The sequence below is a fragment of the Streptomyces sp. NPDC015125 genome, from assembly GCF_043080045.1.
Lineage (GTDB): Bacteria > Actinomycetota > Actinomycetes > Streptomycetales > Streptomycetaceae > Streptomyces.
In genome coordinates, this window is the sequence record NZ_JBIBVF010000020.1 from 115,344 (window position 1) to 171,850 (window position 56,507).

Annotated in this window: 50 protein-coding genes and 5 pseudogenes (1 of these 55 only partly in view); 24 read left to right on the forward strand and 31 right to left on the reverse strand. The window is 69.4% G+C overall.

What is annotated here, in order from left to right; all coding sequences use genetic code 11:
* From ACF088_RS31410 to ACF088_RS31440, 7 genes are all read left to right on the forward strand, one after another.
* Positions 1-694, forward strand: partial view of a GntR family transcriptional regulator gene (locus ACF088_RS31410; RefSeq protein ID WP_392379273.1) — the 3' portion only. It extends 80 nt beyond the left edge of the window; only the last 694 of its 774 coding nucleotides appear in the window; the start codon falls outside the window, past its left edge; its stop codon occupies positions 692-694.
* Positions 695-1,045: 351 nt separating this feature from the next.
* The gene (locus tag ACF088_RS31415; protein WP_392379274.1) at positions 1,046-2,068 is read left to right on the forward strand and encodes a substrate-binding domain-containing protein; all 1,023 of its coding nucleotides are present in this window, start codon (positions 1,046-1,048) and stop codon (positions 2,066-2,068) included.
* A gap of 188 nt (positions 2,069-2,256) precedes the next feature.
* Complete coding sequence (locus ACF088_RS31420) at positions 2,257-3,270, forward strand: sugar ABC transporter substrate-binding protein (protein WP_392379275.1); 1,014 nt, start codon at positions 2,257-2,259, stop codon at positions 3,268-3,270.
* Complete coding sequence (locus ACF088_RS31425; protein WP_392379276.1) at positions 3,267-4,340, forward strand: ABC transporter permease; 1,074 nt, start codon at positions 3,267-3,269, stop codon at positions 4,338-4,340. The genes ACF088_RS31420 and ACF088_RS31425 overlap by 4 nt, the downstream gene beginning before the upstream one ends.
* Complete coding sequence (locus ACF088_RS31430; protein ID WP_392379277.1) at positions 4,337-5,146, forward strand: ATP-binding cassette domain-containing protein; 810 nt, start codon at positions 4,337-4,339, stop codon at positions 5,144-5,146. The genes ACF088_RS31425 and ACF088_RS31430 overlap by 4 nt, the downstream gene beginning before the upstream one ends.
* 229 nt (positions 5,147-5,375) lie before the next feature.
* Complete coding sequence (locus ACF088_RS31435) at positions 5,376-6,497, forward strand: ROK family glucokinase (protein WP_392379278.1); 1,122 nt, start codon at positions 5,376-5,378, stop codon at positions 6,495-6,497.
* The gene (locus ACF088_RS31440; RefSeq protein WP_392379279.1) at positions 6,494-7,066 is read left to right on the forward strand and encodes a hypothetical protein; all 573 of its coding nucleotides are present in this window, start codon (positions 6,494-6,496) and stop codon (positions 7,064-7,066) included. The genes ACF088_RS31435 and ACF088_RS31440 overlap by 4 nt, the downstream gene beginning before the upstream one ends.
* A gap of 257 nt (positions 7,067-7,323) precedes the next feature.
* Here the strand turns inward: ACF088_RS31440 and ACF088_RS31445 are convergent, their stop codons facing one another.
* The 14 genes from ACF088_RS31445 to ACF088_RS31510 form a co-directional block, all read right to left on the reverse strand.
* Positions 7,324-7,605, reverse strand: a complete 282-nt coding sequence (locus ACF088_RS31445; protein ID WP_392379280.1) for a hypothetical protein — start codon at positions 7,603-7,605, stop codon at positions 7,324-7,326.
* Complete coding sequence (locus tag ACF088_RS31450) at positions 7,602-8,660, reverse strand: LLM class flavin-dependent oxidoreductase (RefSeq protein ID WP_392379281.1); 1,059 nt, start codon at positions 8,658-8,660, stop codon at positions 7,602-7,604. The genes ACF088_RS31445 and ACF088_RS31450 overlap by 4 nt, the downstream gene beginning before the upstream one ends.
* A gap of 89 nt (positions 8,661-8,749) precedes the next feature.
* Complete coding sequence (locus ACF088_RS31455) at positions 8,750-8,926, reverse strand: thiazolylpeptide-type bacteriocin (RefSeq protein WP_328383306.1); 177 nt, start codon at positions 8,924-8,926, stop codon at positions 8,750-8,752.
* 86 nt (positions 8,927-9,012) lie between these two features.
* Positions 9,013-9,192: a thiazolylpeptide-type bacteriocin gene (locus ACF088_RS31460; RefSeq protein ID WP_328383304.1), complete on the reverse strand. Its 180-nt coding sequence runs from the start codon at positions 9,190-9,192 to the stop codon at positions 9,013-9,015.
* Between the two features lie 132 nt (positions 9,193-9,324).
* Positions 9,325-10,542, reverse strand: coding sequence for an amidohydrolase (locus ACF088_RS31465; RefSeq protein WP_392379282.1), 1,218 nt, complete (start codon positions 10,540-10,542; stop codon positions 9,325-9,327).
* A gap of 29 nt (positions 10,543-10,571) precedes the next feature.
* Complete coding sequence (locus ACF088_RS31470; protein WP_392379283.1) at positions 10,572-12,503, reverse strand: TOMM precursor leader peptide-binding protein; 1,932 nt, start codon at positions 12,501-12,503, stop codon at positions 10,572-10,574.
* Entirely contained in the window at positions 12,500-13,255 is a 756-nt protein-coding gene (locus ACF088_RS31475) for an ABC transporter permease (RefSeq protein WP_392379284.1), read from the reverse strand. The genes ACF088_RS31470 and ACF088_RS31475 overlap by 4 nt, the downstream gene beginning before the upstream one ends.
* The gene (locus ACF088_RS31480) at positions 13,252-14,172 is read right to left on the reverse strand and encodes an ATP-binding cassette domain-containing protein (protein WP_392379339.1); all 921 of its coding nucleotides are present in this window, start codon (positions 14,170-14,172) and stop codon (positions 13,252-13,254) included. Before ACF088_RS31480 ends, ACF088_RS31475 begins: the two co-directional genes overlap by 4 nt.
* 1,349 nt (positions 14,173-15,521) lie before the next feature.
* The gene (locus tag ACF088_RS31485) at positions 15,522-16,610 is read right to left on the reverse strand and encodes a lantibiotic dehydratase C-terminal domain-containing protein (protein ID WP_392379285.1); all 1,089 of its coding nucleotides are present in this window, start codon (positions 16,608-16,610) and stop codon (positions 15,522-15,524) included.
* The gene (locus ACF088_RS31490) at positions 16,607-19,384 is read right to left on the reverse strand and encodes a lantibiotic dehydratase (RefSeq protein ID WP_392379286.1); all 2,778 of its coding nucleotides are present in this window, start codon (positions 19,382-19,384) and stop codon (positions 16,607-16,609) included. Before ACF088_RS31490 ends, ACF088_RS31485 begins: the two co-directional genes overlap by 4 nt.
* A 16-nt stretch (positions 19,385-19,400) precedes the next feature.
* Positions 19,401-21,011, reverse strand: a complete 1,611-nt coding sequence (locus tag ACF088_RS31495; RefSeq protein WP_392379287.1) for a nitroreductase family protein — start codon at positions 21,009-21,011, stop codon at positions 19,401-19,403.
* 72 nt (positions 21,012-21,083) lie between these two features.
* The gene (locus tag ACF088_RS31500) at positions 21,084-23,003 is read right to left on the reverse strand and encodes a TOMM precursor leader peptide-binding protein (RefSeq protein WP_392379288.1); all 1,920 of its coding nucleotides are present in this window, start codon (positions 23,001-23,003) and stop codon (positions 21,084-21,086) included.
* Between the two features lie 26 nt (positions 23,004-23,029).
* Positions 23,030-25,231, reverse strand: coding sequence for a TOMM precursor leader peptide-binding protein (locus ACF088_RS31505; RefSeq protein ID WP_392379289.1), 2,202 nt, complete (start codon positions 25,229-25,231; stop codon positions 23,030-23,032).
* A gap of 130 nt (positions 25,232-25,361) precedes the next feature.
* Positions 25,362-26,999, reverse strand: coding sequence for a BTAD domain-containing putative transcriptional regulator (locus ACF088_RS31510; RefSeq protein ID WP_392379290.1), 1,638 nt, complete (start codon positions 26,997-26,999; stop codon positions 25,362-25,364).
* A gap of 1,015 nt (positions 27,000-28,014) precedes the next feature.
* Between ACF088_RS31510 and ACF088_RS31515 the strand changes: the two genes are divergently transcribed.
* Both ACF088_RS31515 and ACF088_RS31520 read left to right on the forward strand, forming a co-directional pair.
* Positions 28,015-28,419, forward strand: a complete 405-nt coding sequence (locus ACF088_RS31515; RefSeq protein WP_392379291.1) for a hypothetical protein — start codon at positions 28,015-28,017, stop codon at positions 28,417-28,419.
* 238 nt (positions 28,420-28,657) lie between these two features.
* Positions 28,658-29,722, forward strand: a complete 1,065-nt coding sequence (locus tag ACF088_RS31520; RefSeq protein WP_392379292.1) for a D-alanyl-D-alanine carboxypeptidase family protein — start codon at positions 28,658-28,660, stop codon at positions 29,720-29,722.
* A 28-nt stretch (positions 29,723-29,750) separates the two neighbouring features.
* On the opposite strand, the gene ACF088_RS31525 is transcribed toward ACF088_RS31520, so the two are convergent.
* A complete protein-coding gene (locus tag ACF088_RS31525; protein WP_392379293.1) occupies positions 29,751-31,103 on the reverse strand; it encodes a cytochrome P450 in 1,353 nt (450 codons plus the stop codon).
* Between the two features lie 802 nt (positions 31,104-31,905).
* Between ACF088_RS31525 and ACF088_RS31530 the strand changes: the two genes are divergently transcribed.
* Complete coding sequence (locus tag ACF088_RS31530; RefSeq protein ID WP_392379294.1) at positions 31,906-33,351, forward strand: oxygenase MpaB family protein; 1,446 nt, start codon at positions 31,906-31,908, stop codon at positions 33,349-33,351.
* 275 nt (positions 33,352-33,626) lie between these two features.
* On the opposite strand, the pseudogene ACF088_RS31535 reads toward ACF088_RS31530, so the two are convergent.
* The 4 genes and pseudogenes from ACF088_RS31535 to ACF088_RS31550 form a co-directional block, all read right to left on the reverse strand.
* Positions 33,627-33,698, reverse strand: a pseudogene (locus ACF088_RS31535).
* Positions 33,699-33,893: 195 nt separating this feature from the next.
* Positions 33,894-35,009 (reverse strand): hypothetical protein, encoded by a 1,116-nt coding sequence (locus tag ACF088_RS31540; RefSeq protein ID WP_392379295.1) that lies wholly within the window; start codon positions 35,007-35,009, stop codon positions 33,894-33,896.
* A 480-nt stretch (positions 35,010-35,489) separates the two neighbouring features.
* Positions 35,490-35,810: pseudogene (locus ACF088_RS31545) on the reverse strand (leucine zipper domain-containing protein); the annotation flags it as partial.
* Positions 35,811-36,015: 205 nt separating this feature from the next.
* The gene (locus tag ACF088_RS31550) at positions 36,016-37,044 is read right to left on the reverse strand and encodes a hypothetical protein (protein ID WP_392379296.1); all 1,029 of its coding nucleotides are present in this window, start codon (positions 37,042-37,044) and stop codon (positions 36,016-36,018) included.
* 353 nt (positions 37,045-37,397) lie between these two features.
* Here ACF088_RS31550 and ACF088_RS31555 point away from each other — a divergent pair.
* Positions 37,398-37,881, forward strand: a pseudogene (locus ACF088_RS31555) (IS5 family transposase); the annotation flags it as partial.
* An 869-nt stretch (positions 37,882-38,750) separates the two neighbouring features.
* Here the strand turns inward: ACF088_RS31555 and ACF088_RS31560 are convergent.
* From ACF088_RS31560 to ACF088_RS31580, 5 genes are all read right to left on the reverse strand, one after another.
* Positions 38,751-39,125: a hypothetical protein gene (locus ACF088_RS31560; RefSeq protein ID WP_392379297.1), complete on the reverse strand. Its 375-nt coding sequence runs from the start codon at positions 39,123-39,125 to the stop codon at positions 38,751-38,753.
* A gap of 493 nt (positions 39,126-39,618) precedes the next feature.
* Positions 39,619-39,888, reverse strand: coding sequence for a hypothetical protein (locus ACF088_RS31565; protein WP_381059244.1), 270 nt, complete (start codon positions 39,886-39,888; stop codon positions 39,619-39,621).
* Between the two features lie 330 nt (positions 39,889-40,218).
* Complete coding sequence (locus ACF088_RS31570; protein ID WP_392379298.1) at positions 40,219-40,815, reverse strand: hypothetical protein; 597 nt, start codon at positions 40,813-40,815, stop codon at positions 40,219-40,221.
* Positions 40,816-40,925: 110 nt separating this feature from the next.
* On the reverse strand, positions 40,926-42,047 hold the full coding sequence (locus tag ACF088_RS31575) for an LPXTG cell wall anchor domain-containing protein (RefSeq protein WP_392379299.1): 1,122 nt from the start codon (positions 42,045-42,047) through the stop codon (positions 40,926-40,928).
* A 170-nt stretch (positions 42,048-42,217) separates the two neighbouring features.
* Positions 42,218-42,931, reverse strand: coding sequence for a hypothetical protein (locus ACF088_RS31580; RefSeq protein ID WP_392379300.1), 714 nt, complete (start codon positions 42,929-42,931; stop codon positions 42,218-42,220).
* Positions 42,932-43,374: 443 nt separating this feature from the next.
* Here ACF088_RS31580 and ACF088_RS31585 point away from each other — a divergent pair, with 443 nt between their 5' ends.
* On the forward strand, positions 43,375-43,590 hold the full coding sequence (locus ACF088_RS31585) for a hypothetical protein (RefSeq protein WP_392379301.1): 216 nt from the start codon (positions 43,375-43,377) through the stop codon (positions 43,588-43,590).
* 117 nt (positions 43,591-43,707) lie between these two features.
* Here the strand turns inward: ACF088_RS31585 and ACF088_RS31590 are convergent, their stop codons facing one another.
* Complete coding sequence (locus ACF088_RS31590) at positions 43,708-44,328, reverse strand: TetR/AcrR family transcriptional regulator (RefSeq protein WP_392379302.1); 621 nt, start codon at positions 44,326-44,328, stop codon at positions 43,708-43,710.
* A gap of 144 nt (positions 44,329-44,472) precedes the next feature.
* Here ACF088_RS31590 and ACF088_RS31595 point away from each other — a divergent pair, with 144 nt between their 5' ends.
* The 3 genes from ACF088_RS31595 to ACF088_RS31605 all read left to right on the forward strand — a co-directional run bounded on the left by ACF088_RS31595 (position 44,473) and on the right by ACF088_RS31605 (position 46,931).
* Entirely contained in the window at positions 44,473-45,102 is a 630-nt protein-coding gene (locus ACF088_RS31595; RefSeq protein WP_392379303.1) for an MSMEG_1061 family FMN-dependent PPOX-type flavoprotein, read from the forward strand.
* Positions 45,103-45,112: 10 nt separating this feature from the next.
* The gene (locus ACF088_RS31600; RefSeq protein WP_392379304.1) at positions 45,113-46,021 is read left to right on the forward strand and encodes a PDR/VanB family oxidoreductase; all 909 of its coding nucleotides are present in this window, start codon (positions 45,113-45,115) and stop codon (positions 46,019-46,021) included.
* Positions 46,022-46,160: 139 nt separating this feature from the next.
* The gene (locus ACF088_RS31605) at positions 46,161-46,931 is read left to right on the forward strand and encodes a hypothetical protein (protein WP_392379305.1); all 771 of its coding nucleotides are present in this window, start codon (positions 46,161-46,163) and stop codon (positions 46,929-46,931) included.
* 280 nt (positions 46,932-47,211) lie between these two features.
* Here ACF088_RS31605 and ACF088_RS31610 read toward each other — a convergent pair whose 3' ends face one another.
* A complete protein-coding gene (locus ACF088_RS31610) occupies positions 47,212-47,433 on the reverse strand; it encodes a hypothetical protein (protein ID WP_392379306.1) in 222 nt (73 codons plus the stop codon).
* 267 nt (positions 47,434-47,700) lie between these two features.
* On the opposite strand from ACF088_RS31610, the pseudogene ACF088_RS31615 reads away from it, so the two are divergent.
* From ACF088_RS31615 to ACF088_RS31625, 3 genes and pseudogenes are all read left to right on the forward strand, one after another.
* Positions 47,701-48,078: pseudogene (locus ACF088_RS31615) on the forward strand (ABC transporter substrate-binding protein); the annotation flags it as partial.
* Positions 48,079-48,106: 28 nt separating this feature from the next.
* The gene (locus tag ACF088_RS31620; RefSeq protein ID WP_392379307.1) at positions 48,107-48,310 is read left to right on the forward strand and encodes a hypothetical protein; all 204 of its coding nucleotides are present in this window, start codon (positions 48,107-48,109) and stop codon (positions 48,308-48,310) included.
* A gap of 96 nt (positions 48,311-48,406) precedes the next feature.
* Entirely contained in the window at positions 48,407-48,844 is a 438-nt protein-coding gene (locus ACF088_RS31625; RefSeq protein ID WP_392379308.1) for an ATP-binding cassette domain-containing protein, read from the forward strand.
* A gap of 245 nt (positions 48,845-49,089) precedes the next feature.
* Here the strand turns inward: ACF088_RS31625 and ACF088_RS31630 are convergent, their stop codons facing one another.
* From ACF088_RS31630 to rpmG, 3 genes are read right to left on the reverse strand one after another with little or no spacing between them, the layout of a single operon-like run.
* Entirely contained in the window at positions 49,090-50,244 is a 1,155-nt protein-coding gene (locus tag ACF088_RS31630) for a CobW family GTP-binding protein (protein ID WP_392379309.1), read from the reverse strand.
* Positions 50,244-50,498 (reverse strand): type B 50S ribosomal protein L31, encoded by a 255-nt coding sequence (locus ACF088_RS31635; protein WP_392379310.1) that lies wholly within the window; start codon positions 50,496-50,498, stop codon positions 50,244-50,246. Before ACF088_RS31635 ends, ACF088_RS31630 begins: the two co-directional genes overlap by 1 nt.
* 47 nt (positions 50,499-50,545) lie before the next feature.
* Positions 50,546-50,749 (reverse strand): 50S ribosomal protein L33, encoded by a 204-nt coding sequence (rpmG, locus tag ACF088_RS31640; protein ID WP_392379311.1) that lies wholly within the window; start codon positions 50,747-50,749, stop codon positions 50,546-50,548.
* A gap of 65 nt (positions 50,750-50,814) precedes the next feature.
* Between rpmG and rpmB the strand changes: the two genes are divergently transcribed.
* The 4 genes from rpmB to ACF088_RS31660 all read left to right on the forward strand — a co-directional run bounded on the left by rpmB (position 50,815) and on the right by ACF088_RS31660 (position 52,793).
* Positions 50,815-51,051 (forward strand): 50S ribosomal protein L28, encoded by a 237-nt coding sequence (rpmB, locus tag ACF088_RS31645; protein WP_392379312.1) that lies wholly within the window; start codon positions 50,815-50,817, stop codon positions 51,049-51,051.
* A complete protein-coding gene (gene rpsN, locus ACF088_RS31650; RefSeq protein ID WP_392379313.1) occupies positions 51,051-51,356 on the forward strand; it encodes a 30S ribosomal protein S14 in 306 nt (101 codons plus the stop codon). The genes rpmB and rpsN overlap by 1 nt, the downstream gene beginning before the upstream one ends.
* 94 nt (positions 51,357-51,450) lie before the next feature.
* Positions 51,451-51,591, forward strand: coding sequence for a hypothetical protein (locus ACF088_RS31655; RefSeq protein ID WP_392379314.1), 141 nt, complete (start codon positions 51,451-51,453; stop codon positions 51,589-51,591).
* 11 nt (positions 51,592-51,602) lie between these two features.
* The gene (locus tag ACF088_RS31660) at positions 51,603-52,793 is read left to right on the forward strand and encodes a GTP-binding protein (RefSeq protein ID WP_392379315.1); all 1,191 of its coding nucleotides are present in this window, start codon (positions 51,603-51,605) and stop codon (positions 52,791-52,793) included.
* A gap of 371 nt (positions 52,794-53,164) precedes the next feature.
* Here the strand turns inward: ACF088_RS31660 and ACF088_RS31665 are convergent, their stop codons facing one another.
* Together ACF088_RS31665 and rpmF are read right to left on the reverse strand one after the other, a co-directional pair.
* Complete coding sequence (locus ACF088_RS31665; protein ID WP_392379316.1) at positions 53,165-54,334, reverse strand: GTP-binding protein; 1,170 nt, start codon at positions 54,332-54,334, stop codon at positions 53,165-53,167.
* A gap of 9 nt (positions 54,335-54,343) precedes the next feature.
* Complete coding sequence (gene rpmF / locus ACF088_RS31670; RefSeq protein WP_006601600.1) at positions 54,344-54,514, reverse strand: 50S ribosomal protein L32; 171 nt, start codon at positions 54,512-54,514, stop codon at positions 54,344-54,346.
* Between the two features lie 491 nt (positions 54,515-55,005).
* Between rpmF and ACF088_RS31675 the strand changes: the two genes are divergently transcribed.
* Together ACF088_RS31675 and ACF088_RS31680 are read left to right on the forward strand one after the other, a co-directional pair.
* Entirely contained in the window at positions 55,006-55,638 is a 633-nt protein-coding gene (locus ACF088_RS31675; protein ID WP_392379317.1) for a transposase, read from the forward strand.
* 61 nt (positions 55,639-55,699) lie between these two features.
* A pseudogene (locus ACF088_RS31680) lies at positions 55,700-56,331 on the forward strand (transposase); the annotation flags it as partial.
* Positions 56,332-56,507 lie beyond the last annotated feature (176 nt).

A 56,507-nucleotide genomic window follows, 5' to 3' on the forward strand; every position in this document is an offset into this window, starting at 1 on the left:
GTATTTCCAGCTGTCCCAGCAGCTGGAGGCCGCGATCGAGCACGGCAAGCTGGCTCCCGGCAGCCTGCTCGGCAATGAGATCGAGCTGGCCGGTCGGCTCGGCCTGTCCCGGCCGACGGTGCGGCAGGCGATCCAGTCGCTGGTCGACAAGGGGCTTCTGGTGCGCCGCAGGGGGATCGGCACCCAGGTCGTCCACAGCCAGGTCAAGCGCCCGCTGGAGCTGAGCAGCCTCTACGACGACCTGGAGGCGGCCGGACAGAAGCCGGCCACCCGCGTGCTGCTCAACACCACCACCGAGGCCGATGCCGAGGTCGCCGCCGCGCTGGGGATCGCGGAGGGGGCGGAGGTCGCGCTGGTCGAGCGGCTGCGGCTGACGCACGGCGAGCCCGTCGCGCATCTGCGCAACCACCTTCCCGCGGGGCTGCTCAAGCTGGAGACGGCCGAGCTGGAGGAGACCGGTCTGTACCGCCTGATGCGGTCGGCCGGCATCACCCTGCACAGCGCCCGTCAGGCCGTCGGCGCGCGTGCCGCGACGGTCGAGGAGGGGGAGCGGCTCGATGAGCCCGAGGGTGCTCCGCTGCTCACGATGCAGCGGACCACGTTCGACGACACGGGGCGCGCGGTCGAGTTCGGCTCGCATGTCTATCGCGCCTCCCGCTACGCCTTCGAGTTCCAGTTGCTCGTACGGCCCTGAGCGGCCCTGAGCGGCCCTGAGCGGCCCTGAGCGGCCCTGAGCGGCCCTGAGCGGCGCACTGAGGCCGACCCTCAGTGCACCCCTGAGGGGCTGCCCCCTCAGCGCCCCCGAGCCGACCCTCGGCGCCCCTGAGAGCTGCCCTCGGCGCCCCTTGAGGGGTCCCGGACCGGCCGCTGCGACACCCCGAGGGAAACCGGACCAAGCGGTTCCAGCTGCAATGTCCCCCTATGGGATACCTGCGCGGAGCCCCCTCGTCAGAATGTTCTGACAAACCATTGACGTGGCTCTGCGTGCGCCGTTACAAACTCCTCCAGCCGCAGTCCGGCGGCCGGGAGAAAAGGCGGTCCCACGATGATCGGCGTGCGTACGGCTGGTCCCCTCACTGTCCGCGGCGTCGCTGTGCGCAGCGCCGCCGCCTTACTGACGACCCTCGCACTGGCCACCGGGTGCAGCGCCGCCGGCGGGCAGGGCGCCGAGACTGCGGCGTCCGGGTCCGGCAAGGGCGCCGGTACCCCACGCATGACGATCGGGATGGTCAGCCACTCCGGCGACGGTGACACCTTCTGGGACATCGTGCAGAACGGTGCCGAGCAGGCCGCCGCCAAGGACAACGTCACGTTCCTGTATGCCCATGACAAGGAGGGTGCCCAGCAGGCCGCGCTGATCCAGTCGTACATCGATCAGAAGGTCGACGGGCTGATCGTCACCCTCGCCAAGCCGCAGGCCGTCAAGGCGGCCGTCCGCAAGGCCGTGGCGCAGGGCATCCCCGTCGTCACCGTGAACTCCGGCGGCGAGTTCTCCCGGGCGTACGGGGCGCTGACACACCTCGGTCAGGACGAGTCCGTGGCGGGGCGGGCGGTCGGTGCGGAGCTGAACCACCGGCACCGGAAGAAGGTCCTCTGTGTCGTCCACGAGCAGGGCAATGTGTCGCTGGAGGACCGCTGCGCCGGTGTCCGCAAGGCGTTCCACGGGACGGTCGAGAACCTCGATGTCGACGGCACCAACGCGCCCGCCTCGCAGTCCTCCATCGAGGCCAAGCTCCAGTCCGACAAGGACATCGACGCGATCGTCACCCTCGGTGCGCCGATGGCGGCGATCTCCGTCAAGGCCAAGGAGGAGGCGGGCAGCCCGGCGCAGCTCGCGACCTTCGATCTGAACTCCGCCGTCGTCAAGCTGCTCAAGGCCAAGGACGTCACCTTCGCGGTCGACCAGCAGCCCTACCTCCAGGGTTACGAGGCGGTGGATCTGCTCTGGCTCCACAAGGCCAATGCCGATGTGCTCGGCGGCGGCAGGCCGGTGCTCACCGGGCCCGCCCTGGTCACCGAGAAGGACGTACCGAAGCTGACCGCATACACCGGGCGAGGCACCCGGTGAAGCCCCAGGGAAGACGGGACCCGATGAACCGGGACAGATCACCGGTAACGGATACTTGGCCGGTTGGGCCCGGCCGACCGGTGCCGGAGGCGGTGCATGACACCGTACGCACCCGGACCGGCCGGTCCGGGCAGCGCAGAAAACCAACGCAGTCGATACGGCAGCATCAGCGGGAAGGGCGAGTCCTCGTGGCACGGGTTGGAAGAAGGGGACGCGCCGTCGGCGCCGTGCTGGCGGCGGTGCTCGGCGTGGCTCTGGCGGGGTGCAGCAGCACCGGAGGCCTGCGCGCCGAACAGGAACGCGCCGCCAAGTCCGCGGGCGGCAAGGCCGCGGTGAACACCCCCAGGTGGACGTTCGCGATGGTCACCCACTCGGGAGACGGCGACACCTTCTGGGACATCGTCCAGAACGGCGCCCAGCAGGCCGCCGTCAAGGACAACATCAAGTTCGTCTACGGGCACGACAAGGAGGCCCAGCGGCAGAGCCAGCTGGTGCAGTCCTACATCGACCAGAAGGTCGACGGGCTGATCGTCTCGCTCGCCAAGCCCAACGCCATGAAGGACGTGATCGCCAAGGCCGAGAAGGCCGGCATCCCGGTGATCACGGTGAACTCCGGCGCCGAGGCGTCGAAGGCCTTCGGTGCGCTCAGTCACATCGGGCAGGACGAGACGGTGGCCGGTGAGGCGGTCGGCGAGGAGCTGAACAAGCGCGGCCGGAAGAAGGCCCTGTGCGTCCTGCACGAACAGGGCAACGTCGGCCACGAGCAGCGCTGCGACGGCGCCAAGAAGACCTTCAAGGGCGATCTGCAGAAGCTGTACGTCGAGGGCACCAACATGCCCGATGTGCAGTCCTCCATCGAGTCCAAGCTCCAGGCGGACAGCTCCATCGACGCCGTCGTCACGCTCGGCGCCCCGTTCGCCCCCACCGCCGTCAAGGCCAAGGAGCAGGCCGGCAGCAAGGCCGAGATCGACACCTTCGACCTCAACGCCCAGGTCGCCACCGGCCTCAAGGACGGCTCCCTCGGCTTCGCCGTCGACCAGCAGCCCTACCTCCAGGGCTACGAGGCCGTCGACCTGCTGTGGCTCTACAAGTACAACTCCGACGTCCTCGGCGGCGGCAAGCCGGTGCTCACCGGACCCCAGGTGATCACCAAGAAGGACGCCGCGGCGCTGCAGGACTACACGAAGCGGGGGACGCGATGAGTCACACCGACGCACCGCCGCTGGAGCCCGCGGGGCCGCCCGCCAAGAGCGGCGGCGACGAACGGCTGCTGCACCGCTCCCTGGCCCGCCGGCTGATGGGCCGCCCCGAACTGGGCTCGGTCGTCGGCGCCGCCGCGGTCTTCGTGTTCTTCTCGATCGTCGCCGAACCGTTCCTGCAGGCCTCCAGCCTCTCCACGGTGCTCTATGCGTCCTCGACGATCGGCATCATGGCCGTGCCGGTGGCGCTGTTGATGATCGGCGGGGAGTTCGATCTCTCGGCCGGCGTCATGGTCGTCAGCTCGGCGCTGATCTCCTCGATGTTCAGCTACCAGATGACCGCCGACACCTGGGTGGGCGTCGGGGTTTCCCTGCTGGTCACCCTGGCCATCGGGGCCTTCAACGGCCTGCTGCTGACCCGTACCAAGCTGCCCAGCTTCATCATTACGCTCGGCACCTTCTTCATGCTGACCGGCCTCAACCTCGGCTTCACCAAGCTGATCGACGGCACCGTCTCGACGAAGTCCATCGCCGACATGGAGGGCTTCGAGTCGGCCCGCAAGGTCTTCGCCTCGCAGCTGACCCTCGGCAGCGTCGACATCCAGATCACCATCCTGTGGTGGCTCGTCCTGGTCGCCGTCGCCACCTGGATCCTGCTGCGCACCCGCGTCGGCAACTGGATCTTCGCGGTCGGCGGCAACGCCGACGCGGCACGCGCGGTGGGTGTCCCGGTCACCAAGACCAAGATCGGCCTCTATATGGGCGTCGCGTTCGCCGCCTGGGTCTCCGGCCAGCACCTGCTGTTCTCGTACGACGCGATCCAGTCCGGCGACGGTGTGGGCAACGAGTTCCTCTACATCATCGCCGCGGCGGTCGGCGGCTGTCTGATGACCGGTGGCTTCGGCTCGGCGATCGGTGCCGCCGTCGGCGCCTTCATCTTCGGCATGGCCAGCAAGGGCATCGTCTACGCGCAGTGGAATCCGGACTGGTACAAGTTCTTCCTCGGCGCGATGCTGCTGCTCGCCACACTCCTGAACGCATGGGTCCGCAAGCGGGCGGAGGAAAAGGCATGACCGCACTGGTCGAGCTGACCGACGTCAGCAAGTACTACGGCAACGTCCGGGCGCTGGAAGGCGTGTCCCTTCAGGTGCACGCGGGCGAGATCTCCTGTGTGCTCGGGGACAACGGCGCCGGCAAATCCACCCTCATCAAGATCATCGCAGGGCTGCACCGGCACGACGCCGGCTCCTTCACCATCGACGGCGAGGAGACCGGCCTCTCCTCCCCGCGCGAGGCCCTGGACCGTGGGATCGCCACCGTCTACCAGGACCTTGCCGTCGTTCCCCTCATGCCGGTGTGGCGGAATTTCTTCCTGGGCTCCGAGCCCACCACCGGCGTGGGCCCCTTCAAGCGGCTCGACGTCACGACGATGCGCGAGACCACCCGCAGCGAGCTGCTGCGGATGGGCATCGACCTGCGCGACGTCGACCAGCCCATCGGCACCCTCTCGGGCGGCGAACGCCAGTGCGTCGCCATCGCCCGCGCCGTCTACTTCGGGGCCAAGGTCCTGGTCCTGGACGAGCCGACGGCGGCACTCGGCGTCAAGCAGTCCGGCGTCGTCCTCAAGTACGTGGCGGCCGCGCGGGACGCCGGTCTCGGCGTGGTGTTGATCACCCACAATCCGCACCATGCGTATCTCGTCGGTGACCGCTTCGTGCTGCTCAAACGTGGTGCGATGGCCGGCAGCCACGCCAAATCGGAGATCACGCTGGAAGAGCTGACCCGCCAAATGGCGGGCGGCAGCGAACTGGAACAGCTCAGTCATGAGCTGGCCCGGACCGCGACCCCGGAATTTCCCGGCGGCCATCGGCCCGAGTGATCACCACCGCGCCCCGCACGGCCTCGGAGCTGTGCGGGGCGCGTTACTCCCCGTCGCGGTGCGCCGGACGCCGCCGGTGATGCACAATCGCACCGAACCCGCACATCGAGGCCCCGGCCTCCCGAGACCCCGCAGGGACGAGACGACTCTTGCGCGCACGCAGCAGCCGCATGGGGGCACCACCCACGCCCTCAAGGCAGTGGGGGAGAAACGGCGAAGAGGTGGGTCGATGAGCATGTACCGGGACCGGGTGCACCGAGGATCGGCCAGGGCCACCGTGCTGCGCACGGTCGGCACCCGCGAGCGGCGCTCGCATCTGACCGCTCCCCGGGTGCCCACCGTCGGCATCGACATCGGCGGCACCAAGGTCATGGCGGGCGTCGTCGACGCCGACGGCACCATCTTGGAGAAGGTCCGCACCGAGACGCCGGACAAGTCCAAGAGCCCCCGGGTCGTCGAGGACACCATCACCGAGCTGGTGCTCGACCTCTCCGACCGCCACGACGTCCATGCGGTCGGCATCGGCGCAGCCGGCTGGGTCGACGCGGACCGCAGCAAGGTGCTGTTCGCACCGCATCTGAACTGGCGGAACGAACCGCTGCGCGACCGCCTCGCCGGCCGCCTCGCGGTCCCGGTCATGGTCGACAACGACGCCAACACCGCCGCCTGGGCGGAGTGGCGCTTCGGTGCCGGCCGCGGCGAGGACCATCTCGTCATGATCACGCTCGGTACCGGCATCGGCGGCGCGATCCTGGAGGACGGCGCGGTCAAGCGGGGCAAGTACGGCGTGGCCGGTGAATTCGGTCATATGCAGGTCGTTCCGGGCGGCCACCGCTGCCCGTGCGGCAACCGCGGCTGCTGGGAGCAGTACAGCTCCGGCAACGCCCTGGTGCGCGAGGCCCGTGAGCTGGCCGCCGCCGACTCCCCGGTCGCGTACAACATCATCGAGCGGGTCGGCGGCCGCATCGGCGACATCACCGGACCGCTGATCACCGAGCTGGCCCGGGAGGGCGACGCGATGTGCGTCGAACTCCTCCAGGAGATCGGCCAGTGGCTCGGCGTCGGCATCGCCAACCTCGCCGCCGCCCTCGACCCGTCGTGCTTCGTCATCGGCGGCGGCGTCAGCGCCGCCGACGACCTGCTGATCGGCCCGGCCAGGGAGGCCTTCCGGCGTCATCTCACCGGCCGCGGCTACCGTCCCGAAGCCACCCTCACCAAGGCTCAGTTGGGCCCCGAGGCCGGTATGGTCGGCGCCGCCGACCTGGCCCGCCTGGTGGCCCGCCGCTTCCGGCGCGCCAACCGGCGCCGCGTCGAGCGCTACGAACGATACGAACGGGCGGGCCGCCGATGACCGACACCGACCTGCACACCGTGCACGACGAACCGCATCCCGCACCGCCGCCCCGCGTCAAGCGCCGGCGCCCGGTGCTGATGGCGCTGATCGTCTTCCTGCTGATCGCGATCCCGGCCGGCTACATCGTCATCTCCGCCGAGCAGAGCCGGGACAGCGGCGAGGGCAAGGAGGCCGAGGCCGCCGCCACCGGCCTGACCAACGCCTTTCCCTCCAAGGTCCAGCAGCGGATCTACAACGTCCCGGTGCCGATCGGCTCCACCCCGGTCTACTACTACGAGACCAACTCCTGGCAGACCAGTTCGCTGTTCGTGCAGTTCAGGACCAACGAGTGGGGACTTGAGCACTACCTCAACGCCGTCGGCACCAGCACCGCCGCCCTGAAGAAGAACCAGCAGACCATCCCGCCCGAGCAGGCGTCGAAGGTCGGCTGGGACTTCGGCCTCGACGTGCCGTGGGCCGGTACGACGACCAAGGGCAAGCCACCGCACCCGTACCAGCGGATCATGGTCAACTACGACGAGCCGGGGCACCCGGTCGTCCACACCGTCTCAACCGTGAGGTTCTGACGGTGAGGTTCTGACGGTGAGGTTCTGACGGTGACGTTCTGACAGTGACGTTCTGACGGTGTCTTTCCGACCGTGATTTTCCGACCGTGCCGTTCCGGCAGTGGCGTTCCGGCGTGGAGTTCCGACGGTTCCGGCAGCCGCTCCGCGAAGCCCTCGTTCTCGCTCCGCGAAGCCCTGCCGGGAGAGGCGAGCCACGGCTCGCAGCCTTCATCAGCTGACGCCAACTCACCGTGGCATCACCGCCGTGTGGCGTGAATTCAGTCGTCAGAGCGCAGGTTCTTGGCCAACTGTCGTGCACCGTAAGCGACCGGGGGCACCAGCAGCATCCAGTACCAGGAGCCGGTGAGGATCATGAGGGTCACGGCGATGGCGCCGGAGAGCGGGAAGAGGCCATAGGCCGCATAGCCGGCCAGGGTGAGGGCACGCCCGCCCCGCTGCCGAGGTGCGAGGCTGTGGTCAGAGCGGGGTGCGGGAGGCGCACTGGCGGCGTGCTGCGGATCGGTGGAGTCGTACATGGCCTTTTCCTGGGGTCGGGTCACAGCTTGGGCAGAACCTCGTCGACGAAGAGCTTCAGACTGGAGTGCATCTGCTCGTAAGTCTGCCCACCGAAGTCGACATTCCATAGATAGGTATCGGCCTCGTACGTCTCGTGCAGTTTCCGGATCTGTTCCACGGCGGATTCCGGGGAGCCGATGACCGCGGTGCCATAGCGCTTGACGTCGAAGGTGCTCAGGTGCGTCATGTCACGGCCCATGGACTCGTAGCCGATGTAGCCGCTGGAGCTGGTGGCTCGCCAGGAGCGGGCCGCCTCGGTCCATACCTGCACGTATTCGCGGTAGAGGGGTTCGGCGAGGCGGTAAGCCTCTGCGTCGGTGCGCGCGATGTAGAGCGGAGTGCTCATGGCGATCCGCGGTGTCCTGGTGGTGCCGTGGGTGGCGGCGAAGACTTCGCGGTAGTGGTCGACCAGATGGCGGCTGACGCTGGTGTATTGGCGAGCCGGGGGGAGGGCGAGCAGGACGCCGAAACCCTTGGTGGCAAGCCAGGTGAAGCTCTCGGGGGACTTCACTGCCGCCCCCCACACCGGAGGGTGCGGACGCTGGGTGACCGGGGGGAGCGAGGTGGCGTCCGTGAAGGAGAAGTAGGGGGTCTTCTCGGTGACCTTCTCCTCGGACCACAGCCGCACCACGGCCTCGATCGTGGCCTCGTAGCGCGGCCGGCTCTCGTCCATCGGCACCTGGAACGCGTCGAACTCGTACGGCAGCCAGGCCCGGCCGAAGCCGGCGTCCACGCGGCCACCGCTGATGGCATCGACCTGGGCGATGTGGGCGGCGAGCTGGATGGGGTGGTGGAAGGCCGGCAGCAGCGCGCCCGTCATCAGCCGGATACGGCTGGTCCGAGCAGCGACCGCGGTCAGGAAGGTCAGCGGGCTGGGGCAGTAGCCGCCGTAATCGCCGAGGTAGTGCTCGGTCATCTTGACGTAGCCGAGTCCGGCCTCGTCGCTGAACCTGCTGATGGCGATGGCATCGCGGTAGTACTCCGCGGGCGTGCGTTGCGAGGGACGGCAGTCGGGAAGAAGCGAGATGCCGTGTTCCATGGAGGGTCACCTTCGTCGGAATGGTGGTGCGGGGCGGGACGGCGCACGGTGCAGGGCTCGCCGTCCCGCCGGTCCTCAAGGGGCCAGGCTCAACTGCAGGTGCTGGAGCACGAGGTGGTGCTGGAGCTCGTGCTGCAGCTCGTCGTGCTGGTGCAGCCGTCCATCATGGCGCCCTCGGCGCCGTTGTAGTCGTTGATCTCGAAGGTCTCCGACTCCAGGGCGAGCATCTCGCGCGCGAGGTCAGCGAGGTCGGGCTTGTCCGCCATCGTGGACTCCTTTCACGTGGTTGCGCAGATGATGTGGTTGCGCGGGTTGTGGGACGTTGAATCCGCCGAAACTCACGAGGCGGGGTTCAGCTGCAGCAGCTGCTGCACGAGGTGGTGCTGGAGCTGCAGGAGCTGCTGTCGCAGCTCGTGGACGAGCTGCCCAGCAGCTTGCCGTCGGCCTCGTTGTAGTCGTTGATCTCGAAGGTCTCCGACTCCAGGGTCAGCATGTCGCGTGCAAGGTCGGCGAGATCGGTTTTGATGGTCATACCGTTTTTGTCTCCTCTCACAGGGGTGTGGTCATGCGATGCGGCTGTGGCCGGGCCGCATCGCATGCGGCCCGGGCCAGCCGGCCTGTCTCCATCTACGGGCATGCCGCCGCAAGACGGCTGATAATGGCCTCACATCTCGCTGACATCCCCCAGACCGCAGGCGAGCGCCGCCGTCGCCATGGCGACCATTCCGGTGCGCAGGGTGGGCACCGGATCGGGGGCGAACCGCGGGGAGTGGTTGGGCGGGATGACCGCGAACCGCTCCCGCAGCGGCAGGTCGGCGGTGCTTTCCCACTGTTTACGGCCGACGCAGCCGAGCATCCAGTAGGCGGTGGGCACGGTGCCGCCCGCGGCATATTCGGGAAAATCCTCGGTGGCCATGGAGAGGGGCCAGGGGTGCACCGCGGGCTGCCCCAGCACGGCGGTGTGCGCCGCGCGTACCGTCTTGCCGAGCTCGGGATGGTTGACAGTGGGGGCCGAGCGGGCGGTGACGGTGATCTCAGGGGGCCGCCCTGGGGTGAGCCGTGCCGCCTCCTGCCGGGCCAGCTCCGCGATGGCACCCTCGGCCTCTCCGGCCTGCCGCCCGGTGGGGGCACGGACGCTCACCTCAAGCGTCGCGCGGTCCGGGCGGACGTTGGCGGTGGTGCCGGCGTGCAGGGCGCCGACACCGGCCACGACGTGTGAACCGACCGCATGGGGGAGCCCGGCAACGACGGCGGCAGCCGTCTCGATGGGGTTGGCGGCGCCCTCCGGGTGTGCGGTGTGCCCGCCGGGGCCGTACAGCACGATGCGCAGTGCGCGGGAGGCCGCCAGCACGGTCCGGGCGTGTGCCACAACTCCGGCCGGGAAGGGCGCGAGGTGCTGGGCAAGGACCGCGTCCGGAACACCGAGGCGTTCGTAGAGCCCGTCGGCGAGCACGGCGGCCGCTCCGGAGAGCGTCTCCTCGGCGGGCTGGCCCACCAGCGCCACGGTGCCGCGCCACCGGTCGCGGTGGCGTGCCAGCAGGTCCATCACGCCCAGGGCGATGGCCAGGTGGGCGTCATGGCCACAGGCGTGTGCCACCGGGACGGGCACGCCCTGGGGGCCGGGGGCGGTCACCGTGCTGGCGTAGGGCAGCCCGGTTTCCTCGCGTACCGGAAGGGCGTCGAGTTCGGCACGGAGCAGCACCGTTGGCCCACGACCGTTGTGCAGTACTCCGGCAACACCGTGGCCGCCGATGCCTTCGGTGACCCGGCAGCCCAGACCCCGAAGGACCGTGGCGGCCCGGGCGGCGGTACGCCGCTCGACGCCGGACAGCTCGGGTTCACGGTGCAGGCGCAGGTAAAGCTCAAGGGCGGAGGGAAGCACGGAGGCGACGTCCTGTCGCAGCGGCCGGCTCAAGGGAAGGGATGGGGGACGAGGTGGAGGTCGTCCCGGGTCAGGTCGTGTTCCCGCCAGCCGGCGCGGCGGTAGGCGGAAAACATCCGGGGCATGTGCAGGGCCCGTTGGCGTGCCCAGCCGAAGTCGAGCGGGAGCAGGCCGGGCACGATGGTGGCGACGGTGTGCAGTCCCAGGCCGCGCTGTTCCGGCGTGGTCTGTTCCACCACGATCACCTCGTGGCCGGCGGCGGCCAGCGCGTCGGTGATCAGGGCGACGTCGTCGCGCAGGTCGGTGGTGCGCGGCCGGCTGCGCTGCCAGTCGGCGTAGACGTCCTCGTAGGGCACAGTGGTGCCCGGGTGCAGGTAGCGGGCGGCGTGCGGGGCCATCTCGGGCAGGGAGAAGAGTGCCGGATGGTCTCTGAGCCGGCGCACCAGGAAGTAGTCGTCCGTCATGGCGTGCAGTTCCTCGGCGCGGTCCCGGAAGCGCCGGGGCAGCTCGGGCAGGTAGGTGAGGATCTCCGAAAGCGCGCCCAGGATCGCGCGGCGCGGGTCGAGCCCGGCCGCGGCGGCGAAGGACAACAGGCCCGGCCCGCCGTCGCGGCGCACCGCGAGTCCCGTTACGGCGGGGACCGGCAGGTCGACGCGGTTGTCGAAGAGCTTGACGTCGTAGCCGTGCAGGGCCGCGCGGTCGAGCATCATGTGCAGTTCCGGGTCGGGGACGGCACTGACGTCGATCTCCGGCAAGGCCGCACCGCCGTACCAGCCGAGCACGAAGGAGTCGCGCTCGATGAGTTCCAGCAGGCCGAAGAGCACCGCCTCGGTCAGGGTGGAGCCACTGGCGCAGCCGTTGGAGGAGTCGAAGACGAAGTTGTCGTCGCAGGTCTCGCCGCCGTAGTAGACAAGCCGGCGGGGTACCAGGACGGCGCGGCCGGTGGTGAGTTCACGCCCCCTGATCCAGGGGATGGGCCGGGTCGGGTCGAATGGTGTGCAGGCATCGTCGAGTTGGTAGGTCAGGTCCGAGTAGGTACCGCAGGCGCGAGGGTCGAGGGCATGGTCGCGGATGTCGTCATAGGCGGCGAGGACCATCTCGCCACGGTGCCGGCGGCTGATGCCGGCGTACCGCTCCAGCCCTTCGAAGAGGGCCAGGTCGCGGCTGCTGCGATACGAGTTGGCCTGGCCGCTGAAGGTCAGTTCGGCCAGGCCGTAATGGCCGGTGATCATCACGCGGCCGGTGACGGGGGCGGTGGTGGGCGCCGTGACGGTGACGAACGTGGTGGCGCCGAGGACACCGCAGACCGGGTTGATCAGGGCGTCGGAGGGTAACTCGAAGCTCTCCGTGCTGCGGGCCCGGTCATCCTCGGGGTTCCGCTTGGGCGCCGCGGGGAGTTCCGCGGTCTGAGGTTCGCCGTCGGCCGGGCCGCAGCCGGGGCAGAGGGGGTCCGGGGCGAGCGGGAAACAGCGCACCAGCAGGCTGCCGAGATCCATTGCCCAGACCCGGGCCGTCCCCAGCCGTCGGTCGGCGGACGGGCGCATTGCACCGACGGCCCGGTGCAGTTGCCACAAGGCCTCTACGGCGGAGGGCAGCAGCAGCGGCCATTCCCCCAAGGCCTGCTGCCTGCCGCCGAGTTCCAGCGCCTGGCGCTGGAACTCGGGGCGCAGCCGCTGCCAGCGCAGGGCAAGACAGTGCCCGCAGGGGCCGGGCGCGCCGGAGTCGTCGGGAAACGGGCCGACCACGGCGATGTCCGGCGCGAGGTGGACGGTGGCGGTGGGCCGTGCGGTGGCTTCCGGATCGGGTGCACCGGCAGTCAGTACGTCGTGGATGCCGAGGGTGACGACGCCCGGCGGCTCGACGTGCGGTTCCAGCTCCGCCTGCCGGACAGCGAAGGCGCTCCGCAGGGCCTCGGACGCGGCGGTGTACCGCAAGCGAGTGCGATCGGCCGGGCGGCTCATGCGGCGTTCTCCCAGCGGAACGTCTTGACGGCCAGGGCTGACAGCACTGCGGCGAAGACGAGCAGGGCCAGACAGCGCAGGGCCCAGGGACCGAAAGCGGTGCCACCGTCCAGCACTCCGGTGATCGCCTCGTTCATATAGCGAAGCGGCAGGGCGTGGGAGACCGTACGCAGCCAGTCGGGGGACTGGCTGAGGGGGATGAACGATCCGCTGAGGAACGCCATGGGCACCATCAGACAGTTGGCGAAGGCGCCCACCGCGTCGGGAGTGCGGCAGATATTGCCGACCACCACACCCACGGCGAAGAAGGCCAGTGCACCGCAGAGCAGTACCGGCACGGTGAGAGCGAGTCCGCTCACGGTCACGTGGAGACGGAACGGTGGCGCCATGGCGATGGCGAGGAAGAGCACAGCCTGGGCCAGCGCCACACAGAGCACGATCACCAGTCGGCCGCCGAGCACGGTCAGTACCGACGTGGGCGTGCGGCGGATGGTGTGCAGCAGCGCGGTCTCGCGCCATTTCACCAGTGAGTACGCGACGCCGAAGACGGCTGCGTTGCCCACGCCCCAGGAAAGGACACCGGGGGCAAGGTAGTCGATGACGTTCTTGCCGCCGTCGGCAGGCCGTGAGCCGAAGATCAGGCCGAAGACGACGATGAAGATCAGCGGGAAGGCGAAGGTGAAGAACAGCTCCGCCTTGTTGCGGCTGGTAGCAAGGAAGTGCGCCCTTACCAGCGGCATGAATCCGGTCACTTGGTGAACTCCACTCCGGTCAGGTTGAGATAGACGTCCTCGAGGGTGGGGCGGCGGGTCTCCACCTGCTCCAGGTCGACGACCGAGCCCAGGGAGGCGAGCACCTGCGAGACGGACTCGGTGCCGATCACCACATCGGTGCCGGATTGCTCGGCGCTGAGCACGCCGGGCAGCGCGCGGGCGGCCTCGGCCTTGAGTAGGTCGGCGGGAACGGAGATCCGGCTGGGACCGCCGGCCTCGCGAACGAGTTGCCGGGGGGTGTCCAGCGCTATGACCGCGCCGTGCTGGATGATCGCCGTACGGTCACAGAGCTGCTCTGCCTCGTCCATGTGGTGAGTGGTGCACAGGATCGAGCACCCCTGGGCGCGGATCTCGCACAACAGCCCCCACAACCCACGGCGGGCCTCGGGGTCGAGGGCGGCAGTGGGCTCGTCGAGGAAGAGCAGTTCGGGGCTGTGCACCAAGGCGGAGGCGAGGGCCAGCCGTTGCCGCTGGCCCCCGGAGAGCTTGGTCACCCGCACCGTGGCCGAGCCCGTCAGGCTCACCTTCTCCAGCGCCTCGTCTGCAGCAGAGCGGGGCAGGCCGTAGAGCCCGGCCATGGTCTGCAGGTGCTCCAGCGCGGTGAGGTCGGGGAAGAAGGAGGACGCCTGGGTCTGGATGCCGAGTCGGCGGTAGACGGCCATGCTGCGCGGCCAAGGGCTCTGGCCGAAGAGGGTGACGGTTCCGGAGTCGGGGGTGCGCTGGCCTGAGAGGATCTCGACCAGGGTGGTCTTTCCTGCGCCGTTGGGTCCGAGGATGCCGAAGAACTCTCCCTTCCCCACAACGAAGGACGTTCCGGCCACTGCGACCGTCTCGCCGTAGGACTTGCGCAGGTCCTGGACGATGACTACGGGCTCGTCCGGGGGTGGGGTTTTCACGAGGGGAGCACTCCTTCGACTGTTGCGTGGCAAGGTTGCCCGGGCACGGGACTGCGCCGTACTTGCGGGTGAGGGGTCCGCCGGTTCCGCGGGTGAGGGGTCCGCCGGTTCCGCGGGCGGGGGGTCCGCCGGTTCCGCGGGCGCGGCACGGCGGGCCGTGGGGCGGCGCACCGCAATGGTGAGCGAGACGGCGGTCCACACCACGCCCGCTGCCAGTACGGTCACCCGGGTGATGCCGGAGGTGAAGTGCACCACCAGGAGGACCACGACGGCGGTCACCGCGAGCACGCTCACGGTGAACAGGGCGAGGTAGCCGCGGTAGATCCGCTTCGCCCGCGGGCCGTACCCGGACTCCGCCCGGCGGTCCCGCCGCAGATAGGCCCAGGCCTGCGGGCCCAAATCAATGACGTTCCAACCGTGTTCGAGCATCCGGTAGCCGTCCAGAGCGGGCAGCGGCAGGTAGTTGACCAGGGCCCGCAGCACGCCGAGAACCAGCAGCGCGGAGAGGCTGTCATGGGTGGTGTCGCCGGGCGGCAACACCCACCTCACGGCGAAGAACGGCAGCAGGAACACGAGGTTCATCACTACCCCGACCGCCGCCGTGGTCACCCGCTCCCGCCGGGAGGACAGCACCAGAACGTCGTCGGCCTCGCAGTAGAACGTCACCATCGGCAGTCGCCATCGCATGCCGATGTCGGTGGCCCGGCCGCCGTAGTGGTGACACCACAGACCGTGCCCCACCTCGTGCAGGGCCGAGCTGACCCACAGCAGGTACCCGACCAGCACCGCCAGTTCGGGATGGTGGTAGAGCACCGGGACTTCGTCGAGGAGCTGCGGCGTGTGCAGCGTGAGCCACAGCAGCATCCCGCCGCAGAGCAGCAGGGTCACCGCGGCCGCGGCAGGGGTGAACGCCCAGCGGGTGCGACGGTGCAGCCGGGTGAGCAGCCGTTGCGGGTCGCCCCAGCTCACCGAGCCGGTCAGGCCCCGGGGCCCGGTGGGCTGCGGACCGGGGGGCTTGGGGAGACCGGGGGGCTTGGGGGGACCGGGGCGGCGGCCGTCCGGGGCCTCCAAGAAGGAGCGACGCCACAGGGTGGCCAGGATGGCGCCCCACGCCTGTTCGTCGATGACCCGGCCGAAGGCACGGGCGTACTCCTCGCCGATCTCGGCCAGACTGCGGGCGCCGTCGAGCCGTTCGATGATGAAGCGTTCCTTGGGGCCGATCTCGAAGAACCGCCCGCTGGCGCGGTCCTTGATCAGATGGACGGTACGTGTACCGCGTAACACGGCGGGACCGATGACCAGGCCCGGTGCCCGGCGCGGCCGGCCGTCGAGCAGTGCCGCGGTGCTCATCAGGCCGCGCCTTCCGCTTCGTCACTCGGCTCGGTCAGGGCGCGTACCAGCACATGAGCCAGATAGGCCTCGTCGGTGAGGGTGATGTGCAGCCGGTTGTTGGTCATGTGCAGATAGGCGGAGAGCAGCCGCGCCACGGCCTCGCCCGGGTCGGTGACGGTGATCCGGTGGGTGCGCTCCCAGGAGGGGAAGACCAACTGCCCCGAACGGGCCAGTTCGGTGACGCGCCGACGCAGTTCGAGGCAGTGCTCGGCCCAGGCGCCGAGCGACCCGGGCAGGCGGTGGCCCGCCCCCTCCCTCACGGCCTTGCTGATGGCGCCGAACCGCTCGGCCACGGCGGTGGCCATGGGGTCGTAGTTGCGGTCGAAGTCGGAGCCGGAGACCAGGTCGGTGTCCCTGAACGCACTGTGCCAGTAGTCGCGGTAGCGCTCCAGGAATCTCACGACGGCCGGGTTCTCGTCGAGGAAGGCCGAGCACATCACCATCATCAGCTGGCCGGCGTGGCCGAACAGCACGCTGCGCATGTGCAGGTTCATCACCGCCATGGCGTCGATGACGAGGTCGGTCGAGCGGGTGAAGTGCCACTCCGCGAGCTCTGTTCCGACCGGGCCGCCGTACTTGTCGTACTCCGGCTCGTAGGCGGTCCAGTGGAAGGAGTTGTTGGCTCGCAGCCGCATGCGGCCGTCCTCACCGAGGTGGGCCTGGCGCTGCGCGTCGGTGTACTCAAGGTCGAAGAGGGTGTTGTAGAGGCCGACATAGAAATCGGACTTGACCTCGTAGAGCGAGGGGCGGCGGCGCAGGAAGGCGGAGACCGCGTCCTCGACCCTGGCTTTGACGGCATCCCGCATGACGGCATCGGAAGGGTCGGCAAGTTGGAAGCGCACCCGTATGTGGGGGCCTTCGAGCCAGTAGTTGAGGAAGAAGTACTGACGGATCAGGCCCGCGGAGGTGAGTTCGGCGAAGAGCGGCTTGATGCACGTGGTCAGCAGCGGGCGCGGGCTGCCTGCGTAGAAGATGTAGACCGCGAGCCATCGGTCGTCCGCCGCCGGCACTCCCTCGGCGGGCGGCAGCACGGGGTAGGAGGTCATCGTTCCTCACGGGAGTCGGGGCGGCTGGAGGGCAGCGGGGTGAAGGTCTCCACCGCGACCTCGGTGATGTGGCGGCCGGTGCGCGAGGTGGTGTGCAGGTCGTCGGCGGTGGGGAGCATCTCGGTGACGGTCACCGATTCCACCTCGGCGCTCACCAAGTGCTCGAAGAGGTTCAGGGACAGGCAGCTGTCGAAGTCGAGGTAGTGCGGTTTGTGCCGGCGTACGGGCGCGGCTGCCCCGCCGGTGCCCGGCAACGGTTCCGGCTGCCGTGTGTGGAGGGTGACGAACACCTGGGCGTCCATGCCGTGTTGTCGCCGCCAGTCCTGCCAGCGCAGGAACCAGCGAGCGGTGTTCTCCTCCGGCCGGCGCAGCGGAAGCGCCCGGGCGGGGACGGACCAGTGGCGCCTGCTGAGGACCACGCCGCCGTGGCGCACCCGGGGCCGACACAGTACGCCGTCGTTGGCCGAGCCCTTCGGGACACCTCCCCAGGGGTCGGGGGAGACCATGGCGGAGGGCGAGAGCAGGAGCAGGATGCGCGCCACCTCTGGTAACGCCATCGGGACGAGATAGCCGAAGTAGACCGGAATGACTTCGCGTCCCAGCCTGCGGGAGGTGAGCCTCAGGCGGTCGGAGCCGGGGTCGTGGCTGAGGGTGAGATCCTCCAGCGGGATGCGTGCTGCCTCGGGGGCGGTGCTGTGCTCGCCGGGACAGACGATCTCGTAATCGGTCAGCCGGCCGTGCAGATTGAGGTTGGTACGGGCGGTGCCTCCGGTGACTTCGGCGAAGACGGCGCCCCGCGGGCGTATCCGCTGCTGCCAGGTACGCAGTCGCTCGGCGAGGCCGAGGTCGTCGAAGCCGTGGCTGAACCGGGAGAAGGGGAAAAAGAGCCCGCCCCAGGAGCGGTTCAGGACGGCCGGGGTGTCCGGGGAGGCCGAGAGCTGCAGGAAGTGGGCGGCTGGTCGGAAGTCCGGAGTCAGCGGCTGGAGTTTGCCGGCGACCGCACTCACGAAGTCGTCGTCAAGTTCGATCTCCTTGACGGCATCGTGACCGGAGCCGGCGCCTTCCCACAGGGCGGTCATCTGCTCGGCGAAGAGTCGCCGGGCGTCGTCCACAGCGGTGATCTCCGGCTGGTCGAGCCAGTTCTCCGCGGGCGTATAGCTGCCGTCGTCGGCGAACGGGGTGCGGGCGGAGGCAACCTGGACATACTGGTCGTAGATGTCTTCCTGGAAGTCGCTCACCAGGCCGAGAAGATCGGAGCAGGTGCCGCCGCGGCCGTAGCGGGCAAGGAAGAAGCCGCGCAGTGTCAGCCGGTGCGGCAGGGCCATGTCGAAGGCCGGCATGATCCGCGAGAGGGAGGCCAGGGAGCGACCGGTGTGCCGGTGGAAGGACTCTGCGTCGAGCGGCAGGACGCTGGTGGCGGCCCGGGTGTCCTCGTACACCAGGGTGGGCGGCAGTGTGGCCTGCTGTTCCCAGGCGTGGTCACGATGGACGGCGGTGAGGGTCCGCCGGACCTCGTCCAGGATCTGCCGGCGTTCGGCGAGCGGGGCGCCGCGGTAGGCCTGGACCAGGCCGCTGACGCCGTGCAGCGCCTCGGCGATCTTGTCGGACCACGGACGGTCGAGGGAGCGGAGGGCGTCGGCGAAGCCACGTACCGGGTCCGGGTGATGGATGTCGACGGCGAGCGGGGGAACGGAGAGCAGGCCGAGCCGCAGCAGGGTGGCCAGATAGCGCTCGCACTCCTCGGCGTCGGCCGTGACGCGCTGGGCGAAGAGGGTGAGCAGCTCGCCGTAGCGCAGGGTCGAGCCCCCCTCGCAGAGGGCCATGAGTGCGTCCAGTCCTCCACTGTGGCGGAGGAAGAACATGGTCTCGCTGACGGAGTCGAAGCTGGCGCTGACGGTGTCGTCGCCCGTGGTCACGGTACGGCGGACGTATCGGATCCGGTCGGTGTCGCTGGTCCAGCCGGTGACCAGGGTGACCGGCAGATCCGGCCGCAGCCGCTCGTCGGCGGTGATGAGTTCGGCGAGCCGCCCGAGGACGGCGATGTTCAGCTGGGTGTGGTCACTCCAGAGGTCGTCAACGGTGAGGGTGAAGTCGGGACCTGCCGTCTGCCGGAACTCGCCGAGGGCCAGACCGGTGAAGGAGCTGAACGGGCTGGTCTTGCAGGCGCTGCGGTAGACGTACTCCAGCAAGGAGCGTTCGATGCGCCGCTGCTTCTTGGAGAGCCGGGCGGTGCCGGGTGTGGTGTGCAGATAGGCGCCGAGCTGTTCGTCCAGGGTGGAGGAGGCCAGCAACAGTCCTTGACGCAGCCGTGGTTGTGCGGACAGCTCTCTGAGCTGCCTGCGGGCGAGGGTGAGCTCCTCGTCGACCACCGGGTCATCGAGCATGCGGTCGAGCTCACGGTGGCCTTCCATCCAAGCGCGCAGGGCGGCACCGAGGCCGCCGCCGATGCGGTCGGCCAGCTCCTCGCCGTTCCGGGGCATCGCGCCGGTGAAGAGCTTGCGACGGGCGTTGAGCAACTGGCCGCGCAAGCGACTGTCGTTGTTGGCCTTGACCAGGCCGTGGAGCTCGTCGCTGAGCCGCTCGCCTTTGGTCAGCAGCCGGTGCCTGGCATCGGCCACCTGCTCGGCCCAGGCCCGGGAACGGGGCTGACGCAATCCGGCGACCACGTCGAAGGGGAGACCGCTGACGCGGGCCATGAAGCGCGGGCCGAGCAGAGTGTCGTACGACGGCAAGGGCGTCTCCGTGGCGGAGAGCGGGTGGGATGCGGTGGTCATGGTGTGTGGTCTCGCCTCACCTGTTCTCGAACCGGCAGCCGGCGAAGCCGCCCCGCTCATGGCCGGCCATCAGCATCAACAGCGGCATCTCCCGGGTCTCGGCCAGCCCGAGTTCCTCCATGTAGGAGATGTTGTCGAAGCCCAGGGCGGCGCCGCAGCCGATACCCAACCCGGCGGCTGCGGTGTAGACGGCCTGGGCGACGGCGCCGGTCAGGGCGTTGATGAGGCGGTAGCCGCGCGGTCCGACGCCGTCGATGACGGCGTCGCCCCGTATGACGGGCACGATGACGGCGGCGGCCTGCTCGACGTTGTAGTTGTTGAGGAAGTAATTGCGCTGCAGGAACGTGCCACAGTGACCGGCCTTGACGGGGGCCAGGGCGGATTGGTCCGGGTCGTACTCATAGCTGCCGGGCTCGACGCCCTCGACGTGGTTGACGAAGACACCGAACTTGACCAGGCCGAGGCGTTGGTCTTCGGCCGGGGAGAGGTCACAGGGCAGGGCGGCACCCGCTTCGGCGGCAGTGAGCAGGGTGCTCAACTCCCCCTGCGAGAGGGGGCGTACGTCGGAAAAGCCGCCGAAGCTGCTGCGGCGGTTTCCCAGGGCGTCCGCCAGGCGTGCCTCGCCGAACTCGGCAGGTTCGAGCGGGATGCGCGCGGCGGAGCGCGGCGGCAGGGCCCGGGCAGACGACAGGGCGTGTGCGTCGGGGCGACGAGCTGCCCCGGTGAGCGTGTCGCTGTGGATGGCCTGGAGCGTCTCGAACCGCAGCACCCTGCGGGAGCGTTCTTCCTCGGGGTGTGCCACCGAGGAGCGCATCGGCACGGTGTCCGCAGGCCGCTGGGTGCGGGCCGGGGCCCAGGTGAGGGGGACGACGGCGAGAATTCCCTCGTCATCGGGGTGTACGCCGATGAGTTCGCCCAGCCGGGGCTCGTCGAACCAGAAGGCCGGCTGGATGTCCAGTCCCCGGGCGCCCGCCCACTGCCGCCAGCTCTGCGCAACGGTACCGATGTCCATGGTGGTGGCGTGGTAGCTGAAGCTGTTGTACTTGAAGGCGTTCTGCCAGAACTTCAGGCCCAGCAGCATGAACTGGTCGGTCTCCACCGGAGGTTCACCGCTGACGGCCAGGGCCTGGGCAACCTGGCTGCTGACGTCCCCGCTGAGCAGCCGCTGCAGACCATGGTGGGGAGAGCTGTAGTAGTAGACGCCCGGTTGGACCGGGGCACTGGGGCCGGCCACCCAGTAGATGCTCACCGGGTACAGGCCACCGCCGGAGGCGGTACCGCGGCTGAACTTGGCCGATCGGTAGAATTGGACCTTGTCCACATCGTCGTTGGCATTGATCTCGATGCGGCGGCTGAGCCGACCGTAGGACTCCAGGAGCATCCCTGAGAGCAGGTCCACGGTGAAGCCGGCGGTGCCGCCGGCGGCCGGCGGTATGAAGGCGTCGCGGAGCAGGGCGTCGGACTCCGTGGCATCGGCAGAGCTCACCGGTAACTCGATGAGGTCCAGTCCCCGGTAGAGCTTGGTCTGCCGGGGGGCGTCGGCCCAGTTCGGCTGGAAGCCGTAGGGCGGCATTCCGTCACGTGCGCGGTTCAGCACGGCGTTGAGGTAGTCATGGGCGTAGGCCACGGCGCAGGTCCTTTCCGAAGGCTGGTGTGCGGGTCGGTCGTATCGGCGTCGGGTGGCGGGCAGGGGCATCGATCAGGGGAAGGGGTGCGGCACGCGGTGGAAGTCGGCCTCGGTCAGGTCCCGGTCGGCGAATCCGGCCTGGCGGGGAGCGGTGCGCAGCCTCGGCGAGAGCAGCGCGCGCTGTCTGGACCAGCCGAAGTCGATCGGCAGCAGTCCGGGGACGATCACTCCAGCGGTGCTCAGCCCCAGCCTTCGCTGCAGCTCCAGACTCTGGTCCACGGCGATGGCATCGAAGCCGGCCTCGGCGAGCAGGCCCACACATGCCTCCACGTCCTGAAGCAGATCCGGTGCGGGTCGCAGCCGCTGGTCCAGATCGGCGTAGGTCTCCGCCATCGAGCGTGTGCCGCGTTCGGCGAGCAGGAATTCCGCGTGCCGCCGCATCTGGGGCAGCCCGTAGAGCAACGAGTGATCGTGCAGGGCGATCACCTGGTCGAAGTCGTCCACCATGGGCGCGAGCCGGTCGTGGTTCCAGGTGGCCCGGCGCGCCAGCTGGGGCGCGTCAGTGGCGATCTCCACCAAGGCGGCCCGCAGCGCCTGTTCCGGGCAGAGGCCGGCGCCGGCACCGAAGGCGAGTGTGCCCCGGCCGCCGTCCATCCGTTCGGCGACGGCGACGACCACGGGCACGCCGAAGGTGATCCGGGCGTCGAAGAACCGGGCACGGTAGCCGTGCAGGGCCAGCCGGTCGATCAGCACGCGGGTGGTGGCCGAACGGCTGGTGGTGCCGTCGATCTCCGGCAGCGGCAGGGCCGCGTACCAGGCGAGCAGGAAGGCGTCCCGCTCGATGAGCTCCATCAGTCCGAAATAGACTGCTTCCGTGAGGGAGCTGCCGGAGGCGCAGCCGTTGGAGCACTCCTGGACGAAACGCTCCGCCAATGGCGCCGCGTGGTAGTAGCTGAGCAGCTCGGGTATCAGCACCGGTTCCCCGTCGCGCAGGGAGCGGCCCCAGACCCAGGGGATGGTGCGCTCTTCGGTGAAGGGCTCCACCCCGCGCGGATTGTCGCGGTAGAACTCCTCGGAATACACCCCGCAGGCACGCGGGTCGAGCACCCGATGGCCGGTCTCCCGCAGTTCCCGCAGGCTGGCCACGGTGGCTGCGGCGCGGGTCCGCGACCGCATGCCCGCGTAGCGCTCCAGCCCCTCCAGCAGCCCGACCCGGGCGCTTTCCCGGTAACGGAGTGTGTGGCCGCCCCAGAAGGTCTCGTGCAGATGAGTGCCGGAGCGCAGATCCATCCGGCCGATGGTCGAGGCCGTGGTCGGCGAGTCGTACTCACGCATCACCACGGTCCCCAGTACCCCGCACACCGGGTTGGCCAACTGCGCCTCGTCCAACGCCAGTTCGTCCAGCGACTTCGACCGGAAGGAGCCTTCCGCCGGCTTTGGGGAGGGCGTCAGTTCGAGCCCGGCGTGCTGCTCGTCCTCGCTGGTGACCTCGGCGCACGCCTGGCACTCGGGGTCGGCGGTGAGCACGAAACCGCGCGAGCGCAGCGAGCGCAGGTCCAGCAGTACCACGCGCGCCGAAGCCGCGGCGGTGTCACCGTCGCACCGGCCCGGGGCGGCGGCGAGCCGGCTCAGCGTCCGGCCGATGACCTCGACGGTGAACGGGACGAGGTAGGGGGTGCTGCCCACCTCGGTGGTGCGGCCGCCCAGTTCCAGCGCATCGCGCAGTTCCTTGCTGCGCACCGCCTGCCACCGGCGATTCAGGCACTGGCCGCACGGGCGCGGGGCGCCCGGCCCGTACACCGGGCCGATGACGGCCAGCTGCCCGTAGAAGCGCAAGGCGACAGTGGGCCGGTCCGTGGCGGCGGCCGCAGGAGCGGTCAGCTCGTCGCGGACGCCCAGTCGGCCGGTGTCGGCCACCAGGCCGAGCTCATCGAGGAAGGGGGCGAGGACGGCGGGCAGCGTGGCCCGGCCCGGCCCGGATTGTGGCTCCACCTGCCCTACCGTCGTCCCGGCGCGCATCATGACCGGGTGGCGGCGAGGAGCACCCGCACCGCGTGCAGGCCTGCTTGCCGCAGGTCAGGAGAGCCGTCGGCAACCGCGTAGGGCTCGTATCCGGCGGCGCGCAACGTCGTCAGCGCGGCGGGCATCTCCGTAGCCTGCTCCGCGAGCGCGGTCACTTCGCCGCCCAGGACGGTGTACGGGTCGAAGGAGTCGACCAACTGGTGACCGCCCGACCCTTCCTCCGGCCGCTCGGCGAGGATTTGACACTGCCCGAGCAGATCGCGCAGCGCGATCCGGGCCGCCCTGGTGGGGGAGCCGTCCGCGCCGACCGCCCACGACGGCGTGCCGTCGGCCGCCCGGGTGCGGGCCAACAGCACGGTGGCCGCTCCGGCGACAGGGAGGTGCAGCAGCTCGGCGTCGACACCGAGGTTCGCCGCGCTGCTGAGCAGGAAGGCCAGTTCGGCGTCGCCGGTCAGGCTTTCCGGGGCGACGAGCGGAGCGCGGGCGCCGGAACGCATGGCAGTGGTGACCGCCAGATGGGCCAGTGCGGAGTACAGCCCCCGGTAGGCGCCGTCGGCAAGAGAGGTGCCCGTGCCCAGTCCCGCCGTGGTGGCCGTGAAGGTGCCGGCGGGGTTGTGGAACGGTGCGTACGGCCGTACCGCGGCGGCCGGGACGAGCAGCTCACTGCCGTCGATCAGGGAGGCGGCCAGGCACCACGCTCCGGTGGGCAGGTCACCGAGGTCCATGCCGCTGAACGTGGACAGCACGGTGGGGTCGATACGCTCGGTCCCCTGGGCCCGCTCGGCCGGCACCACCGGCGCCGGGGTCACGAGATCGAGGTACTCGCCGGCCGCAGCGCGCAGCGCCCGCATCCGGGCACCGGCCACATGATGCAGGTCGAAGGCGGTGACCACACGACGGTTCCCGGCGCCGGTGCCGAAGCGCAACCGGCTGACCTTCAGCGGCAGTTGAGTGGGCCACTCGTCGTCGAACTCGCGGAAGACACCGCTGGCTCCTGCCACCAGTCGGGCGGTGAGCTCGTCGAGCGGCTCGATCGCCGGGTCGGGCCCGTCGTCGGTGGACGAGGGCACGGAGGAGTCCAGCGGAGTGGTCGGCTTCAGCCCCGGCCAGTTGACCACCGGTGCGTCCGGGACGGCGCCGGCACTGTCACAGAGCGTGCACAACGGATGAGGCAGGACTGTGGTGACGCCCGTGTCGAAGGAGTCGACCTCTTGCACGATGACCGAGCCCTCGGTCTCCGGCGGCAGGACGCCGGAGATCTCGCGGAAGACCTCGAAGCCGAGCAGGTTGCCGAGGATCGCGGACAGATGACGACCGGGGCGGACTCCCGTGTGGTCGCCTCCGGTGGTCACCGCGCGCCAGACGTCGGCGGCCGCGCCCGCGTCGCCATTGAAGCCGAGCCGCAGCATGGCGCACGACCAGCAGGCGCCCGCATCGCCGGAGGTCAGCGGTCCGACCACCACACGGTGACCGAACATGGTCAGCGGCAGCACTCTGCTCCCTTGCGGTACGCCTTGCGACAACAGCCGCACGACCTGGGCAGGAGCCTGACGTCCGGTGCACACGACCAGTTCCGCACCGTCGAGATCGGCCCAGTCGAACAGGCCGTTACGTTCGGGAAGCTGCTCCACCCGAGCCGGGCAGCCGGCTTCGCTGAGCACTCCGGCTTCCTTGACGGCCTGGGCAAAGACCTCCGCAGGGCCGGAGAAATGCACCGCCGCGATGCCGTTACGGAGGGCGCTCGTCGCGCACCAGTTGGCGATCGCGTCGTCGCCCAGGACGACCAGCCGGGCGGTGCGGAAGCGGTGGAAGCGCTGTGCGGCTTGGTCTTCGTAGTGGTCGATGTACTCGATCTGGGGTGCGAAGTGTTCGGCAACGGACGGTTCGAGCGGTACCGATGCCCGGTCGTCCAGGAGCGGTACGTCGCGGGCGAGTCCACGGTCCATGAGCATGCGCACCAGGGTGTTGACCATCTGCTGCTGGGACGGCGGGAGCATGTCGCACAGCTCGCGCACGGTGTGTTCGCCATTGAGGTAGGGAACGATCAGAGTGGCGAACCGGTAGGCCGAGCGGCCGGTGAGCTGGAAGCCGCCGGAGGCATTGTGGAAGAGCACCCCGTCGTCGGTCTCCGTAAAGAGCACATCACGCTTGATCCGTACACGGGCGTTGCCGAACGGAATCACCTGTGGCACTGACACGTTCTCTGTCCGTCCTTGTCTCCCGGACCGTGCGGTCCCGGGGATTCGGCCCCATGGGCCTGGTTGAGTGCGTGCTGATGACGCCCCGTGGTGCGCCGGAGCACGATGGGGCGAGGTCTTCCCGGCCTTTTCAGCTGCCGAAGGCGAGGTAGCTGCGCATCAGGGTGTGGATGCCGTAGAGGCCGCCCGGGCGGTACTCGACCGCGCCGGCCTCGAGGAGTTCGTCGAGCCGGCTTTGGAGTTCGTCCTCCGACCGGCCGAGCAGGGCCGCGCCCTCTGACAGCTTGAAGCGGTTCTCCGGCGCGGCGGCCAGCTCCCGCAGGAGCTCCGCGCAGGGCGGCGGAAGGGTGCCGAGATAGTCGTCGAACCTCTGCCCCACTGAGGCGCCCTGGCGCCCGCCGACCGTCAGCGAGGCCGGAGAGGTGGCGCGCACCGTCCCCACCGCCGATGCCAGATCGTGCCCGGGGCGCAGGAGCAGACGCGTGGTCAGGATGCGCAGGGCGAGCGGGTGGTCGCCGCAGAGAGCGGCCAGCTCGTCGGCCGCCTCCGGTTCCGCTTCTGTGCTCCGAGGACCGAGCACGGAGGTGAGAAATGCCAGCGACTCAGCCCTGCGCCAGGATCTCAGCCGAAAGACGGTGGCCCCCCGGCTGATCACCAAGTCGGCGAGGCTGTGCCGGCTGGTGATGACTACGGTGTGGGCTTCGGCCCAGTCCAGTGCCGGCAATGCCTCATCGCTGCTCCGTACCCCGTCGAGCACGATCAAGGCGTGTTCCTGGGGCGCGGGCCTGTCGGGCAGGGCCTTGTGGCGGGCGTCGAGGAAGTGCCACCCGCCAGGAAACCCGCTGCTGTCCGGAAGCCCTTCGCACAGGTGCCGGGCGAGCCGGACGGCGAGTGCGGTCTTACCGACCCCGGGAAGCCCGGAGACGACCACGATGGCGGGTGTCGACTGGTGGACCAACAACTCCTGGATGTCGGCCAGTTCGCTGTGGCGCCCGGAGAAATCCTTGAGGTCGGCGGGCGGACGGGCGACGGCCACCACTGTCCCCTGGCGAGCGGGAGGGACGGCGGCTCCGAGCATCTCACCCCGGAGAATGGCCAGGTGAAGCTGGCGCAGTGCGGGACCGGGGTCCACCCCGAAAGTCTCGCGCAGAAAACGGCTGATGGAACCGTAGGCGCCGAGGGCCTCGCTCTGCCGCCCGGCGCGGTAGAGCGCTTCCATCAGCTGGGCGGTGAGTTGTTCATTGCCCCGGTACTCGGCGGTCAGCGCACGTAGGTGAGGAATGATCGCAGCGCAGTTGCCGAGCGCCAGCTCGATTTCGTGACATCGCGCCAGGGAGTTGATGCGTTCCTCAGCCAGGGCCGCCGCTACTCCGTCGTGCAGAGCCGGTGAGACCAAGTTGGCCACCGGAGCTCCTTGCCAGTTGCTCAAGGCGCTTCGCAGCAGGCCGAGTTCGTCCTTCTCCGAGGCCGCCTCGCCCGCCCGTTGCACGGCCTTGCGGAAGGCGAGGAGGTCGAGTGTGCCGGCGTCGGCGGAGATGCGGTAGCCACCGGGTACGGTCTCGATGTTGCCGGCGGAGGCGCCACCCAGCGCGTATTTGTCCAGCAGTTTCCGTAGCCGCAGCATGGTGGTATGGATCGCAGCACCGGCCGCGGTTGGCCGTTCATCGCCCCACAGTGCGTTGCGCAGGTACTCCTGCGACACCGTTTCATTGGCGTGCAGGAGCAAGGCCCCTAATAAGACGGTTGGCTTGGAGGAAGGAATCACCACGGATTCCGTTTCATTGCCTATGCTCAGTGGGCCGAGCACGCGAAATAAAAGACGCGGAGTTCTCGTCCCTCGCTGCTGGGGAACGGTATCTCCCACGCCGCCATGCCCCGGAATACCGTGCCCTGTGGGACTTATCTGTACAAACTGTGGTTTGTCTTGGTGCACCATCAACGATTTATCCCCCCGTCGACGCAATCCACGGAGGCACGGGTTCTCTTCCTGCCCTCTCGGCGCACCCCGCGCTATCCCCGCTCTGCGCAACCCCGTTGTGATTCGAGGCGACGCTAACACACCCGGAAAGGGCTGACACCGGAGACGCCTGGGCGTCAAGCACGCGACCCGCGTCTCGCTCAGGTACCGCCGATCGAATTCTCACCCGGCACATTACGATCTCTTGACTAATCATTTACGCCCGGCGACTCGCTTTGCGAAAAGTTGACCAAGTAGCCGCCCGGGGATCGCCGGCCGGGCGTCCGCCCATCCTGCTGTTCCGGGATTCCGGGCGGGTGGTCGAGCGAGAGGTCGCCTGGCATTACTGCATTGATCCAGCCATTCTGGCTCGTTGGCCGAGACGGCGCCCCGAGGGGGCGCCCCGCCTGTGCCCGTGCCGCGATCTTGCGGAAAGTGCTGCACGGGAGGACTGGCTGCGGCGCGGGGCAGCCGTCCGTCGAGGCTCTCGCCAAGGGGAGAGCGCATTTCTCGCACAGCCGGAATCGGCCAGATTGCGTTGGGGTTTTTGGTTGGCCGTGACCACAGACATCACTCCCTTCTCGAGGGTGACAGTGATCTGTCAGTTGGGTGTCAGTGATCCGCCAAGGCGACTGTCAGTGTCATCGGGCATAACGGAGTGCAGGAAGCGACCCGCATTGTCCGACGGCATTCCTTAGGGAGGGCTCCCTCTCGGGAACGGTATGTGACGTGCGGATCTCTTGCGACTCAGCGGTCCCGTACCCGATGGCCTTGAGTCGATGGAAAGAACCGACGCATCGGTACGTAACAAGTCAGGAGACAGAACATGACGAAAAGCAGCACCGCCAGGGCAGCGGCATCCTTACTTCTCGCCGTCACCGCCGTGACCGGAGTGGCCGGTACCGCTCTCGCAGCGCCGGCTTCTCAGGGGCACAGCGCCGGGGCGGCGGCGGGTGCGCCGAGCTGTACTGAGTTGAAGAAGATCTTCGACGTGCTTTCGACGAGCAACGATGTCGGAAAGGTCAAGAGCTCTTTCGACCGGTGGATCGGCATGCTGGATGCCGCGAAGTCGACCGTGCCGAAGGACCGCCAGGCGATGTACGCCAAGTTCGTCGCACATGCCAAGGCCATGCGTGCCGGGCTGAATGCCGCCAACCCTAAGGCGGCGCTTCAGAAGGTCCACAAGTTCGCCAAGCCTCTCGACGACAAGCTGGAGCACTGCAACCACTGACCGCGGTGTGCGTTCGATGCCCGGCGATCACCGATGGGCGCCGGGCATCGGGCGCGCCGCGCTGCGCGCGAGCGACCCCACAGGCCCGGTCGGTCACCTGCGCAAACACCACAGAGGTGAACCCCGTTACACGGCTATGACGTAGCCGACTTGAGCCCCTGCCGCCGCACAAGTAGGTTCACTGGGAAACGAGTTCTACGACATGCCGGCGTCCCTTCGCCGGAAGGATGGACGCCCCATGGGTTCCCACGCCAAACCCAACCGAATACACCGCACCGGAGTCCGGGTCGCGATGGTCGCACTTGTCGGTGCCGCCCTGCCGATCTCCGCCGGCGGCCTCGCCGAGGCGGCCACCCCCGGCGCCACGCACTCCGCAGACGAGAACGGCCGGCAGGGCGGCGAGGCCACCACGCCGGCCGGCCAGAAGCAGGGCGCGCAGCGGCAGTTCCGGTCCGCCCAAGCGGCGCAGCACGCCGTCAAGGGCAAGGCCGCCGATGGGCAGGACGCGAAGGACCAGGCCGCTCCCCAGATCAACGCCGACCACGCCTTCCTGCTGGACGCCCGTGACGGCAGCCAGGAGCGGGAGCTGTGGGGCGGGGCCAAGGCGGACGAGAGCGTGTCGATGGCCAGCACCACCAAGATCATGACTGCCCTGGTGGTGCTCAAGCATCCGGAGTGGCTGAACCGGCAGATCACGGTGAAGCAGGAGTACCGGGACTACGTCCAGAAGGTCGGCGGCAGCACCGCCGACCTCCAGACCGGCGACACGCTGACCGTCGGGCAGTTGCTGCACGCCATGCTGATCCCGTCCGGCGATGACGCCGCGATGGCCCTGGCCGACAACCTCGGCTCCGGGGACACCGAGGACGCACGGATCGCCGACTTCGTGAACCAGATGAACGCCGAGGCGCAACAACTGGGCCTGACCGGCACGCACTTCGACAGCTTCGACGGTATTTCGCACGGCAACAACCACAGCACCGCCCGCGACCTGGCCAAGCTCGGCCAGCGCGCCATGCTGCAGCCGGTGTTCGCCGACATCGTGAAGAACAAGCAGTTCAAGGCCGAGGCCCCGGCGGCCAACGGCCACACCCGGTACTACACCTGGGACACCACCAACACCCTGCTGAGCAGCTACGACGGTGCCCTGGGCATCAAGACGGGCAGCGGCCCGGAGGCCGGCTACGCCCTCGTCTTCGCCGCCAAGCGGGACAACCGCACCCTGGTCGGCGCGATCCTCAAGGACGACAAGGGCCGCTTCGACGACGCCACCAAGATGCTCGACTGGGGCTTCGCTCACTGAACGGGCAGCGCCCCCGCCTGCCGAGATGTCACCTCGCCTCGCGAGGAGCGACTCTCATCAGGAGGTTGGCGGGGTGGTTGGTAGATGTCATGACTCCCCGTACCTGCGCCCCTGGGAGCGGCTCCAGGCGCCACCGGCGCGCCAGGGCCGCGACCACCGTGGTCATTTCCGCGCGCGCGAACGATTCACCGATGCACCTGTGCCTTCCGGCGCCGAAGGGAAGGAACGCGCCGCGGGGAGCGGCCTTCTGGCCGGGCAGCCAGCGGTCGGGATCGAACGTCAGGGGGTCGTGGAAGTGGTGCGGGTTCCGGTGCAGGACAAGGGCGCTGAACATGAACTCGGCACCTGAGGGAAACCGGTAGCCCGCGAGTTCGACCTCCGTGGTCGCTCGTCGCATCGTGACGCCTCCGGGGTTGCGCACACGCAGTGCCTCGTCCACCACCCGCCGCGTGTACGGGAGATGGCCGAGGTGTTCCAACGACGGCGCCTCTCCGCTCCTCGTCCGCAGCTCCTCATGGAGTTTGCGGTCGACGGCGGGGTGCCGGCCCAGCTCGTGGAAGAGCCAAGCCAGCCCGCCTGCCGCTGTCTCCGTGCCGGCGACCAGCAGTGTGATGAGTTCGTCGTAGACCTGTTGGTGGGTCATGGTGGTGCCGCCGTCGGCGTCCTGGGCCTGCAGGAGCATCGACAGCAGGTCCGGCTGCTCGGCGGGGAGGCCGGTGCGCCGGGTGCGGATGAGGTGGTCGATGGCCCGGCGCAGCCGGTCGTGTGCGGCCGCAAGGCGGCGGTTGCCGGGAGTGGGGAGCTTCTGCCAAAGGCCGGTCGGATCGATGGCCCGGTTGTACACGCCGCGGAGCACGACGGGCACGTCGTGGCGGATGTCCGCGGCAATGTGCTCGTCGAGTGCGGTCGAGAACAGCGTGGAGGTGACGATGGCGAGGGAGAGGTCAACCATCTCCTGGGTGACGTCGACAACCTGTCCGGCCTGCCAGGAGGCGAATCGTTCGTCGGCCAGCCGCGCCATGGCTCGCGCGTAGTGATCGATCTGCCGGTGATGGAAGGCCGGCTGCATCAGGCGCCGCTGGCGGAGGTGGAAGGGCCCTTCGGAGGTGGCGAGGCCCTCGCCGAGGTAGTCGCGGAGCTTCTCGAACGAGCGGCCCTTCGCGAAGTGGCCGGCGTCGGCGACCATTACCCGGTCGACGACCTCCGGTCCGGCGAGGACGTAGGTCGGTGTGGGTCCCAGGTAGACGGCAACGATCTGGTCGTACGCGGTGAGGGAATCGAGGAATTCCAGGGGGCGCCGCCACATTTCGAGCGCGTGGCCGATCAGCGGAAGGCGTCCGGGAGCGGTGGGAGGAGCCGTGAGACGAGCGGCGGTGACCATATGTGCCTTCCTTTGGCCGCGGGCCCGTGCCTGCCCGGCGACCGCGTAGTGCTCCTCGGGACGTGAGGGGCCGGTGATGCGGGTGCCGGCGTTCGGGACACACCGGGAACCACTCGCCCGGCGACGTCCCCCCAGGTCGAGCAGCGCATGCATCACGGAAGGTAGCGCAACGGGCACTCAGCGCGATATCGGGATCTCGGCCAGTCGAGGGCGCCGGGGGCTGGAATGAGCCGCCCCGGTGCACACCGAGGCGTGCCTCATATGGGGCCTGGAGATGCGCGCGCCCACTACGCCTCCAGCGCCGTCCCGGAAGCGTCGTACAGCTCCAGAAGCCTCGTACAACTCCAGCGGGGCTGACCTGCCGAGCGACGACGGCACCAGCGCTGCCCTACCCGAACTCTCCTGATGGCAGGCGACCCGGGCGCAGTGACGCCCACCGATCGATCCAGCGATGGCACCACCACACCTGTTGCGCTCGAATCGGCCGCAGCACTGGCGCTGAGCTGCATCAAGCCGCCCCACCTCGCCCCGCCCCGCCCCGCCCCACCTCGCCCCGCACCCTTTGACCCCAGAGAATCCGCTCTGCCCGGAATCTCGTACTCGGGTAGCGGCGGCGCCCGGGAGAAGTCCCGTGTCTGAATCGCCCGTTTCCGCGGCCCTGTGGCGTGTCTCGGATGGGTGAATTCGGGAACCTGGCCGCTCCCCGATTCCGGTAGGACCGTTGGGCTGGGCGGATAGCCGGATGATCGCTCTTCGGGCGTCCCCTGCTCATTCCTGTACACGTGCTTGAGGAGACCTCCCCTTGGCTACCGCTGATCTTCCTGGTCCTGATTCGCTGCTGCGCCGCACGCTGGGGGAGTGGCGGATCGGGTTGGTGGCGTGGCGGCTGCTGGTGCTGCAGACCGCGGATCCGGCGGTCGCCGCCGGCATGGCCAACTTCTCCACCTACCGCGCGCACCCGTGGCGGCGTATCGAGCACACCATGGACAGCGGGAAGCGGCTGTTCTTCTCCGACCGTGAAGGGCTACGCCGTGAGGTTGCCCGTCTGGAGCGCACGCACCGCCGTCTGGCCGGGACCGACGAGCAGGGCAGGCCGTTCACCGCGTTGGACCCGGCGGTGCGGGTGTGGGTGCTGGTCACCTTGTACGAGTGCATGACGGCGATGCGGGAACTGTCCGGACGCCCGCTGGCGCCGCCTGAACTGGATCGGATGTACGGAGAATTCCGCGCGGTGTGTGCCGAGTTCGGCCTCTCCGACGACCTGCTCCCGGCCACGGCCGCGGACGTGCCCGCGTATATGGACCGCACGATCCGCGAGCGCCTCGAATACAGCGAACCCGTGCGCTATCTGCTCTACGACATGCTCCGTGAAGCACCCGCACCCCGCCGCCTCGGCCGCCTGAAGCCGGCCTGGCCGCTTGTGCGGGCGGTGGCCGCCCACGTGATCGGTGCGCTGACCATCGCGGACCTGCCGGAGGCGTTCCGCGAGCGCTTCCACCTGCCCCGCACCCGCAGCGCGGCCCTGCTGTCCTTCATCCTGCACCGTGGCATGCGCGTGCTGATGAATGCGCTGCCCGAGCACCGCCGCTACCGCACCCCACTGGCGGGCAACTCCTCGACTTCGCAGCCTCCCTCCGCCTCCACCGACCGTCCTTCCCCGCCGGAGGCAAGCCCGGTCCGGCTTCCCGCACCACGCCGCCGCAAGGGTGCCGATTCCCGCCCGGCGCGTCTGCGGACCTTCTTCCGTCAGGTCCTCGACCAGACCGGCGACGGCCGCATCAGCTCGGCCGATCTGCAGGCCATGGCGCACAACGTGTGCTGGCCGCTCGAACTCACCCCTGAGCGTGAAGCCCGCGTCTATGCCGCCTTCGAGACCTGGTGGCAGCACCTGCGGACCGGCATGGATGCTGACGACGACGGACAGGTGACCTGCGAGGAGTTCGTCACGGCCATGCTCACCGGGATCGACGCCGGCCCGGGCTATCTCGAGCAGGGGTTGCAGGTCGCGGTGCGGGCGATCTTCCACGCTGCGGACACCGACGGCAGCGGACACCTGTGCGCCGATGAGTACCGCACGATCTTCGGCGGCTCCCGGGTCCACCCCGCCGAACTCAACCACGGCTTCCGCCGGCTCGACCACGATGGCGACGGCCGCATCACCGAAGACGAATTCGTCCAGGCCTTCACCGACTACTTCACCGCCCGCACCGACAACACGGCCGGCAGCCAACTCCTTGGACGCCCATAGCGGCCGATGCGGGCGAAGTGCCGGGGCGGCCACTGATGGCCTTGGCAATTCAGTGGCGATTCCCGCAGGTGCCTGACGCGGCGGGGCGGCGGGACGGGGGCGTCGTCGCGCTCGCGGTCGCCGACCCGGTGGTGGCCTTCCGCGAGACGAGAAGTTCCGCCGGAATGCTTCCGGTGGGACTTCATCTGCGTGCGGCGGGGCTACTGGGCGTCGCCGGAGCATGGGGGCGGGAACGGCGAAGGGTCCCCGCCTCAAGAATGGCAGGGACCCTTGTGTGGAGCGCCCGGCAGGCCTTGCACCTGCATTTCCCACCGGCTGGCGGGCGTCTTTCCTTGGACCACAGACGCGTGACTCCGTGCTGTGCACCGAAGTTACCTCATGATCATACAGGTTTGACGGGGTGCCAAGGCCCGATTCCCCCACCGTCGCCAACCTGGCCTGTTTCGCTGGGCTCGACGCGGTCGCCTCTCATGGGTATTGCCGACCATGCTGCCCCCGTACGCGCCTGCGGGGCACGAACGGGAGCAGTACCGGTGAGTCGCTCAGGAATCCTGCAGGGCACGGAACGAGTCGAACCAGACGGTGGTCCGTCCGACCCTTCCGTTTTCCTCCCTGACCGTGCGGTTCGCGTACAGGGGGTTGAGGATCCACGGCTTCTTGTCGGCGTCCCAGCCCGTCTGCATGGACTCGATCTGCGCCACCCCGTAGGTGGCCACCGCGAGCTTCCCGGTCTCCCGGAACAGCTGCACCTGCTGTGTCAGATAGTCCTTGTGGGATGCGAACCACGGACTCATCGCGAGGAAGTCGTCCCACCTCTTCTGAGGGAAGGGCTTGTCGAACGCGTTGCCGATCACCTGCCACACCCGGGTGTTCGGGGGCACCGTGTACTTCTCGGCGTAGGCCGCCGGGATCTTGTCGCTCATGTGGTTCTCCCAGTGCTGCACCAGGGAGAACTCCGTGGCGAGGAACTTCTTGCTCTTGTCCAGGCGGGACACGACGTACTGGACGTACCTGCCGGCCGCCTGCAGGGAGTCCACGTGCGGATGGATGTCGAGGCCCTCGATCTCCGGCTTCCTGTTGACGAAGCCGACCCACCGCTCGGTGGCCTTCGTGCGCCCTTCTTTCTTGTCGAGGCGGGTGAGAGCACCCATGTACAGGCGGGTTCTGCAGCCCTGCGGGAAGTTCTTCCTGCGGTAGGCGATGACGTGTTCGGCGACGTGCTCGTAGAACACATTGAGACGCGCATCGCGCTCGTCCTTCATGGTTTCGAGGAAGGGCTCGTTGCCGATGGTGAGGATGTCCATCTTCCCCATGACAGCGTGCAGCACCCGGTCCACGCGCTTCAGCTGCGCTCCCATCTCCTTGCTGCCCACCTGGGGAAGCGACTGCCCGAGAGTCAGGAAGGGGAACTTCAGCGAGAGGATCGTCTTGAAGTCGTTCCCGCTCGCGTCGAGCAGCCTGGCGACGGACCGCTGCTGGGCCGGGGCGTGCGTGTCGAAGTAGTCCGTCATCGGGACGAAGCCGCGCACCCACTTCGCCGAAAGGGCCCGCACCTGGGCGAAGTTCATGTCGGAGGGGTCCTCGTTGAAGTTCACCCCGAGCGCGCCGTTCGGCGCCTCGCCCGTGGGTGCGCCGCCGCCCTTCGCGTCCGGCTGCACACTCCCCTCCCCACCCGACTGCTTACCCCCCGTGGGATGGCACGCCGCTGTGAGGAGGGCCGCGCCGGACACTCCCAGCAGCCGGCGACGCGAGGTCGGCCTCGCGAAGGCGGGTGTACCGGGCGTGTCGGGGTGCGCGGACGACTCGTACCGCATTGCTGTTCTCCGATTCTGATGACGTCGTTGCCGACCGTCGTCCTCCACCGGCGTCGTCTGTGGCGCGCCCGTCGGGCGAAGGTCGCTGAACTCCCTTTGCCGACAGCAAGCTTTATCCTCCATGCGACGCCCCGGAGTCGGTCCGTGCATGATCAACGTAGTTCATCGGCACCAGCGCACGAGCTCGGCTCCCCCTGCCGGAACAGCATGCGAATCCGCTGGGGACGCGGCCGTAACGGAGCCCGGGCAATCTCCTCGATGCACTCCCGGATGCACCGGTGGCAGGGGCTGGTTGCATGCCCCACCGTCTGCTCACTGCGTGTGCAGACCTGCTCGTACCGGCTCCCCATCCGCTGATAGCAGGTGTGCGATGCGGGCAGGGCCCCACCGGCGCAGGAGCCGGACCTTGATGATCCGCCGTTCGGTGCGGGTCGGGGTGCGGCGCGGGCTCGTGTGCGGGCGGCTTGAACGGTCCGCCATGCCCTCCTCGCCGAACAGCCGGTAGCGCTCAGCCCATCGCTGAGCCGTCGTCGGCGATACCTGGAAACGCTCGGCCGCCCGACGCAGCGGCCAGCCATCCCTGACCACGCAGCGGGCCAAGCGGAGTCGACCGGTCTCGGTCAGGGGTGCATTACGGTGTGGTATGAGGGCCTCTCTGGTCGCCGGTGCAGATGTCGCAATCCACACCAGGCCAGAAGGCCCTCACCCATTTCAAGATCACTCAGCCGAGACCTGCGTCACCAACCTCCGTGGACAGAACAGCTAGTGCACGCTCAGGCTCACCAGGCAGGAGAGCGGCGAGAGGCTTCAGCGGTGGCGATTGCGGCAGGTGGGTATCGAAGCCGGTCCCCTATGAGCACGGCCTGAAGAAGTGGTCTCGGCGCTCGCGTAGCAGTATCAGAGACTCCTGCCCGATCTCGACGATGAACCCGGGGCACAGCAGCAGCTCCAGTGAGGCGCTGTGCTTGTCATTCTCCGCCCGGCGGCGTTCGTAAAGGGCACGACCGCCGGGGTAGCTGAGCTCGATGCCGATCGCGGCGGCCGCGGGCGCGGTGTCGGGCAGAACGGGGTGCTCGTCGTCGCTGTGTGGGCAGGTACCGGCGTCGTAATGGGACAGCGCCTTCTCCAGCGCGCTGATCAGCTCGTCGAGGACCGATTTTCTGCGTACCACGCCGGAGGCCGCGTACCAGCCAACTGCCCGGACGACCATGATCCGCCCGGACCGGTCGTCCGGGTCCGCGGCGGCCTTCAGGGCCCAGCCCTGCTCCTCGATCTCCGCCTCGACATCGGTGCCGGGCTGCGGATAGCCCGCGAGGAAGGCAGACAGCGAGTCGAGGGTGTCGTGGGCCTCCTGCGGAAGGCGTGGCGGGACGTTGGCGACGGAGCCGGGGTCGAGGGTATCCAGGGCGATCCGTGCGAATCCGGCGGCGTTGCACGGGCAGCGCCAATGGTCGCGTGACCAGTCCTCGTACCATTCCTCCGAGTCGTCGAGGAGCGGCACCAGCCAGCCCGCCAACTCCTCGTCCTCCTCCTCGTCATGGGTCTCGTACGGATGGGAGGCATGCGTGCAGCTCTGTGCCGACAGGGCCGCCTCGGCCGTCCGAAGCGCCCGGAGCGCGGCCTCCTTCACGCCGTCGCCCGGCAGCCAGTTGAGATAGCGCCCGGCCACCACCATGCCGAATACCCATACATAGGCCAGCGAGCCGCCGGGGTCGGCGCCGAGCCGTGCCGCGCAGTCGAGGACACGCCGGTCGTAGGCACTGTTGTGGCCGTAGTCGTACTTGAAGGCGAGTTCCTCCCAGGACGCGACGAGTTCCTCGATGTCTTCAATGCCGGCGTCGACGGAACGGGGGGCCGGGCTCGTCTCTTTCCTCGTCACAGTGATCACGACGTGCCAGCGGCTGGCCGAGTTCCTTCCAAGACCGTGAACTCGTCCCTAAGGCTTGTCCAAATGCCGGGCGGGGCTTTTGCCTTGGGGTTGTCCGCGAGAGCGGACCGGGACCACGCTGACTCCCGTTATTTTTCCAAAGCTATGGGACTGGCGACGATCTTGGGACGCGGCCGCTTGTCCGTGTGGCTGGGCGGTCGCTTCTCGTTGTGGGGCGGCCCGGTGGAGGCGAACGTCAGCCTTCCGGACCCATCGGGCGCACTGGGGGCCGGGCAGGGGACGAACCGGGTCGGTCCGGTGCTGCGGAAACTGGTCGGCCGATTGGAGGAGGTGATCAGATCGGCGAATGCCTGGGACGCTCCCGCGGCGGCTTCACCACCAAAATCCACCTCGCCGCCGAGGGACGATGCCGGCCCCTCGGGCTCGTTCTGACACCCGGGCACTACGGTGACGGCCCCAGCTCGAGCGGGTGCTGGAGCAGGTTTCCGTGCCCCGCACCGGAGTCGGACGGCCCCGCAGCCGACCCGACCACCTCCTGGCGGACAAGGCCTACACCTCCCGCAAGACCGCCGTTACCTGAGACGACGCGGAATCCGGCACACCATCCCCGAACGCCTCGACCAGCAACGACACCGGCACAACCGCGGCTCCGACGGCGGCCGGCCCACCGGATTCGACAGCGAACGCTACAAGAAACGCAACACTGTCGAGCGAGCCATCAACCGCCTCAAGGGCTTCCGGGCCGTGGCCACCCGCTACGAGAAACGCGCCTACGTCTACCTCGGAACCGTCACGGTCGCGACCCTCATGATCTGGCTCCGAACATGATCCGAGAAACAGTGCCTAGGCGCGAGACTGCGGGCCGTGAGCACCACGTTGTCGGAAGCGACGGTCGCCGGCCTGCCCCGCGGTGCCGCCGAATCGCTTGCCCGCTTCGTCGCGCAGCCCGCATAGCTTCGTCGACCTGACAGCTGACCATGGCGCTCCCCGTCGCCCGCTGCCGAGCGCTGCCCTCAGCCGGACCGTTTCCCGGGAGTTTCGGCCCTCGCGGCACGACGGGTCCCGCCTCCCTGCGGGCCCGCTATAGAGGCTTCCGCGATACGGCGAATCCCCGTCGGGAAGCATCCCGACGGGGCCTGTGCCCGACCCCTTCCGCCAGTTCCGTCGCGAACTCACGTGATGTGGATACGGGACCTCGGGGGCGTGCCCCAGGAGTGGTGGCACGCTGCCCCGCCACCGAGGACCGGTCCCTGCACCTGACCTGGTGCTGAAGCCCGCCACCGGAGCGGACCTCCTGTCATGGCTGTCGGACCGGCTGGGGGCCTCGGACGCCGGCCGTGCGGCCTTCGCGCCGCCGGGCGACTCGCTGTGACCAAGCTCCTCATCGCTTGGCTCAGCCGAGGACCTCGGCGAGGATGACCCGAAAGTCGGGCTGACGCATTGTGGGTGGCGGGCATGCGCCCCGTAGGTCCGGTCAGTACGCCCGTTCAGCAGAGCGCCTGAGTGCCGATGCGTCGGGAAGCGTCTTCGAGGGCTCCGCAAGGAAGCCGGCGCCGGCCTGGCGTCATCGTCGCCTCACCGGGGTTTGTACGCCATGGTCCGAGCGAGGTGGGGCGAAGCGCAGAGAGGGCTGTACCCGTGGGAGCTCGTACAGCCCTCCCCCTGTGTGTGGGCGTGTCAGCCGAGGCCGTCCGGCCTCAGCGGCGCTCGCAGGCAAGTGTCAGGCACAGCATCAGCACTTCGTAAGGGGTGCTGTCGCTCTGTGCGGTGGGCGTCTCCTCGGAGTCCGCGACGAACCGCCACTGCGATGGCTGGGCGTGCTTGGTCTCTCCCTTCTTCTCCACCTTGACATGGAGGGTGCGGGCCTGGGGGTTGTTCGTCTCGACGGCCACTTCGTCGCTGTCGACCGGGAAGTGGTCGTGTAACAGGACCAGACCGAACCGGTCCAGATTGCCGTGCTTCTCCAGCACGGCCTTGATGTCCCTGGCGAACTCCGCGTCCTGTGGGCCGAGCGGTTCTGCGTCTTCGAAGCGAGGAAGGTTGTGCGAGGCGAGTCTGGTCTGCGTCGGCATGTGGATCTCCCTTCGACCGCGCTCTGCGGTCTCAAGACACCATAGGCAGATGGTGAGTTGCGGCAGAAGTGCCCGACAAGGGTAAGGATCCCACGCGAGCCGGACGGCGCTGCAGGGACTCGATGCCCACGCCGGGACGACGGAAAGGCGATACTGCAGGCCACCCGCATCCCCCTGTGCCTGCCGGCCCACCGAATCCAGCAGCCCACCGCCTGGATCCAGGACCTGGAACGCCGCCTGGCCCGGCTCGTGGAACGCCACGCCCCGCGGCTGCTCGCCGCGATGGGGATCGGCCCGGAAGCGTGACGCCACGGCGAACGCTTCCCGCCGGACGCCAGTGTGCAGCAGACCCATACCCCACGGCCTTCGTGCTGGGCATGTGCCTCTCCGGTCGGAGCACAGGATCAGACGAAGGCCGTGTTCACGTGCCCGGAATCCTCGTACGGCGATCAGATTCGGGGAATCGTTCGAGGTCGGACGAGGGAGAACAAGCTCAGCGCATCCACTCCGAGTAGAAGTTGGGGAGCCCGGGCTGGGGGTCGCTGACGCAGGTGGCCTCGTGGTACTTGGGGTTCTGTGACAGGTCACTCTGCATCTGGTCGTAGCACTTCTGCCAGGAGTCGAACGACTCGCCACCGACCGGCTGCCAGCCGTCACCGGGCGGAGGGCCGGCGGCGAAAGCGGCCGTGGCGGTCAGCGGCACCGTGACCACCGCGGCACCCACGGCGAGACCGAGAGCGATACGAGTGCGCCAGGACTTCATGAATTCCTCCATCGTGTTGTGAGATCTTTCTACGCACAGCTCTCCTGGAGAGACGCCGCGGCCAAAGCCGCCTGCTCTGTGCGTGGTTCACCAGGGTTTGATGCACGCACTGGGCCAGTACGTTCACCAGAGTGGCGAGCTTTCGGGCCGGTGCTGCCCGGGGGCCGGGGAGGAGGCGCTCGTGCTCAGGCCGGGCACCCCGCCGATTCCGCCGGCTCCGGGGGCGAGGTACTCCTCCGGCTGTGCTCCGGCTCACCGCTTCCGACTCTGCGGGGACCCCGGGGGGCTGCCGCCGTCGGGCCGCGACGGCGGCAGCCCTCCCCGCAGGTTTCAGCCCTTGCGGGGGGAGAAACCGCCCTCGGCGACGCCGTCGGACGTGCAGTCCGTGTCGCGGTAGCGGTCGATGAAGGTGCCGGTGAGGCCGGTGAACGCGTCGTACGCGTGGTCCAGGGGCAGGTCTTTGCTCACCCTGAACCGCAGCTGCACGTGGACGGACTCGCGGGGCTTCAGCGTCTTCGGGCCGGGGATGGTGCCGCGGGCGTTTCCATCGGCCTGGCGCAGCGTCTTCCAGGCGCGCTGCGAGGTGTCCCAGTACTGCAGATCGCCGTACGGGCTCAGGTCGCGCTCGCCCTCGTTGTAGACATAACTGCCCAGCGCGCCGCTGAGGTCGAACGACTTCAGCTCCTTCGCCGAGGCGTTGGTGAGTGTGGCGGTGTAGGTCGTCCAGTGAGTGCCGAGAGTGATCGACGTGGGTATGCCGAACGAGCGGCCCACTAAGGCGTTGTTGTGGTACTGCCCGTTGCTGACGTCGGAGCACTTCGGGAGTTCCGCGGCAGGGGCCGCCTGGGCGGCGGGCGCGGCGGCCACCACCACGGGGAGCAGGGCGGCCGTCGCGGCCGAGACCGACAGGGCGCGGCGCAGGTTCATGAAGACCTCTTTCCTGGTTCTTCGGACCCTTGGAGCCTTTGTTCCCGGTGTCATTGAGTTCAAAGGGCGTGGTTCCTTGGGTTGTCAGCTTCTTGGAGGAAGGGTGGGGCTTACGCGGTGACGTCCGTGTCGCCCGGACCGGCCACGCCCCTCCGGCGGCGCACGCCGATGACCGCACCCGCGCCGACCACCATCGCGGCTCCGCCGGCGAGAGCGATCGCCGGGAGCGCGGACGAGGAGCCGGTCGCGGCGAGGTGGGCCCCGCCTTGCGGGCTGAGGCCACCGGTGGAATCGGAACCACCCGTACCGCCGCCGGACGCGGCGCTCTGGCCGGGCTCGGTCGTGTCAGCCGGCTTGCCCGGGTCACTCGGCTTGGTGGTCGGGGGCTGCGTCGGCTTCGTGCCCGCGGGGAGGATGGTGAAGTCTTCCCAGGCTTCCTTGGCCGAACCACAGGAACCGTCGCGGTTGCGGTAGTCGCCGGCGGCGAGCGCGTACCCGGCGCCGGGCTTGGCGTCCTTGACCGCGCGGGTGCGCAGTTGAAGCGTGAGGGTGCTGCGCGGACCGACGGTAAGGAAGCCGAACAGGGCGTCGGGCGCCGCGTCATGGAAGGTCTTCCACCGCCCCGTCTTGGCGTCGTGGTACTCGGTCTCCAGCTCCCAGTACGGCCGGTCGACATCTTCGGCGGAGGACACGAGCAGGAAGGGCTGGACCTCCTCCAGGGCCTTGCCGGTGGTGTTGGTGAGCGTCATGGAGAAGGGGGTCCAGGCGCCGCCCGCAGCCAGCTGGTGCGGCAGCCCGCGGACGGCCACGTGCAACTGGTCGGACTCGAACGCGCAGGGCTGACCCGCACCATCGGAATCACCGGCGTCCTTGCCTCCACCGGTGGCACCACTCGCGCCGGTGGTCCCGTCAGTGGTCCCTTCGGTGGTCCCGGCGGCTTTCGGCGGCTTCCCCGGTGCGGGACGGGCGGCCCCGTCGCGGTCCTGGGATGCCGAGCCACCGGCAGCGGCTTTGCCCGGGCGCCGCGGCTCGTCCGGGGTACCCGTTCCGCCGCCGCTCGTTGCGGACTCCGCCGGCCGGTCCGCCGGTGTTGCGGCACCGGGGGAGTCGGGAGAGGCGGGCGTGCGGGGACCGGCCTCGGACACCGGCTCCGTTGCGAATGCGGCGGCGGGCGCGGCCAGTACGGCGGCGGGCGCTAACACGGCAGCCGTCAGGGCGCGGCGAATCTTCATCCAGCAGACCTCTCGTATCCCAAGTGCCGCCTGGGCGGCTCAGGTTGACGTTCGTCATGGTCAGGCCGTGCATGACGCTTGGTGTGCGTGAGTGCGCAGATCGCCTCCGTCGCTGTGGCGGTGGGGCTGCCCTGCCGGATGTGGCTGCACCGCCGCAGCCGGGCGGGTCTTTACTTGTGGGCGCTGATCACGCCGCCGGCGCTGAGCACGATGTACACGCCGTTGGCGTCGACCCCCACGTCGTGCCCGTTCGTCTCCAGCGTGGCGGCCACGCCCTCGAAGCCGATGATCTGCGCGCGGTACCGCAGCTCGCCGACCTTCGTGACCTTGGCCTTCCAGCCCCCCGCGAGCTTGAAAGTGCCCGGTCCCTGGTGCTCGCCGCCCATCCAGGAGTGGACCTCGCCGCCCATCGTGAGCACGACGTACATGCCGTTGGCATCGAGCCCGGCGTCGGCGTCCTGCCCCGTCGTCTCCATGGTGGCCACGACCGAACCGTCGCTGACGATCTCGGCGCGGTAGCGCTGGGAGCCGAGGTCGTAGATCTTGGCCGTGCTGCCGTCCACCAGGGTCTGGGTGCGGACCGGGGATCCCGTCTTGGCCCTGGCGGACTGCGCGCCGCCCGACTGTTTGCCTGCAGCGACCGACTTGATGCCGAACTTGGCATCGGGACCCGTCTTGCCATCAGAGCTCTGAATTCCGGACCAGCCCGAGGCGGTGGACTCGGCGGCGGCAGAGCTCGTGTTCGTGTGGCCCGCGGACTTCGCGTCGGCGGCGTCCGAGCCGGAGCAGGCGGTCAGGGTGAGGCCGGCGGCTGCGGTCAGGGCCGCAACGGCAATGCGCAGGGTGCGGCGACGGGCGGTGCGGACAGTGGTGCTGGAGCTCATTTTCAGGTTCCCCGGGGGCAGTCGGTGTGGTCTCCTCGGTACGTCACCCACTCTGGTCCGGGCCACTATCGAGAAGCTGCCGTTCCGCTAACAACCGGCTAACACGGGTGCGAGGAGGGGAAGAAGCCACCCGACCCATCGGACACCGCCCATGGAACTGCCCGGCCACCAGCACAAACACCGTTGCTGCCGTACCAGCTCGGTACCTCGATCCTCCACCATCGTCCGGCGAGTATGGCGCCGACCCACCAGGTCACCACGAGGTGGAAACAGCGGTGCGCTTCGAGGCTCCCTGCACCATCCTGTTCGTCCCGCTGGACGCCGAGTGCCCGGCAGATCACCGTGACTCACCATGGCTGACACACTGACATGAGGTCCGGACTGCCCGCCACGCGCGCCCGCCTCGGAGCACCGAGGCGGGCGCCCCAAGAGAGGTGAACGCCGTGCCGGAGCCGCCGCGCAACTGCCTCATCACCAAATCCCCAAACCCCGTCGACCTGCTCAATGCCGCCGCCCGGCTGTTCGGCGGCTCGATCACCACATCGCCCCTGGACGGCCTGCGCAGTGGAGATCACGAACTGCGCGGCCGCGTCCCTGGCCGTCGCCGTCACCCGTCCCACCGCCGTCACCTGGCTCCGCCGCCCCCGCACGTCACCTGACACGCATATCGACCACGGCCCTCGCATCCGTCCACGCCCTGACGAGGTGGCTCGGGGAATGCGACGCCTTCCCAGGCGAGCACGGCGCCGAACAACGCCTCGCCGCGCCCCGGTACCTCACGCCGAGGGAGCCAGGTACCGGGTCAGCATCGCCACGAGTTCGCCCTCGAACTGCTGCAGATCCACCGCTTCGCGCGTCGCGATGACCTTGTGCACGATCAGCTCCACCGAGTTCACCACGATCTGTGCGGCCATGTGCACATTGCCCACCCGGACCTCGGGGTACCGGACCAGCAGCTCGCGCATGTAGGCGACCCGGGCCTGCTCGTACTCCTGCACCTTTCGCAGCAGTTCGGGCGACTTCGGCACTTCCTCGATCATCACGCGCAGGAGCTGCGGATCGTCGAGGTGGTTCTCGATGGCGACCCGCACGAGAGCGCGCATCGCGCCTTCCACCGTGTCCGGCAGCCCGCACTCCTGCTGACGGCGCAGAAGGTTCTCCCCGGCGTCGAGGTGCCGGGCGGCGAGCTCGACGAGGATGGCGTCCTTGTTCGGGTAGTACTGGTACAGCGACCCGATCGACACGTGCGCTCGCTCGGCGATGCGGTTGGTGGTCCCCGCGGCGTAGCCGAACTCGGCGAAAACCTGAGCAGCCGCGGTGAGAATGCGCTCCCGGGTCAGCTCACCACGGACCTGCTTCGGCTGTTTGCGCGGGTGCAGCGACTGTTTCCCCGGCATCACGGGAGTCCCTTCCTGAGGGGTAAAAGCGAGTAGCCAAACAAGTGAGCCATTGCTCACAATAGCCACCTGAGCAGGCAAAGAGCTCACCACATCCACTCCGACCGCATCGGGCTGCGCCTTGCGCCCGAGGAGGAGAGAGCGATGTCCCACGTCGCACACCGCCCGCGAAAACTGTCCCTGGCCGACGTCCGCGCGCGTCTCGGCGGACCCGATCCGATGGCCGCAGGCAAGATCATCGACCATATCGACGAGCAGAGCCGCATGTTCATCGCGCACGCGCCGTTCGCCGCGCTGGCCACGGCCGACGCCTCCGGCCGTGCCGACTGCTCACCACGCGGCGACTATCCGGGGTTCGTGAAGGTCCTCGACGAGCACACCCTCGCGATCCCCGACCGGCCCGGCAACAAGATCGCCGACTCGTTCCGCAACCTCGCGGAGAACGACGGTGCCGGCCTGCTCTTCCTCGTCCCCGGCTACCGCGAGACCTTGCGCGTCAACGGCCGCGCCTACCCCACCGACGAACCCGACGTGCTGGCGCGGATGCAGACCGAGGCGAGCGAGCCGGAGTTGGCGATCGTCGTCGAGGTCGAGGAGGCCTACTTCCATTGCGGCCGCGCGCTCGTACGGTCGCGGCTCTGGGATCCGGCCAGCCAGGCACTCGCCGCGGAGATGCCGTCGGCGGGCGAGATGGCGGCGGCGCAGCTGAAGATCGGCGTCCCACCCGAGCTCATCGACCAGGGCCTGGAAACGGCCTACCGCAAGCTGTACTGATCGGACCCCCATGCCCTCCACCCAGCAAGCCGTCCTCGACCGGATCGAGCCGGTCGCCGACGGCGTGGTCGCCCTCACCCTGCGCGGCTCGCTCGCGCCCTGGGAGCCCGGCGCGCACATCGATGTCTCGCTGCCCAACTGGCTCACCCGGCAGTACTCCCTGTGCGGCGACCCGGCCGAACGCGACCACCACCGCATCGCCGTCCGCCACGAGCGGCTGAGCCGCGGCGGCTCGGACTACATCCACCGCTACCTGCGGCCCGGCCGGACGCTCGACATCTCCCTGCCACGCAACAACTTCCCGTTGGTCGAAGCGGAGGACTACCTTTTCCTCGCAGGCGGCATCGGGATCACCGCCATCCTGCCGATGCTCCGCCACGTCCTCGCAAACGGCTCCTCGGCGCATCTCGTGTACACGGGCCGCGCCCGCGCGACGATGCCGTTCACCGACGAGATCCGCTCCCTCTGTGGGGACGCGGCCACCCTCATCGACAGGCAACGAGACCCTCGCCCCGACCTGAACGCACTCGGTGCCACCCTGAAGTCCGGCACCGCCGTCTACTGCTGCGGTCCGGCCTCGATGCTGGCCGCCGCCGAAGCGGCCTTCGATCCGGCCCGACTCCATACGGAGCGCTTCCGCCCGGCGCGGAAGACGTTCGCCCCCAACACTGCGTTCACCGTGCTGTGCGCCCGGTCGGGACGGTCCGTCGAGGTCCCCGCCGACGAGTCCCTGCTCGACGCCCTCACCCACGCCGGCCACCCGGTGCCGTCCGGCTGCCGGGAGGGCGTCTGCGGAAGCTGCGCCGTCCGGGTCCTCGACGGCGATCCCGAACACCGCGACGACATCGGCGGGAATCAGGGGGAGATCTACACCTGCGTGTCGCGCTCGCGGTCACCGCACCTGGTCATCGACCTCTGACTCCGGTAAGGAGAATGCCTGACCGGCTTCGTGGGACGCCTTTCACGCCCTGTCGATGATCCCGCCAGTGTGCGGCCGCAGCATCCCCCGTCGCCTGGCAGCTTGGTCAACTCCCCGAAGGAATTCCGGAGCTGACCACGTGGCTCGAGGTCAGGCTGGGAACGCGTGGCGTGCCACGGCTGCTGGTCGGGAGCGCCGCTCGGCGGACCGTACTGGTGGAGGCGGCCAGCAACGGCCGGGTGCCGCGGCCAGTGCGGGCGTCAATGCGGCTGCGGCGGCGACGTCGGCCGCGGAGGCGGGGCGCTGGGCCGGTGAGGCCGGTGCGAAGGAGGCCGAGGCGAAGGCGGCGGCGGCCCGGGCCCGGCGGCTGGCGGGCCAGGCCACGCGTGCGGCCGAGGCGGCGCAGGCCAATGCCCGTCAGGCGGCGGTGGTCGCACGGCAGTTGCGCGACGCCGCCAACGACGCAGCGAAGCATGCCGAGGCAGCGGCGAAGGCAGCGGCGAAGGCGGCGGACAAGGCAGCGGACGAGGCGGGGCAGGCGGTGGATGCGGCCAAGGAGTCGAGGGCTGCGGCGGACGCTGCCACGAAGGCCGCCGATGACGCGCAGACCGCAGCCGATCAGGCCAGGACCGTGGCGGAGCTGGCCCGCAAGGCCGACACCGAGCGGCTGGCCGAGCAGCAGGAGGAGAACGTCCTCGCGGCCGAGGAGGCCAAGAAGGAGCACGACGCGAGCGCGGCCGCCGCCCAGTGGCAGGCCGGCCGGGTCCAGAGGTTCATCACCGCGACCCCAGAAACTCCGGGAAGAGGCCACCGCGGCGTCCGACCCCCAGGCCATGGTGGCCAAGGGGCGGCAGCTGGCGGTCAACACGTTCCTGGCGAACAAGACGACGGCATGTCCAGGCCGCCGTGACGACCTCGTCTACGCATGCACCACTTGGGCGGTACCTCGCGCCGCCCGGTCTCGCGAAGCCCAGTGGTCTTCGGCAGCTTCTTCCTCAGGCGTTACCCCACCGAACAGCGGGGTGTCCTGCGGCACCCTGTCGGTGCGGACACCTGGTATCCGTCACGTATGCGGGCAAGAACCAGCTCTCCGGATGGCCGTTGGACCGCTTCTGGCGCGCGGGTTCGGGAGGTTGGGCGCCGAGGGGTCTGCTTGTCTCGGCCGCTACAGCTTCGCCTTGGCCGGAGGGCTACCCCTTGGCCGGGTCGGCGCCCGGCCGCTTGACGACCCGGTCGCCGACCGCGATCGATTTCCAGAGCCGGCGGTCGATCCGGACCTTCACGGGTTCGTCGTCGGCAAGGCGAACTTCAACGAAGTGGTACATGTTCGAGCCGTCGAGCATGCCTCGGGACTTGTCGATGACGACGCCTTCCCAGGAGTCATCTCGTCCGAATTCGAGAGATTTGATCATGGTATGGAGTCTATGAGGATCGGCAGCCGACCATGCAGGGCCGGGAGTCACGTCCTGGAGATGACTTATGTCATGGGCGCTCCTGCAACGGGGGTGTATCACGGTGCAGTGTCCGGCCACGGTCGGCTACGGGAGCAGAGCGCTCGCCCTTGCTCGGGTGGAGGGTTCACGGGGGTCGGGCGGATAACGCAGCGATTACCGTTTCCGTTTATGTTTGCTCGGGAGGCCGCGATGCGGCTGTCCTCGATCCGCGGCCCGGCGCTGCTCATGGTGCTGACGCTCGCGTTGGCCGGCGGCTGCGGCGGTGCCTCGGTCGCCGATGCGCCCGGCCGCTCCCGGCACGACGCCCGCTCGTTGGCCATTCCGGTCGTCGCCTCGACCAACGTGTACGGGGACGTCGTCGAGCGGATAGGCGGCGACCGGGTCAAGGCCACCCCCGCCGACGCCGACGCGTTCCGCCACAACGCCAAGACGTTCAAGGACAAGCTGACCCGCCTCGAAGAACAGGAGCAAAGGAGCAAGGCGGCTCACGGGGGCAGCGCCGTGGCGCTCACCGAACCTGTGCCCCTGCACCTGACCGAGGCGAGCGGGCTGCGGAACAAGACACCCGCGGACTTCAGCGAGGCCGTCGAAGAGGGCAGCGACGTCTCTCCGCAGAGCCTGCGGCAGACCCTTGACCTGTTCACCCGCAAACAGGTCAAGGCTGCTGGTCTACAACCAGCAGACCTCCGGCCCCGAGACGGAGCAGGTCAAGAAGGCAGCCGAGGACCACGGGATTCCGGTGGTCCCGGTGACCGAGACGCTGCCCCGCGGGCAGGACTACCTCAGCTGGATGACGGCCAACGTCGCCGCCCTGAAGCAGGCATGGGGCACGTGATGGACCGCATCGAGGCGGTAACGCCGCATCCCGGGCCGGGCGGGGCGACCGGACGCGGGCGCGAGGATCCGGCGGCCGCGCCCGTGATCAGCCTGCGTGGCGCGACACTGGGCGTACGGCGACCGTGTCCTGTGGCGCGGGCTGGATCGCGATGTCCGGCCGGGGGAGTTCCTCGCCGTGGTGGGACCGAACGGATCGGGCAAGACCAGCCTGCTGCGGGTACTGCTCGGCCGGCAGCAGCTCAGCGAAGGTGCGCTGACCGTCCTCGGACACGCCCCGCGCCGTGGCGGCCGGCACATCGGATATGTGCCCCAGCAGACGTTCCGGCCCGCACACGCCCTGTTGCGGGCCCGCGACCCGGTGCGGTGGCCGTCGAGCCCGAGGCGCTACGTCACCGCCGTCGGCGGTACCTCGCTCAAGAAGGACAGCAGCACGCGCGGCTACTCCGAGTCGGTCTGGGGCATGTCCGCCGGTGGCGAGGGAGCCGGCTCGGGCTGCTCGAAGTACGACGCCAAACCGTCCTGGCACAACTGAGCGCAACGCAGTGGCACGGGGCGACGCCGGCGGACACCGGGGGACGCCGGTGGTGACCCGGACGAGCGGCCTCACCGCCGTCCGGCAGACTGTCGAACTCACCGGCAGCTGCCCCGACTCCGGCCCCTCGAAGGAGGGTTCTCCCCGGCACTGAAACGACCCCGGAGCGCCGCCGCTGGACGCGACGGCGGCGCTCCGGGGTAGATCCGTACGGCAGCGGGGGAGAGCTGGGGGCGGCCGGGTGCTCAGGAGACGGGGTCGAGGAGCGTGTCGAAGGACGCCGGGAGGCGCTTCCATGCCTCACGTCCGTCGGCGAACTCGTTCTCCGTCAGCAGGCAGGAGTCGAGCAGCCGCTCCAGCCCTTCGCGGTCCAGGCCGGGTGCGGTGAAGACGAGGTGCTGACAGCAGTCGCCGTGTTCGGGATGCCAGTCGAGGGCTGCGGCCGCTCGGCGCATCGGGGGAATCATGTCCCAGGCGGCGTCCGGGAGGGACGCGAGCCACGGGCCGGCGTTCTCCACGCACAGCGCGCCGCCCGCGGCGTCCCAGGACAGCAGGGTGTCGGGGCGGTCGGCGAGCCAGAACCGGCCACGGCTGCGAACGGCGGCGCAGGCCAGGTCTTCCAGCGCTTGGTAGAGCCGTTCCGGGTGGAAGGGACGCCGCCGGTGCCACACGAAGGTGGCGACTCCCGACTGCTCCGCTTCCTGCGGGAGCAGCGCGCAGGCCGGGTGCTGGGCGGCGGCGGCCGCCTCGACGTCGAATCCGGCGAATGCGGCCTCCGCGAGCTGACGGGAGGCCACGGGCACCTGGCGCGCCGTCGGGTGCAGCTGCGCGAGGACCGCACGGTCCTCGTCGTCCGCCTCCTCTCCGTCGACGAGCGCGAGCACAGGGGCGTACTCCAGCTGACGCGCCCAGGTGTCCCCGATGGTCCGCTGATCGGTTGCGGCCGCCGCGAACCCGGCCTCCGCCAGGTCGTCCCCATTGGCGAGATACGGCAGCACGAGCACGGGGTCGACCGCGGTCATCACATTGGAGAGCGTCAGCGTCTCGCCGCCGTGTGCAGCGATGACCTCGGCCATCGCCCTGGTTTCGACGGAGTCCCAGAGTTCGACCACCGCCAGCCGGTGCAGACCGCTCTCGGCCAGCCGCCGGAGTTCGGGCACCAGGTCCTCGCGCAGGGCGCAGCACGCGCAGTCGTTGATGAGGGGGGCCTCGCCGGAGGACAGCTCGCCCGAGGCGTCCCGCACCGTGCGACGTACCGTTCCGTCCGCTGCCGTGGAGAGGTCGTGGTGGAGCGCGACGCTGCCGCGCACGGTGTGCAGCAGTCGCAGCACGACCTGCTCGCGGGCGTCGGAATGCAGCCCGCCGACGAGGACGACGGGGAGTTTGCTGTTCTCCGCCATCACCGTGCCCCGCGCCGGGCGTACCGCCGCTCGAAGCGCTCGACCCGGCCGGCCGTGTCGAGTACACGGGCCGTGCCGGTGTAGAAGGGGTGGCTCTGCGACGAGATCTCCACGTCGATGACGGGGTAGGTGTTGCCGTCCTCCCACTCGATGGTCTGGTCGCTGGTCGCGGTCGACCGGGTGAGGAAGGCGAAATCGGCTGCCTTGTCACGGAAGACGATGGGCCGGTAGGTGGGGTGGATGCCGGGTTTCATGACGGTGTTCCTGTCTGTGAGTTCAGCTCGGGGGGCAGCGCTCGGGGTCAGCGTTCTTCGCGGAAGTCGACGTGCCGGCCGACCACCGGGTCGTACTTGCGCAGGACCATCCGGTCAGGGTCGTTCCGCCGATTTTTGCGGGTGACGCAGGTGGTTGGGGCCTCCCCTGCTCGAACGAAGTGGAGAGCTTGGGGAACGGTGCCCGCGGTGGAGCGGAGTCTGATGACCGGGCGGAGTTCGTTGCGTGCCATTGGCGCTACTATATGGGAATGGTTTCCATTACCGATAACGTCCCCGGCGAGAGGTGACCCACTCCATGTCCGCCCACTGTCAGCTGACCGGCGCCGAGCCGGGCTTCGGCAAGACCATCTCCCACTCGCACCGGCGTACATCCCGTCGGTTCGACCCGAATGTCCAGCGCAAGCGCTACTGGCTGGCGAGCGAGGGGCGTCACATCCGGCTCACCCTCAGCACCAAGGCGATCAAGACGGTCGATTCCATCGGTATCGAGGCCGCGGTGGCCCGCATTCGCGCACGAGGGGTGAAGGTCTGATGGCCAAGCAGAGCAAGATCGCGAAGAACGAGCAGCGCAAGGTGATCGTCGAGCGGTACGCGGTCCGGCGCGCCGAGCTGAAGGAGATCATCCGGCGGCCTTCGTCCACCGACGGCGAACGCGACGCCGCCCAGGCCGAGTTGCGGCGCCAGCCGCGCGACGCCAGTGCGACCCGGGTACGGAACCGGGACAGTGTGGACGGCCGGCCCCGAGGTCATCTGCGCAGGTTCGGTATGTCCCGGGTGCGGATGCGCGAGCAGGCGCACGCCGGATTCCTCCCCGGAGTCACCAAGTCGTCCTGGTGATGTCCGACGACCGTCACGGTGGATGGCGCTGCGGCCCGGGCCCTTGCCCAGGCCGCGGCGTCGTCCCGGCCAATCCCTCCAGAAGGGGGTACCGATGAACCGCGCAACACCGGGCGTCCCGGGGCGCCCCTTCACGCTGGTCGCGTGCATCAACTGCGCAAGCGATGTGGGTGAACCGGTGAGGGACCGGTTGCGCGCGGCACCCGCGCCCCGCCACGTCGCCCACCTCGACTGAGGGGAAGTCCAGTGCCCAAGGGGCTGTTGAGCATCGTGGTCGGGAACACCCCGGCTGCCCGGGGGCTCGCGGTGGACACGCTGGTGCGCGCTTCGCCCTGCGCCGTGGTGCTGGCCGCATCCATCCACTGCCGGGATACCGGGTACCCGGTCGTCCAACGCTTTGCTGCCGGTCCCCGGGTATCGCCGTCCCTCTCGCAGCACATCTCACGGGTAGCCACCGGCGACCCGGCGGTGATCCTCCGGCAGGACCTGCTGGCGATCAGACGCAGCGTGCGACCCCCTCACCTGGTTCTCGCCCTCTCCGACGAGCTGGATCTCCTCCCGTTCCTGGTGGAGTTGTGGCGACCGCGGACCGGCGCCAGTGCGCTGGGCGACCACTACGTCCCGGCCCCGGTCGTGGCGGGGCTTGACCCAGCGGCCTTCCTGGCCGAGCTCGGATGCGTCCACCGGGCCGCACGCTTGTGGGACGGTACCGATCGCACCCGTGTCCTGACACCGGCCGAGGTAGCCGCCCGCAGGGTGGAAGCCGCCCACGGCGTACTCGTGACGGCCCAGCCGAGCCCCACCGACCGTCGTACGGACGGGGTAGCCGCCCTGGCGCGTCACCTTAGCCCCTCCGCCACGCTCGTCCCGATCGCCCAACAGCGGCAAACGGCAGCGGAGTTGCCGCCGTCGTTGCTGCGACCTGTCCCGGACGCCCTTGAAGAGTGGCGGGCCCGGCTGGAACCGGTGACCGTGGCGCCCGCACGCCTCGGTACCGACCCGGGTGCGACTTCGGTGGTGTGGCGGGCCCGGCGACCGCTGCACCCCCAGCGGCTCGCGGACGCACTGCCCACCGTCATGGCCGGCGTGGTGCGCAGCCGAGGCCACCTGTGGCTGCCCAGCAGGCCCGCAGCCGTGGTGACCTGGCGGTCGGCCGGACCGCACATGGAACTGCGAGAAGCGGATCGCTGGCTGGAGCCCGAAGACGAGAGTGCCTGGCGGGGCGCATCCCCACAACGGCGCACCCTGGCCTCGTGGTTCTGGCACGACTACTACGGCGAACGCCGCAACGCCCTCACGTTCACCGGCACCGACCTCGACCGGGGCCGCCTGTGCACCGCCCTCGACGTTGCCCTGCTGGACGACAGAGAGTTGTCACTGGGCTGGGACGGCTGGGCAGCCTTCCCCGATCCCTTGCTGGGCGACGTCCCGCTCTGAGCCGAGCCAGGGCCTCGGACCCGGGCACGAACACAGCGTGCGCGGCGACCTCGCCCGATGGGCTCATCGCGGCCCGGCGTCCCGGGTTCTGAGGCACCTCTCAGTGGTACGGGCGTACGGCGGATCGATCGGGCGGATGCCGCGAGCCCAGGAGCGGCGCAGGGGGCAGGCATGCCTGAACCTCCGTTCACGGCGAATGCCGCTGTCATCGCGGCGGCGGGTACCTGGTGTCCGCCGCCGCAGGGCGCGGCAGCTCGGACGTACCGGTGCCCCTGTGCTCCGCAGGAGCACAGGGGCACCGGTGTGCGCACCTCGTGAGTTGCCGGGTTGGGCGGTGCCGTGGCTGCGACCACCGCCCAACCCGGAGCTTGTCAGGCTTGCGGCACCAGATCCGGATGCTCGTGTTCGCAGGCGTCGTTGATTCCGTACGTGTCCCAGGCGGGGAACGGGTCGTCGGAGAGCTGTTCCCCGTCGGCCAGGAGGCAGTTGGCCAGGGCCGCTTGAAGTGGCTCGGCGTGCAACCCGGTGCCGATGAAGACCAGTTCCTGGCCCTGGCCGTCTCCGACGCCGCGGGCACCGGAAGGCTCGAAACGGGCGACTGCTCCGGCCTGCGACCACAAGCCCGTGACCTTCGGGCGGCTGGCCAGCCAGAAGAAGCCCTTGGAGCGCAGGATCTGACCATAGGTGCCGCTGTCCAGGCCCTCGGTGACGAAGGTCCACAGTCGGCCCGGGTGGAATGGCGTATCGGCGCGGAAGACCGTGCTGGAGATGCCGTATTCCTCGGTTTCCGGGATGTGGTCGCCGTTGAGTTCCTGCACCCAGCCAGGGGCCTGCTGGGCCCGCTCCAGGTCGAAGAGTCCGGTGCCGAGGATGTCGCCGGGGTTCACCCGGCCGTGCCGGGCGGGCACGATGCGGGCAGCCGGGTTGAGGCGGGTGAGCGCGGCCTGAAGGCGTTCGGCGCCGGCCGCGTCGACGAGGTCGGTCTTGTTGAGGACGATGACGTCGGCGAACTCGATCTGGTCCATCAGCAGGTCGCTGACGGTGCGTTCGTCGTCCGCGTACTGGTCCAGCCCCCGCTCGGCCAGCCCGTCGCCGCCGGCCAGCTCCGGCAGGAAGCCGGCGGCGTCGACGACGGTGACCATCGTGTCGAGCCTGGCGAGGTCGCCCAGGGTCGCTCCGTCGTCGCGCGGGAAGGCGAAGGTGGCCGCGACGGGCATCGGTTCCGAGATGCCGCTGGATTCGATGAGGAGGTAGTCGAAGCGTCCCTCGCGGGCCAGCCGATCGACCTCTTCGAGCAGGTCGTCGCGCAGGGTGCAGCAGATGCAGCCGTTGGTCATCTCCACGAGGCGTTCCTCGGTGCGGGAGAGGGCGGCCTCGCCACCGCGCACCAGGGTCGCGTCGATGTTGATCTCGCTCATGTCGTTCACGATGACCGCGACGCGCAGGCCCTCCCGATTGCCCAGAACGTGATGGAGCAGGGTGGTCTTGCCCGCTCCGAGGAAGCCTGACAGGACGGTGACGGGTAGTCGGTGGTGCGTCATGCCGTCGTCTCAGCTCTCCGGACGCAGCAGCCCGCGCTCGTACGCCTTGGCCAGCCGCTGCGGTACGAGGTAGGGGGTGCCGTCGACGGTGACGGGCACGAGCTGGGGAGTCGTGGCCTTCCACTGGGCGCGGCGGTGGCGGGTGTTGCTGCGGGACATCTTCCGCTTGGGTACGGCCATGACGACCTCCTGCGTGACTAGGCGACCCCTGCAGGCTATATGAAAATGGATGCCATTTCCAAATGGGTTTCGTGAAGCGGCTCGGCTGCCGCACAAGAACCTCAACCCTCCGGGCCGTCAATCGGCTCCTCCGCCACCTCAAGGAGCGCGCGTGACATCGGGGTTGATGCCCAGAAGTGTGCCCCGGCCTCCCCGTTCCGCCACGGCGAGCAGTTGTCGCCCGGTCCACGCAAGGGACGTGGCAGGGGTGGTCGGATGCCATGCGGCCAGGGAGCTGTACCCGCTCCTCCCGCCTTGGGTGTCGGCGCGCCACAGCCGGACGGTGTGGTCGGATCCGGCCGTCGCGAGTGTGTCCCCATCGGTGGGGTGCCAGGCCGGCGCCGATGCGCATACGGGGAGGACGGCCAGTCGCCTCGGTCTCCTGGGGCCGATGGCCCGGAGCGAGAGGTGGCGCTCGGCCGATACGGCCAGCCGGTGCCCGCTCTTCCTGAATGCCGGGGCGTGCCGGCCAGAGGCGCCCTCGCACTCCACCGGCTGCGCCGCTGAGCAAGGGCGTCGACAAGGGTGGGCCGAAGATCAGGTTCACGGCGCGCGCCACGGCCATCGAGCCCGGCCGCCGGCTCGTCCTCGCCTACGTCCACGGTGCCTTCCGCGGCTCGGCGGAGTTCACCGTGGACCTGCTGGAGGACGGTGGCACCGGCTGGCCCTGCGCATCCGTGCCCGGCCGCACGGCGGATTCGCGCTGCTCGCCCGGCTGGTGGACGTCGGCGCGCAGCACAGCCGCGCCACCCGCGCGGCCCTCGAACGCCTGCCGGGCCGCTTGCTGGCCGCAGCGGTCGCGGCGCCTGGGCGGTGAGGCGTCCTTCGCCGCGCTGTGCGGAGTCAGCCCCGTCGAGCGCTCCTCGGGCCGCCATCATTACCGTCGGCTCAACCGCGGCGGCGACCGGCAGGCCAACGCTGCCCTGCAACGGATTGTGCAGGCCCGGCTGCGCTTCGACCCGCGCACACGTGACTACTACGAGCGCCGCACGAAGGAGGGCAAGACCCGGCGCGAGATCGTCCGAGGCCTCAAACGCTACGTGGCCCGAGAGTTCTCCAACCTGGTCAGGCCCTCACCATCATGACCTCCGTAATAGGGGCAGCGTGAGAGCGCGGCCTGGCGTCCGCGCATGTGGAGCGGCCACGCCGGGCTCAGCGAGCTCGGCGTGGCCCACCACGGCCCAACTCGCGCTGGCCCAGCTGCCCAAACACCATCTACGTGGCCGGCAGACACTCATCCACACCGACTCTGGCGGCGGCACCCACGAGTTCGTGGCCTGGCTGGCCCAGCGCGGCCGGTGGCTGTCCTACTCGGTCGGCATGACCATCACCGACGCCATCCACCAGGCCGTTCTCACCGTCCCTGCCTCGGCCTGGTCAGCGGCGGTCGAGCCCGGTGGCGAGATCCGCGACGGCGCCTGGGTCGCCGAGCTCGACGGCGACGTCCTCACGGGCTGGCCTCAGGGTATGCGGCCGATCGTCCGCAAGGAACGCCCACACCCCGGCGCTCAGTTGCGTTTCACCGACGCCGACGGTCTGCGCCTCACCGTGTTCGCCACCTACTTCAGGAACACGCCGATCGCCGCTCGCGAACTCCGCCGTCGCCAGCGCGCCCGTGCCGAGGACCGTATCCGCGCCGACCGCGCCACTGGCCTGCGCAACCTGCCCCTGTCACCACCGCCCGCCGCCGGCACCTCAGGTTCGCCCGCCACTGGCCCTGGACCAATGTCATCACCGAGGCGATCCAGCGACGCGCAACCCTTCCGAACCCGGGCTGACCAGCACGTCCCCATCCCTACGAGCAGCACGTTCCCACCGGAGCCGTGGAAACGCGGCGCCCACCCGACACGACAGTCGGGCCGCCGTCACGCCCGAAGAACACCGTCGAACGCAGATCGGCCGCCGGCAAGAGCTGACGGCCAATCACGAAAGATCGAGCCGCGGACTGCCGGGT

Coding starts and splice junctions, on each gene's coding strand:
- ACF088_RS31435 (WP_392379278.1), top strand. CDS start 5,376: ATGAGCATGTACCGGGACCGGGTGCACCGAGGATCGGCCAGGGCCACC.
- rpmF (WP_006601600.1), bottom strand. CDS start 54,514: ATGGCCGTACCCAAGCGGAAGATGTCCCGCAGCAACACCCGCCACCGC.
- ACF088_RS31460 (WP_328383304.1), bottom strand. CDS start 9,192: ATGACCATCAAAACCGATCTCGCCGACCTTGCACGCGACATGCTGACC.
- ACF088_RS31470 (WP_392379283.1), bottom strand. CDS start 12,503: ATGAGCCGCCCGGCCGATCGCACTCGCTTGCGGTACACCGCCGCGTCC.
- ACF088_RS31565 (WP_381059244.1), bottom strand. CDS start 39,888: ATGAAGTCCTGGCGCACTCGTATCGCTCTCGGTCTCGCCGTGGGTGCC.
- ACF088_RS31665 (WP_392379316.1), bottom strand. CDS start 54,334: ATGACGCACCACCGACTACCCGTCACCGTCCTGTCAGGCTTCCTCGGA.
- ACF088_RS31520 (WP_392379292.1), top strand. CDS start 28,658: ATGGGTTCCCACGCCAAACCCAACCGAATACACCGCACCGGAGTCCGG.
- ACF088_RS31655 (WP_392379314.1), top strand. CDS start 51,451: ATGAACCGCGCAACACCGGGCGTCCCGGGGCGCCCCTTCACGCTGGTC.
- ACF088_RS31425 (WP_392379276.1), top strand. CDS start 3,267: ATGAGTCACACCGACGCACCGCCGCTGGAGCCCGCGGGGCCGCCCGCC.
- ACF088_RS31490 (WP_392379286.1), bottom strand. CDS start 19,384: ATGACCACCGCATCCCACCCGCTCTCCGCCACGGAGACGCCCTTGCCG.
- ACF088_RS31415 (WP_392379274.1), top strand. CDS start 1,046: ATGATCGGCGTGCGTACGGCTGGTCCCCTCACTGTCCGCGGCGTCGCT.
- ACF088_RS31630 (WP_392379309.1), bottom strand. CDS start 50,244: ATGGCGGAGAACAGCAAACTCCCCGTCGTCCTCGTCGGCGGGCTGCAT.
- ACF088_RS31600 (WP_392379304.1), top strand. CDS start 45,113: ATGCCCTCCACCCAGCAAGCCGTCCTCGACCGGATCGAGCCGGTCGCC.
- rpmG (WP_392379311.1), bottom strand. CDS start 50,749: ATGGCACGCAACGAACTCCGCCCGGTCATCAGACTCCGCTCCACCGCG.
- ACF088_RS31595 (WP_392379303.1), top strand. CDS start 44,473: ATGTCCCACGTCGCACACCGCCCGCGAAAACTGTCCCTGGCCGACGTC.
- ACF088_RS31455 (WP_328383306.1), bottom strand. CDS start 8,926: ATGGCGGACAAGCCCGACCTCGCTGACCTCGCGCGCGAGATGCTCGCC.
- ACF088_RS31430 (WP_392379277.1), top strand. CDS start 4,337: ATGACCGCACTGGTCGAGCTGACCGACGTCAGCAAGTACTACGGCAAC.
- ACF088_RS31560 (WP_392379297.1), bottom strand. CDS start 39,125: ATGCCGACGCAGACCAGACTCGCCTCGCACAACCTTCCTCGCTTCGAA.
- rpsN (WP_392379313.1), top strand. CDS start 51,051: ATGGCCAAGCAGAGCAAGATCGCGAAGAACGAGCAGCGCAAGGTGATC.
- ACF088_RS31485 (WP_392379285.1), bottom strand. CDS start 16,610: ATGACCTCCTACCCCGTGCTGCCGCCCGCCGAGGGAGTGCCGGCGGCG.
- rpmB (WP_392379312.1), top strand. CDS start 50,815: ATGTCCGCCCACTGTCAGCTGACCGGCGCCGAGCCGGGCTTCGGCAAG.
- ACF088_RS31580 (WP_392379300.1), bottom strand. CDS start 42,931: ATGAGCTCCAGCACCACTGTCCGCACCGCCCGTCGCCGCACCCTGCGC.
- ACF088_RS31610 (WP_392379306.1), bottom strand. CDS start 47,433: ATGATCAAATCTCTCGAATTCGGACGAGATGACTCCTGGGAAGGCGTC.
- ACF088_RS31590 (WP_392379302.1), bottom strand. CDS start 44,328: ATGCCGGGGAAACAGTCGCTGCACCCGCGCAAACAGCCGAAGCAGGTC.
- ACF088_RS31675 (WP_392379317.1), top strand. CDS start 55,006: ATGCCGGGGCGTGCCGGCCAGAGGCGCCCTCGCACTCCACCGGCTGCG.
- ACF088_RS31515 (WP_392379291.1), top strand. CDS start 28,015: ATGACGAAAAGCAGCACCGCCAGGGCAGCGGCATCCTTACTTCTCGCC.
- ACF088_RS31440 (WP_392379279.1), top strand. CDS start 6,494: ATGACCGACACCGACCTGCACACCGTGCACGACGAACCGCATCCCGCA.
- ACF088_RS31450 (WP_392379281.1), bottom strand. CDS start 8,660: ATGGAACACGGCATCTCGCTTCTTCCCGACTGCCGTCCCTCGCAACGC.
- ACF088_RS31570 (WP_392379298.1), bottom strand. CDS start 40,815: ATGAACCTGCGCCGCGCCCTGTCGGTCTCGGCCGCGACGGCCGCCCTG.
- ACF088_RS31525 (WP_392379293.1), bottom strand. CDS start 31,103: ATGGTCACCGCCGCTCGTCTCACGGCTCCTCCCACCGCTCCCGGACGC.
- ACF088_RS31575 (WP_392379299.1), bottom strand. CDS start 42,047: ATGAAGATTCGCCGCGCCCTGACGGCTGCCGTGTTAGCGCCCGCCGCC.
- ACF088_RS31635 (WP_392379310.1), bottom strand. CDS start 50,498: ATGAAACCCGGCATCCACCCCACCTACCGGCCCATCGTCTTCCGTGAC.